This window comes from Frankia sp. Hr75.2 (genome assembly GCF_949319125.1).
Classification (GTDB): domain Bacteria; phylum Actinomycetota; class Actinomycetes; order Frankiales; family Frankiaceae; genus Parafrankia; species Parafrankia soli.
On record NZ_CASGGV010000099.1, the window covers coordinates 1 to 57671 of the forward strand.

Sequence of the window (57671 nt, forward strand, 5' to 3'; positions counted from 1 at the left end):
CTCCGCAGCGGGGCCAACGGGTTCCTGCTCAAACGAGCCCGGCCCGCGGAGATCGTCCAGGCCGTCCGCACGATTGTCTCCAGCGAGAGCCTGCTGTTTCCCGAAGCGATCCGGTACATGGCAGGCAGGCGACCGAACCGGGAGGCCCACGAGACGATGCGACGGGCCGTGCTCACCGACCGGGAGGCCGACGTACTCCGGCTGATCAGCGAGGGACTGTCCAACAACGAGATCGCCAACCGGCTGTACCTCGGTGCCCAGACCGTCAAGACCCACGTGAGCAGCGTGCTGGCCAAGCTCGGCGCACGTGACCGCACCCAGGCGGTCATCATCGCCTACGAGTCCGGCTTCGTGGAGGCCGGCAAGCCCTAGCGTGGTCGCTACGCATCGTGCGTACGTTCACGCTGCCTGTCGTTGCGTTATGGTGGGTTCGGTGACGACTGAGAGGGTAGAAGCCCTTCCTGTTCTCATATTCTCCCCACGATCGGCACCCTGAATCCGTACTCTCGTGGTGGCACCGTGAAAACCCACCGCTGGTCCGGATGCAGATGGCAGTCCCACAGTACTAGATCCGTGCCATTTAGGGTGCTGCCGCGGTTCGCCAGCCCCACACACCTGCGGGACGGATAGTTGCGAATCATGTAGGTGTTCTCACCGAGAGGATAGAATTCCCACTGCTGGTCGGGGTCTCCGCTGCAGCGCTCCAGTACCAGCGGGGTACCGTTGGTTGTACTACCCCCGACACCCAGTCCCACGCATTTGTTTCCTGCGGCTGTGCTGACTATCAGACCGGTGGTACCGGCGCCGTGCCAGAGCTGGTCGATATGGTAATGGCAGTCCCACAGTATGAGGTGGGTGTTGTCGGCGGTACTGCCCCGGTCGGCCAGTCCTACGCATTTCGCGTCGGCCGCGGAGCTACGTATCGCAGTAGAGTTCGCGCCTTCGGCGTATGCCGCAGACGGTGCGCCGAGTGCGGCCAGAACGAGCGTGAAGAGCAGGGAGAGCAGTGTTTTGATCCGGTGAGTGGTCACAAAAAACTCCAGTAAAGGTGGGTGACTCCACGATGATTGCCGAGTGCCGTGCTTTCAGCTGCGACCAGAAGTATCCGGATGGTGGTTGCAAGTGGGTTGTACAGCGGTAGCGGCATGGTCGCGGGGGTCCACAAGGTCGTGTGACCGGAGCTGGACACGGTAATTCCTGGCGTCCGGCGCAGACCTCGTCCCGGTCAGCTCCTGGCACGGTGGCCGCGCGGTGCGTGGCCGGACTCGTAGTCCTGGCGGCCGTCGTTGAGCCACTCGTCCACCCCTCCGGAACGGAGTTGGGACCGTCCGCTAGCCTGACGCCCTTCCGAAAGGGGTACACGTGGGAATACGCCGGGCGGCATCCGCCCTGGTCGCGCTCGCGGCCATTGCCGCACTCGCTGCCTGTGAGAGCAATCCCGAAACGGCGGACACCTCACCTGGGCCTACCGCTTACGAACGCGCCTACGCCGCCATCTGCAACGGCGTCGCGCCAGCCACCCCATCCACCAACGTGCCCGGCCTGAATACCGCCATCGAACAGGAAGCCTGGCGGTGGGGGTTCTGCAAGGAAGACGCGAAGCAAGATCGGAAGACCTGGGCTACACCCGAAGCCGTGAACGCAAATTTCGGCGGCGTCGGTGCGCGGCGCGCGCTCCGCAACAGCCCGCCGGACTGTGTCAGCGTTCGACTCACCCCCGCAGAGCCATTCTGCGACTGACCGGTGCCGAAAGCATCGGCCTGAGCGGCGCGACCGCCGACGAGCTCGAAGCGCTGATCTATCGTTACCGCACCGACGCCGGCACGCTCGAGTTCATCTGGTTACTCATGGCGGTAGGGCTCCCCCGGTGACGTGCTGCCATACTTTGCGGGTGTTCGACGGGGGTCACGACACCACAGGTTCCACCGATCGCTGGGACTTCTTCGTCTCCTACACCCAGGCCGACCGCCCCTGGGCGGAGTGGATCGCCTGGCAGCTCGAAGCGGACGGCTTCCGGGTCCTGCTCCAGGCATGGGACATGGTCGCCGGCACCAACTGGACGCACGCAATGCAGAGCGGCATCCGGGACGCGACCCGAACCCTGGCTGTGCTCTCAGCCGCCTACCTGGACTCGGCCTACGGCACGCGGGAATGGCAGGCCGCGGTGGCGGCGGATCCGGACAGCGCGCGCCGACGGCTGATCCCGGTCCGGATCGAGGACTGCGCCCGTCCTGGCCTGCTCGGTCAGGTCGTCTCGTTCGATCTGTTCGGAATGGCGGAGCATCGCGCCCGCGGTGCGCTGATGGCGAGAGTCCGGGAGGTGATCGCGGGCCGGGCCAAACCGGCGCGTGAACCCCTCTTCCCCGGCCTGCCTGCTGTACCCGGACCGCGGGTGCTCCCGAACGCCGCGGCCTCACCGGCCTTCCCGGGGGGCGGCGATAACCGCGCGGTCCCGACGCCAGACCGACCGGCCGAATTCCATGCCCTCCTCATCGGCGTTGCCTCGTATGAGGATGAACGGCTTCCCGCGCTGCCCTGGCTGTCGGGCATGCTCGACACCGCGGCGGAGCAGCTGGAGTCCGTCGGTTACCGCACGGAGATCCACGACCGCTCCCGGTCGGGTACGAGTGCGGTGAAGGCGGCTGTCCACGGCTTCCTCAGCAGCGCCGCGCCCGGCGCCACCCTGCTTCTCCTCCTCGCGGGGAACGGCGTCCACCGCGCTGGCCGAGGTGCGGACGCCGGCCGGGATTTCCTCGTTCCCGCGGATGCCACCGTGGGGTACCAGCCTTTCTGGGATCTGTGCGTTCCAGTCGACTGGTCCAGGCCGCTCGCCCGCACCGCCGCCGCACGTGTGCTGATCCTGGTCGACGGCAGCACCTGGTTCGAGGACGGTGTCCGTGCCCTGGTCACGGATGAGGGATGGGGCGCCGGTCGTCTCGACGCCGCATCGGCTGTCGACGTCGCCTACCTTTACCGTGGGCAGGCCGCGGCCGGCACGGGGCCCGACGACGAGCCCCGCGATCCCGCCGCTCGCCCGTCGCTCACCCGGGCGCTTGTGGACGTGCTCTCCACACGCCCGCTGCCGGGCACTCTCGGGGAGTTGCACGCCGCGCTTGAACGCGCGATGTCACCCCTCGTGGGCGATTCCGCCGCCCACGGGTCAGGCGAGCGACCCGGCACGCCCGACCCGCGGATTCTTCCAGGACAGCGCGCCGCGAACGCGGGCCGCGGTGACGGCTCCGAGTACGAGGGCCCCCGCTGCCTCCTGCGCCCGCTGTCCTCCTGCGATCCGCACCGATTCCGTCCCTTCCCCCCGCGGCCCGGCGGGGACGCCGCTGACACCCCTCCACATGCCTGGACGGCCGCCGCCGACCATCACCGAGCCTGGGAGCGGACGGCTGACAACCCTGTCACCGCCGCTCTCCGGGCCGCCACCGGCGCGCTGGTCGACCGCCTTGGCCGGGCATACGACGAGGCGGTCGCGGTCCTGGCGGACGATCCCTGGCACGACCCGGATCTCGCCCGCCGGATGGCCCGCCGGGTCGAGTTCCTCGTCGGCAAGCTCCCGCCCGGGCCGGAGGAGCTGTCCGCGGCCGATGCGGCGCTGCTCGTCGCCGGGCCTTACCTGCACCAGACCGTGTGGACGATCCTCGTCGCCCGAGCCACGGTCGCCCACCCGAGCTCGGCCGACGTTCCGACCGGCCGGGTCGACCGCGTCGAGTTCGACGCCTTCACCCGCACCCATCCCCGGCTCGTCCGCCGCATCGAGCGGGCACAGCTCTCCGGTGACCAGACGTCTGCCGCGTTCGTCGCCTGGTGGCTGGCCCACAAGTGGTGCGAGTCCAACGTGACGGCCCGGTGGGAGGCCGTGCTGCGGGAGCTGTTCGCCGGCCTGGGCGGCGACGGCGCCCAGGAGACCCTCGCCGCCGAGGTGTTCCGCACTGAACGGGTGGCGGAGATCCTCACCGCGCTACGCGCGACACCCACCTTCCTGAACCAGTCCGGGCGGGTCCGGGCGCTGTGCGACCTGGTGACGGTCGCCCCGGCGACGAGCGAGGAGATGCCGCTGCGGGAACGGCTCGTCGCCTACCTGCTCGCCATCGGCCAGAGGATGGCACTGGAGCTCGCGGCGCTGCCGGTCGTCCTCGTCGAGCATCTCGGTGTCGCGGACGCGGTCGACCTGGGCGAGGTCCGCACGGCCCTGCGTCGCGCCGAATGGCAGGGCCGGGGCCGCTCCACCCGCGCCCTGTCGGTGGAGTGCCGGCACCCGGCGCTTCAGGTCGCCCTGGAACGTCACACCGCCAGCCTCGACGCTCTGCTCGCGGAGGCCCACCGGGCGACCGCCGAGATACCCGCCCTGGCCGGAATGCCCACCCACGCCACCGCGGACGATGTCCGCGCGGCCGAGATCGACGGCCACCCGGGCTACACCTCCGCGGGTGCCCAGTTCCGCCTCGCCGAGGACAGGGTGCAGGAGCTGCTCATGGGCGAGCAGCTCTACGAGAACCGCGCGCTGGCCGTGCGCGAGCTCTACCAGAACGCGCTGGACGCCTGCCGCTACCGCCGCGCCCGCACCGAATACCTGGGACGGACCACAGGCCGCCCGTCGACCTGGACCGGCCGGATCGACTTCCGGCAGGGATTCGAGCCGGACGGGACGCCCTACATCGAATGCCGCGACAACGGCATCGGCATGGGCTACCGGGAGATCTCCGACGTCTTCGCCGAGGCCGGCACCCGGACGGTCGACCTTCCCGAGGTCGTCGAGGAGATGGGCCGCTGGGCGGCCTGTGACCCACCGGTCGAGTTCCACCCGAACAGCCGGTTCGGGGTGGGCGTCCTGAGCTACTTCATGATCGCGGACGAGATCCGGGTCGAGACGTGCCGCCTCGGGCCCGACGGCCGGCCCGGCGAGCTGCTGCGGGTCACGATCGCCGGCCCCGGCAACCTGTTCCGCATCGAGCCACTGGGACCGGGCGGGGAGAGCGGTACCAGCGTGCGGCTGTACCTGAGCCGGGATCCGAAGCGCCCGCCGATCTCCTGCGTGGACATCCTGCGCCGGATCCTGTGGGTCGCCGAGTTCGACACCCACGCCACCGAGGGCGCCGCGCTGGAGCACTGGCCTGCCGGCCAACTTGCCCCGTCGGCGCCTGTCGGGCAGACAGACCCGCTGCAGTACGAACTTCGCCGGTTGACGACGCAGATTGTCAATGCCGGTCGTGGCGTGTGGTGGTGCAACGGCGTCGGCGCGATTCTCGCCGACGGGCTGTGGGTCGGCGAGGCCGTGCTCGGTGTGGTGCTCGACCTGACCGGGCGCCTCGTACCCGAGCTGTCGGTCGACCGTAACAAGATCAGGAAACTGATGGACGAGCCGGCGGTCGACGCGCTGCTGTCGGCCGCGATACCGGTCCTGCGCGCGTCCGACGTGTTGGAGGTGACCGTCGACTGGCTCATCGCCTTCGCCTACTCGTTTCCCCTGGTCGCCGACGCCGTGCTCGAGGCGATGGCCGCCGACGGCGAATTCTGGGTCGGCACGGGCGGCGTCCGAGTGCCGGTCGCGCGGACCGGTCTTCTCGCCGTCGACAGCGGCCTCGGGCCGGTCGCGGGGCAGACCGACCGCCCCGTCGCTCGATCAGGAACGAACTTTCTCCATAGCTACCTCGTTCCCGACACCACCTTCTTTGCTCGAATGGCTGACTGGGCGCGCGCGGAGGATGGCTTCCCGCCCGCTCGGGACGTCCGCGGCGATTGCGAAATGGTGGTTCCCAGCGACCTCGCGATCATGGTCGTCAGGCTCGAGTATTCACGGCGCATCCCCGCGCGTTACCGTGCAGTTGTTGGTTTCGTTGCTGGCAGGTTGCGCTGCCCGCCGAGGACGCTGGACAGCAGGATGTGCCGTCTTGGCTATCAGGTCCCCAGTCTGAAGAGCGTCGAGGTCGTCGAAATCACGGACCTTGATCAGGCACTGTTGAGTTCAGGGCTCGACGGGGAGATGCCGATCTGGGCGTGGGATGGCCGAGACCACACCGTCGCTCCTGGTCATGTCCTGGCCGCGGCCAGCCGCCTGTTGATGCACCCTGACAAGATCGTCGACCGCCTGCGGGTACTGGGCCTCGCGGTGTGGCCGCCACCTGGCGATCCCGCGGACGCGGCTCCCATGGACCTGGTCCTGCAGAGCGCACAGCTCGATGGACGATATCCGTGGCTGCCGGCGGGACGGGTAGGCCGCGCCCACGTCTTCCGGTCCGCATTGCACACTGAGTCGACTTTCGTCGAGGTCTGCGCCCGGCTGCGCCGTTTCGGTTACCGGACGCCCCAGATCAACACGGCGGCCTGCTTGGGTGCTGGGGAGCGCGATGCATTCATCGTGAGCCGTGACACGGAGGGCGCGCTGAGCTCCGTCCCGGTTCCCACCAGCTATCTGAGTGGACTGAGATCGGATTTGACCGGTAGCAGGGACAACAATGTCGGGCGCCTGCGGGAACTCGGCTTCCCCGTGGCACGGACGCTTCGTTTGCCGGCCGGGTCGCGGCCGAATATAGCCGACCGTTTCCCGGTCGTGGACGAGTATCATCCACTGTGGACCGTGGGTGCGCCCATAGATCGAGTTCATCTGCTCCTGCTCGCGAACGCCGCGAAGATGAGATATCCGGTCCTGGTTGCGTTACTCGACTCGAATCATTACACGGTGGCGCAGGTATCTGAACCAAGATCTAACCGAATTGCGCGGATCGCAGAGATAAATGATTTTGTCCTGGTCGATGCGTCTAGAATTGGGCGATTTGAGATTTGCCATCTCCTCAACATGGCTGGAGACGCAGGGCTTCCGATCGATGTATCCCTCGACCTGCTTGCGGAGGTCGGCGTCGCGACTCCGGATGTCGGAGACCTGGAAATAACGAACGATGACTGCATAATCCTGAGCTCGTTCTTCGACGGCAATGCAAATCTCGTGAGCATGGACTTCGTCCCTGCCGCACAGGTGCGGGCGGCAGCCACCCGTCTGCGCCGTGAACCCGAGGACGTTGCCCTGCGCCTGCGCCAGCTCGGGCTGGCGACCGCCGATCCAGGAGGATGGGCGGCATCGCCCGTCCGTTCATCCGACATCGCCCTGCTGGCACGGGACTTCGACGACCATGACGCGTTTCTTCAGGATGGGAACGTCTCCGCGGCTCACGTACTGCGCGCCGCGGCACACACCGGGGAGACACCGCGGGCTCTCGCCGACCGGCTCGGCGAGCTCGGTTTCGACGTCGACCCGGTGGCGGACGTCGAGCTGACCGCGGCGGAGGAACGCACGGTCGTCGACCTGCTCGACGTCTCCGATGACCCGTCGCTCGACCATGGCTGGGCGGGGCTGAGCCGAGCGAGCATCCTCGCCACCGCATACCGTGATTCCACCCGCGGCCATTCGCGCGGCCCGGCGGAGCTGGCCGCCTGGATCGGCGGACTCGGTGCGGGCCTCGACACGTATGCCGGGGCACGCTTCCCCGACGACTTGTGTTTCGACGATGTCGACCTGCTCAGCTGGGCTCTGGACGGGGAGCCGCCGTGGCTGGCAGGCGACGAGATCAGCCCGGGTCACGTTCTGGCCGCGGCTGGGATTACCGGCCGGCCGACACATGAGATCGCCAGCCGCCTGAGACATCTCGGGTTCACCATCGCCGACCTCCCGGACCGGGTGCCGGACGACGTGGACGCCGTCGACGTCGTCCTGCTCAGTAAGTTCCTGGACGGGAAGGCGCCTCGGCTGACAGACCGCCAGGTACCGCTGGCGCACGTCTATAACGCGGCCTGTGTCCTCTCCTGTGATGTGGTCGAGATCCGAGAGCGGTACGACCGGCTGGGCCTGGAGATACTCGGAGAGCCGAGAGAGCTCGACCGGGTGACTCGCGGCCACGCTACCGTCGCGTTTTACTGCATGGATACTGCCGCGTCGGAAGCCGATCTGTTGTCGCCGGCGCAGATCTTGGCCGTCGCCCAGTTCACCGGGCGTGATCCGGCGAGCGTCCGCGACTCGTTCACGGGCCTTGGCCTGTCTGTGCCGGAGGCAGGAACACTGCCCGACATAGCGGCGGCCGCGCTGACCGCCCAGGACGCCATCCTGCTGAGCTCATGTCTGGACGGGCGGGGCCCCTGGCTGGGCTGGCGCCCCGCACCGCTCGCCCACGTCATCGGCGCGGCCGGCTATCTGCGGTGGTCGCCGCGGCGCGTCGTCAGCCGGCTCGCTGAACTCGGCTGTGCCGTGCCCACACCGGCCGACTCCGCGCTCGACGTCGTCGTCGACGGTGTGGACCGGCAGCTCGCGGATCTGCTCACCGACACGTCCGACGCATACGTGGAACGGCCGGTCTCGCGGGCCGAGATGCTCGTCGCGTCGTTCCGGTTCCGCTGGACACCATCGCGGATCGTCGCGCGCATGGTCGAACTCGGATTCGACGTTCCCTCCGTTACCTCCCAGACGTTCCCCGAGGCTGGCGCTACCGGCCGGTGAGGGTGCCTGCGCGATCGTAGGGTTGTGACGCTGCTCTGTGTCAGAGCCGGTCGGCCGATATGGTGATTCTCCGGATATGACTGATTCGGTCTGATACCCGACATCGAACCCCGAAGTCCACAGGAAACGATCAATGTCAAAGGTTATGACAGGTCTGCAAGGTCGGCCGGGATCGTCCTGTTCGCACTTCTTGCCACCGCCGCCCTGCTCCTGGTGACTGCCTGCGCGAGCAGCGACCCAGCCGAGGAAGGCGGCGCTGTCGACGTCAACGTCAACCCGTCTGCTGGCCGTGCGGCGGCCGGCAACAACGGTGCCCAGCAGAACACCCCAGCGGGCAGCGGCACCCCCGCCGACCGCGACACCCCCGCCGACCGCGACGCCCCGGCCGTGAGCGGCAGCCCAGCGGTCGCCGGCAAGCCCGGTACCCGCCAGGATCCCCTCCCCGTCGGCACCTCCGCCAGGATCGGCGACTGGGACGTCAAGCTCGGCCGCACCATCCAGAACGCCACCGACCAGGTCCTGGCCGCCAACACCTTCAACAAGCCCCCGGTCGCCGGCCGGCAGTACGTGATGGTGCCCCTGGAGGCAACCTACCGAGGACCCGACGAGGGCACGGCATGGGCGGAACTGGGATTCAAGTTCGTCGGTTCGAAGGGCAACATTTTTTACCTCAACGTCGACGACAACTGCGGGGCGCTCCCACAACCGCTCATCGATGCCGGGAATGTGTACGCCGGTGCCTCGGCACAGGGAAACATATGCAAGTCAGTGCCGTCGGACCAGGTCGCGGGCGGCACGTGGATCGTGTTCGCGGTCGACGATCCCGACGACTCCGAGACGTTCTTCAGGGTTTCCTGATACCTGCGGATTGCCTTTCGGGTGCCGCTGACGCGGACGGACCCGGGCAGTGGTCACGGGCCCGGCTACGGGAGGCGGCCGGTGGGCTCGCGAACCATCGCAATCCCGCCCCCGCGGACATCCATATCGTCCGCTGACCTGGTGCGCTCCGTCCATCGTCGTCCGTGGAGGTCCACGCTGGACCGCGCGCTCGGCTGTCACCTTGGTTGTCGCTGACACGTCTCGACCTGACGTGCACACGGCCATGACGACCCACACGGCCCTGATCGCTGTCTCCGGAACGGCGACCAGGTCGCGTCTCTGCTGTGCCGACCAGACCGGCCTGACCCGGCCCACTTCGGCACGCCGTGGCCGCAAGCCCAACGCCGAGATCAGTGACCCGCGCCCAGCCCGGCAGCGACTGCTGGACGCTGCGAACGAGCTGTATCTACACCGAGGGCGTCCAGTCGGTGGGGATCGACCGGATCATCGAGCACGCGGGCGTCGCGAAAGGCTCCCTCTACAACACGTTCGGCAGCAAGGAGGCGCTCGTCCGCGCCTATCTCGAATCGCGCCACGAAGGCACCACCCAGCGGCTCAGCGCGGTGATCGACGCGGTGGACGATCCCCGCGAGAACTATCGGCATGCCGTAGACATGGATCTATGTCTCCGGCCGTCTAGCCAGCGCGAGATGGAACCTTAGACGCCACGCACCGGACAGGAATGAGGCAACGTGGCCGAGAGGGCTACCTGAGTCGACCTCCTACCGGTCATCCGGCCGCTTTCACGCCATTAGCTCAGGTCGCAGCCCGATGATTTTCGTATCAAGGTCCCCGTGCGCGGTGGACCGGGGTGCCTGTAGGCCTCCCCACGGGGTGCTGGCACCCGGAATGCCGGGGTCCTAACCACCCTTGTCGGAAAGGCCGCGGTGCAGCTTAATGGTCGCCGTGGGTGGATAACGGTGTTGCTCGCGGGCGATAACCGGATCGTCCTCGAAGGCGCGGGGCGGTGCTGCGCGCCGATCTGGACGTAACCGCAGTCGTTATCGCGACGGACGGCGTGAGGAGAGGGTGGCCGACCCGGGTAGCTCGGTCGCATGATTCGGAAGGTCGCGATGGACGGATCGATACTCGACCAGGAGATCGTCGCCGCGATGCTGTCGCCGGTGAAGCTCGACGGTGCGCTGACTGCGGACCACTAGGAACTGCGCCAGAGGTTGCCCAGGGCAAGCAGCCCAAGGCGCCACCCTGGCGGGGACGAACGTCAGGGTCGATGACTTGTGCCTACAGCTGGCGCAGGGTGCGAGCCCGGGCCGGCAGAGCGCGCCGGACCGGCCGCGTATGTTGCATGCTGCAATTCTACGCCGGGAGGAGCCGAGTGAGACTCACTCCCGGCTGCTGCCAGGCAGTCTCGCCGAGAGGCTGCGGGGCGACGCCCGGGGCGGCGGAGCAGACCTGGACCGGACCGCTTACCATCACGGACCTCGTGTCGGACGTCCGAGACCATTCCGCGATCGCCCCGCGCACCGACCCGGCGGTCCTTGCCGGCCGGCTGAGCGACCATCTCCAGGAGATGAACGCGGCGATCGTCAGCGAGGGGGGAACCGCCCTGAAGCACGTGCGGGACGCCGTCATGGCTGCACTGGGCAGTGCGGAACAGCTCGAATACACCCTGGTCGGGGACACGGTCTCTGGCAGTGCGGCATGAGGCCCACACCAGTCACCGGCACCGAGGACGTGTCCACGGCCGCGCCTACCGCCCCTGTGGCGCTGAGGCTGCGGGGGGTGCGGCGGACCTTCGACGCCGAACTGGCGCCGGTCCGTGCGCTGCGTGGGGTGAACCTGGAGATCCGCGCCGGCGAGTTCGTCGCGATCATTGGTCCGTCGGGCTGCGGTAAGTCCACGCTGCTCAACGTCATCGCAGGTCTGGAGACGGTGGACGAGGGAACCGTTGAGGTTGCCGGGAAGACGATCAGCGGGCGGGATCCGGACTGGGTCGCCCGGTTCCGCCGGCACCACATCGGCGTGGTGTTCCAGTTCTTCAACCTGATCGACGGGGTGTCGGCGATGCGCAACATCGCGTTGCCGGCGGCCATCGGGGGGATGCGTCGCCGCGACGCCGAGGCTCGCGCGCGCGATCTGTTGGACCTGCTCGGTCTGGGTGACCGAGCAGACCAGCTGCCGTCGGTGCTGTCCGGGGGGCAGCGCCAGCGGCTGGCGATCGCGCGCGCGTTGGTGAACGAACCCACCTTGCTGCTCGCCGACGAGCCCACGGGCGCGCTCGACAGTGACGGCGGGCTGGAGATCCTCGAGCTGTTCCGCCGGTTACACATGGACGGACAGACCATCATGATGATCACACATTCGGCCGAGGTGGCGGCTGGTGCCGGGCGGCTGGTCCATATGCGCGACGGCGTGATCATCGATGGGCTGGCGGGGGGGGTGCGGCGCAACCGGCCCGGGTTGGCGGGCGAACGTCATGACCGCCGCGCTGGTGCGATGATTCCTCGCTCTGCTCGCAGTACAGGGCGATGACCGCGAGCAGGAGGATGGTCCGGTCGGCAGCGGTTGGGCTGTTGCCGGTGTGGGCGTTCCTGCGGCTCGATCTGCGGTGCCGTTGGCGGTCGCTGGCCGTGCTCTCGCTGCTGGTGGCGCTGTCCTGCGGCGTGGTGATGGCCGCCACCGCCGGGGCGCGGCGCGGCGGATCGGCGGTGGACCGGCTGCGCGACTCCAACCTCGCCGCCACCGTCCTGGTCGCGCCCAGGACGCCAGGGTTCGACTGGGACCGGGTGCGTCGTCTGCCGGGGGTGGAGGCGGCCGGCACCATGCTGCTTACCGTCGACTTCCACCTCAACATCGAGGGGGTCGGGACGCTTGACGGCGAGGACTACTGGTATCCGGTTGGCGACGCCGAGCTGACCCGGACCGTCGAGAGGGCGGTGGTACTCGCGGGCCGGCTCGCCGACCCAACGCAGGTGGGCGAGGCGATGGTCACCGAGTCGTTCGCCGAACGCCATCACGTGGGGGTGGGCGACACGGTCACCGCCCGGCTGTTCACACCCGGGGAGACCGACGCGTTCCTCTCGGGCAACGTACTCCACGCCGCCAGCGGCCCGCGCCAGCCGCTGCGGATCGTCGGCGTGGTGCGCTCGCCGGCGATGAACAACTTCACCCACCACAGCGTGATCATGACAACGGTGGCGTTCACCGACGCCTACCGCGCGAACCTGCTCGGTGCGAGCGGGCACCGGGTCGACTTCGCCGCGGTTCGCCTCACCCACGGCGAGGCCGGTCTCCGCGACTTCCAGCGTCGGCTCGCCCAGCTCACCGGGCAGGACGACATCCAGTTCCAGAACCTGGCCGAGGAGGCGCACGACGCGAAGGGGATCACCGGGTTCGAGCGGAACGCCCTACTGATGTTCGCACTCACAGCCCTGGTCGCCTCGGCCGTCGTGCTCGGTCAGGCCGCCGCCCGATACGCGACGGCGGCCGCTGCCCAGCTGCGGGTCCTGCTGGCGCTGGGAATGACCCGGGGGCAGGCGACGGCGGCCGCGGCGGGCGGACCGGCACTCGCCGCGACGGTGGGAGCCGTCGTGGCGTCCGCGGCCGCGGTGGCTGCTTCGGGAGCGTTCCCGATCGGCACCGCAGCCGACTACGAGCCCGCCCCGGGAAGGCACGCGGATCTGGCTGTGCTGGCCGGGACTGCGGTCATGGCGGTGGCCCTCGTCACGGCCGCGGCGGCACTCGGCGCCTGGTCCGCTTTCGTCAGGAAACGAGTCGCCGCCGCACCCCCCAGGTCGGTGGTCGTCGACGCCGCATACCGGCTGGGTCTGCCGGTACCGGTCCTCATCGGTGCCCAGTTCGCCCTCGAGCCCGGTCGGGGACGCGCCGCGGCGCCGGTCCGGTCGGCCCTGATCGGCGCCGTGCTCGGCGTGCTCGGAGTGCTTGCCGCGCTCACGTTCCACACCGGCGTCGCAGATGCCGCGGGCAACCCCCAGCGCTTCGGTCACACGTACCAGATCGAAGGCTGGATCGGCTTCAACGGCACGGACTTCGCGCCGGCGCGGCAGGTCCTGGACGCGTTCGCGGCTGATCCGGACGTTGTCGCGGTCAACGACACCCGGGTCGGTGTGGCCACGGTGAGCGGGCTGCCAGTCCACGTCTTCACCCACCAGCCGGCGGTGGCAGGCCGGCCGTTACCGGCCGTGACGCTGTCCGGGCGGATGCCGGTGGCGCCGGATGAGATCGCGCTGGCCCCGCAGACCGTCCGGGAGACCGGCGCGAAGGTGGGTGACACGCTCACCTTCGCCGGAACGGCACGGGCGCCGATGCGGCTCACCGGCGTCGCGCTCGTGCCCGAGGGAGGAGTCAGCTACGCGAAGGGCGCGTGGACCACGGGGGACGGTTACCGGGCGCTGTTCCCCGGCGGCTCCTTCACCTACCACCAGATCCACGCATCGCTGCGATCCGGCGCGAACGCCAAGGTGGTCTCCCAGCGGATCTCGGCGGTGCTCGGCGGGAAGAACGCCGCAAAGTTCGGTCCGGCCGGCCTTCCCCGGGAGGCCCAACAGCTTCGTAACGTGCGCGGGCTGCCGCTGGCGCTCGGCGTTTTCCTCGCCCTGCTCGCCGTCGCCACCACCGGCCACACGCTGACGGCTGCGGTGCGGCGGCGCCGGCACGAGGTGGCTGTGCTGCGCGCGCTCGGGCTCACCCGGCGGCAGAGCCGACTGATCCCTCTCGCCCAGGCGATCACGCTCACCCTCACCGGGCTGCTGTTCGGCGTGCCGCTGGGACTCGCGCTGGGCTGGACGATGTGGCGGGTGGTGGCGTCGAGTATCCCGGTCCTTTATGTGCGGCCGGTCGCGCAGCTCGCCCTCGCTCTCGTCGTCCCGGCGACGCTGCTGATCGGCAGCCTGCTGGCCGCCCTGCCGGCCCGCCGCGCCGCCCGGATCAGCGTCGGCGAGGCCCTGCGTGCCGAGTGAGGGCGGGACGGCCGGGCCGAGGCGGTGGAGGCGGTGGGCCGATCAGGTCGTGCCGAGCATGGTCGCGGCCGTGGCCGTCGTCGCGGCAGTCGTCCTCGCCGCCGTCCGGGGGCCCGAACCGCCGGGCGTGATCGCCGCGCTGCTGGGCACCGGCTGGCTGGCGGTGACCGTGGCCGCGGCGCGCGCGGGTCGTTCCGGCCTCGCCCGGGGCGCCGCCGTGGTCACCGCGCTCCAGGCGGCGGTCGTCGCGATGCCCGCCTTCGGCCCACTGGTCGTCGTCGCCTGGACCTGGGTCCTGCTGGCCGTCCCACACGGAAGGCTGGAGAGCACCAGCCGGCGGGCGATCGGTGCTCTCCTCGTCACCGGCGCGCTCAGTTGGTCGGCCGCGCTGGCCACCGCCGGCCTCGACACAGCCGCTCCCGCTGGTGCCCTTACCGTGGCGATGGCCGGCTGCGCGGCGCTGACCGGCTTCGTCGGCGCGGCCCGCGGGGATCAGCAGGCGCGCTGGACGCTGCTGTGGGCAGCCGCCGGGGGGCTGATCGCGGTCGCCTGCGCCAGCGTCGCCGGTGCCCTTCTCCTCCTGGTCGGCACCCCAACACAGCCGATGTTGCCGGCCCTGGTCGGCCTGCTGGCGCTTCCGCTCGGTCTCGCCGCAGGTATCTGGCCGCGAACGGCAGAGCTGGCCCCCCGGGCGCTGACCGGGGCACTCGTCGTCGCCGGGCTGACCGTACTTGCCGACATCGTCTACCTGGTCACCGTGATCGGTATGGGCCACCGGCCGGTCGGCGGCGAGCGGACCGTTCTCGGGCTGTCCCTGCTAGCGGCCCTGGTGACAGCGGCACTCGCCTGGCCGGCCCGGGCCCGCCTGGTCGACGCCGCCGAACGGGCCCTGCACAGCGCGAGACCGTCCCCGCAGGAACTGCTCACCACCTTCAGCGCCCGGATGACCAGAGCGGTCCCCATGGACGAGCTGCTGCTCCAGCTCGCCGAGCTGTTACGGGCCACGCTGGGGCCGGCAGGAGCCGAGGTGTGGACCGGGACGGAGGGAATCCTGGCCAGGACGGTCTCGGTGCCAGAACGGCCGCCGGCAGCCATCGAGCTCAGCGAACAGCAGCGGACCGTGGTGGCCCAGGCCCGGGCCGCGGGCACCAGGTGGCTCGCGATCTGGATTCCCGACCTGCTCACCGGTCCGGCCAGCACGGCCGGTGCCACCAGTACCGGTGCCACCAGTGCCGGTGCGGCCGGAGCCACCGGTACGGCTGAGCGCGCCCCGAGGCAGTCCGGCGTCACCGCGCCGGCCGACAGCGCGGGCGCCGGCGTCGAGCTGGTGCGAGCGGCGCCCGTCACACACTTCGGGGAGCTGCTGGGCCTGCTGGTGGTCCGGCGGCCGCCGACCGGACCCCCGTTCACCGCCCAGGACGACCGCATCCTCGCCGAACTCGCCCGTCCGGTGGGCCTGGCCCTGCACAACATCAGCCTGGACACGGCCCTGCAGACGTCCCTGGCGCAGCTGCAGGAGCGTAACGCCGAGCTGCAGGCATCCCGAGCGCGAATCATCGGCGCCGCCGACGCCTCCCGCCGGCAGATCGAGCGGGACCTGCACGACGGTGCCCAGCAGCATCTCTTCGGCATCTCGGTGAAGCTCGGCATGGCCGAGCAGATCATCGCCGCCGACCCGACCGCGACCGGACCGCTCCTGGCGGAGCTGCGCAGTGACGTGCAGGCGGCGACCGCGGCGCTGCGTGAACTGGCACACGGCATCTACCCACCGCTACTACGCGACCACGGCCTCGCGCCGGCGTTGCGCGCGGCCGCGGCCCGCTGCCCCCTGGAATGCTCGGTGGAGGTGACCACCGCGCGGTATCCGTCCGCCGTGGAGGCCGCCCTCTACTTCTGCTGTGTCGAAGCGTTGCAGAATGCCGGCAAGCATGCCGGGCCGGACGCGCGGGTCCAGGTGCGGGTGGATGCCGACGGCGAGGATCTCCGGTTCTCGGTATCCGACGACGGCGCAGGTTTCGACCAGACAGCCGTCAGCGGCCACGGCTTCGTCAACATGCAGGACCGACTGGGGGCGATCGGTGGCACGGTGGAGGTGGTCTCCACACCCGGCGCCGGGACCACCGTGCGCGGCCTCATCCCCCGGGCGAACCCCGAAGGTATGACCCGCGTTGCCCGGGCAGAAGGCGAACGTCCAGGCGGGTAGGGGTCCGGCCGCCTCAGCTCCGGCGCCTGAGCTCCAGCAGGATCGCGGGCGTGAGATCATCCTTGCGGATGTAGCCGGCGGCACCGCAGTCGTCAGCCCCCGGCGGCAAGTCCTCGACGGCATAGCTCGACATGAGCAGCACATTCACCGTCGGATCGCCTGCGATGATCCGCCTGGTCGCCTCGATCCCGTTGATACCGGGCAGATAGACGTCCATCAGCACGACAGCCGGCCGAATCTGCCGGGCGAGGATGACGCCTTCCTCGCCAGACGCCGCCTCGGCCACCACCCGCCAGCCGGGTACCACCCCAACCAGGGCGCACGTAATTCCCCGGAACAGCTCCTGGTCGTCGACGACGAGCACCGCGACCGCGCCGCCCTCGCCGTTCACTGCCATGCGTCCGATGGTGCCGGTCGGGTCCGCCCCGGAACAAGGGTGCTGGCACGACTCCGGCGGAGGGCCAGGACAGAGCCATAGCTCAGGTACCGATTCAGGACGCCGTTTCAGGGCCCGGCGTCCTGCTGCTCCGCAAGGTAGATGAGGACAGCCTTGACCCGCCGGTTGATATCCGGCTCGGTGGTCAGCCCGAGCTTCGCGAAGAGGGCGTTGATGTGTTTCTCCACAGCCCTTTCACTAAGAAAGATCGCGGCGCCGACCGCGGCGTTGTTCTTTCCCTGCGCGATCTGGGACAGGACCTCCCGTTCCCGCGGGCTGAGCGAGGCCAGCACCGATGCGCGGGTGGACGTCCGGGCCGTGACCAGCGCCTCCACCACCACCGGGTCCACCACCGAGCGACCGGCGGCGACCGCGCGCACCGCATCGGCCAGGTGCTGCGGCTCGCCGACCCTGTCCTTCAGCAGGTACGCCCGGCCCGCGCTGCCCCGTTCGAACAGGCTCAACGCATACTCCGGGCTCGTGTACTGGGAGAGCACCACCACCCCGACCCGGGGGTGGCTGGATCTCAGGAGGGAAGCCGCACGGATGCCTTCGTCCGTGCCGGTCGGTGGCATTCGCACATCTGTCACCACGGCGTCCGGCCGCTCAGCCTCCACCGTGGCGAGAAGCCCCTCCAGATCGCCACAGGACCCGACGACGGTAATGTCGGCCTGAAGATCCAGAAGTCGGCGCACACCCTCACGCATCAGCAGGGAGTCGTCGGCCAGGACAACACGTAACGCCACCCCACCAGCTTAGTGATGCGACCCCCCCGATGCCTGGTCATCCGGCCACCCACCCTCAGCGGTTGGGAACGTCTGCGTGCCATGCGCCGCCGCCGCGACGAGCCGCCACCGCGTCGGCGGTCCTCCACGCAACCGCGCTTATGCGCCATCCCCGGCGAGGTGGTGGAAGCCAGAAATCCGGGTGGTAGCACCCGGACCGTTTGACCGACAGGCACCCCTGGGCGGTGCCTGTCGTGTTCCGTAACGTCACTCGCTGCTCCAGCAGTCGCCGATGTGCAGTCAGGGAATGAGCGGGGAAGCCCGATGCTGGGTACCGAGTACATTGTGGTAGCGGTCGTCCTGCGGCTTGCGGCGGGTGTGAGTTATCTGGCGATGACCTGGCGGGGAACGGCCCGGCCGAATCCGGTCAGCTGGCTGTGCTGGGGCGCGACGCCGCTCGTCGCGTTTGCTGCGCAAATTCAGGACGGGGTGACCTCGGCGTCCTGGGTGACGCTGTCACTCGGCGTCGGCCCGCTGCTGGTCTTCGCGGTCTCGGTCGGGAGAAACACCGCCTGGCGGGCAGGTCGGACCGATATGATGTGCGGTGGATGCGCGGCGTTGGGAATTGTTCTCTGGCAGGTCGCCGACAACCCCGGCCCGGCGCTCACCCTGAGCATCCTGGCCGATATTCTCGGCAGCATCCCGACGCTTGCGAAAGTGTATTACGAGCCCCACTCAGAAAAAGCATCACCCTACCTGATGAGCCTGCTGGGCATGGTGGTTACACTACTGACGCTCGATGGCTGGGAATACTTTGACTACGCTTTCCCGCTCTACATGCTGCTCATCAATCTGAGCATCTTCGGCCTGATCGTGACACGCTCGGTGCAGCTACGCCGCCCGGCGCCCGGCCCGCTCGAACCGCAACCATCGAACCTGGTAGGCATGCCCAGGCAGCCGGCTCGGGCCGGGCAGGCACACCACGGAACATGCCCGAGCGGGGGCTGTTGGTCCCCGCCGGACCGGTTGCCATCACGTTCGCCACACCGGCGGCCCAGTCAAGGCCGGCTTCGTCCTGCTTTCCGGCAAGGTCAAAGACGGGGCGGCCGCAACCGCCGCCGGCATCAAGGCCGGAACGACCGACCTGGACCGACGACGATGGACATCTACGTGGACATGGTCGACACCGTCCACGGTGAGAGTGGAACAACACCCGTCCAGGTCTAGCCGGCGTCTGGCGCTCTTTGCCATGTGGTTGATCGCTGCCGTCGGGAGTGCCTCTTGCCGCGTTTGTCCAGCGTCCATTCGAGCAGTTTGGCGGTCGCAAGGGTGCTGGGGTGGTCGTGGCCGAGGGTGCGGCGTTGTTGAGCGAGTAGATCCTCAAGGCTCTGTCGATCATCCGGGGCGAGGGTGGTGTCAGCGGGTTCAGGGTCGGTGGTGGGGAAGGCCGGTTCGCGGGTCGGTGCGTTCGGCCGGTGTACGGGGAAGCCGGGTGGGCTGGTGGGTTTGGCGCGTCCGGCGAGTGCGTGGCGGACGTGGTCGAGGAGGTGCCGGCCGGCCTGGTGGGCGTCGTGGTTGAACAGGTCGATGGAGACGACGGCGCCGAGTAGCCCCGGCCGTAGGCAGTCTTCGACCCGTACAGGTAGGAGTTTGCGGCCGAAGCCGTGGGGGTCGGCGGCGTGGGCGGCTTGCCACTCCGTCTGGCCGTAGACCGAGGTCAGGTAGGCGTCGGAGAGCACCGCGACCGTGCGTTGAGCGCGTTGCACGCCTTGTTGCATGCGGATCTGCCAGTTCGTTCCGGCGACGAAGTCCCATGCTTGGACGAGCACGCGGTAGCCGGCTTCTTCGAGCTGCCAGGAGATCCACTCCGCCCATGGGCGATCAGCCGCCGTGTAGGAGACGAAGAAGTCCCAGCTCGGGTCGCTACTGGCCGTGTCGTCCGCGTCGTCCCTGCCTGTCACCCGGCCAGTGTGTCACCGGCACGCACCGCATCAGATCGTCCTGCTACGGCGTGCGCCAGGCTCCCGGCTTGTGACGTGGGGCACGGTGTACTTTCGTTTACTCGACGAGGCGCGTGAGTTCACGTTTGCAACGGCAGGGTCGATTTCGCTGCCGGGCGGTCATGCCGGTCCTCCACAGGATGATCGCCTGGTCGTCGCTGGCGGTGGCGGTGGCGTGGAGGGTGCGCCTGTCGGGGGGCGCGACGGCGGTCAGGGCGTTCACCGGGCTGGTGCGGCCGGTTAGGGGTGTGCCGACGGGCCGTCCCCCAGGGCAGGCGAGGAGACCGCTGACCCTTCCCGCCCGATTAGAAGATGGAATGTCGCGTGATGGAACGTGTAGGAGAATGACGCGCAGTGCCGCATAATCCGAGGTCAGGGCATTTTTGGTGTCGGGTTCTGCCGGCGAATATCGCGCCGTGCCGGAACATTCGCGCACACAATGCGCCCATATCCCGCCGAAATAAGATCGGCACCGCACGAGTACGTCGCCGCGGGCGGTGTCATCGGGAAGAGATGTGCCGACGAGCAGGCCGCCTGGGCCGCCCAGCCGTCGACACATCGGTCGTGCCCCGCCCGCAGACGCGAGCGTTACATGATCTGCGTGAACGCTACCCCTCCGGCCAGTCTGGAGTTTCCACCTCATCGCCACGGAATTGGAGTTGCATATACGAACCGAACAGGCGCTCCGATCGCCGCCCCAGAGCATGGGGACATGCCTCTACAGTGCAAAAAACCCCGGAATCTGCGCTCCCCAAGGGAACTTTTCGCTACCAGGACTACACCCTCTTTATCGCGATGCGGGGCGTGGAAATGCAACTTCTACCCGGTTGCGTCCGCAGCGTTTGGCCTGGTACAACTCGACGTCGGCGAGCTCGACAAACACCGCCATGGTGTCACCGGGAGCGGGAATGATCGCCGCGACCCCGATGCTCACGGTGACGATGCAGTCGATGACCAGCGGATGTGGTTCGGCCAGTTCCGCGACAGTGGAGCAGAGACGTCGGGCCAGCTGGACGGCGGTGTCGGAGTTGGTGTCCGGCATGACCACGGCGAACTCCTCGCCCCCGTAGCGGGCCGCCAGGTCGGTGCTGCGGACGTTCTCGGCCAGGCAGGCGGCGACCCGCTGGAGGCACCGGTCGCCAGCGGCGTGTCCGAAGTGGTCGTTGTAGAGCTTGAAGTGGTCGATGTCGACCATCGCCAGCGCGATGGGTGCCGCCTGGTGTCGGGCCCGGTGCCATTCGGCGTCGAGGACCTCCTCGAAGCGTCGCCGGTTGGGTAGTCCGGTGAGCGAATCGGTGCGCGAGAGCTGCTCCAGCCGCCGGTTGGCGGCGGCGAGTTGCTGGGTCCGCTCGGCGACCTTGCGTTCCAGCGACGCGTACACCTGGGCGTTGTCGAGCGAGACCGCCAGCTGCCCGGCGATGAGCATGATCCCTTCGAGGCGTTCGGCGGAGAACGCGCCGCGGATCATCCGGTTCTCCAGCAGCAGCATCGCCCGCAGCCTGCCCCGGATCATGATGGGGACGGCCAGCAGCGAGCAGCGGCCCAGGTCGGTGAAGTACGGGTCGTGGCAGAACCGGTCCTCGCGGGTGGAATCGGCGACGACGACCGGCTCCCGGGTGCGTTCGGCGTACCGGACGACCGAGGACGGCAGCATCCGCCGCCGGCCGGCCTCCGGCAGCGAGACCGTGCCGCCGCCGACAGACACCAGCCAGCCGCGGTCCTGCTGGTCACGTAGCAGGAAGTGAACGCCCGTGGCGCCGGTCATGGCTGACAGGATTCCCGCGACCCTGGCCCGGAGGCCGTCGATGGTGGTCTCGGAGCTGAGCGTCTGGGAGGCCGCGACGATGCCGAGCAGGTCGATGGTGCCGGTCGTGACGGTGGAGCGGCGGGCAGAAGGCTCTACTGATGGCTGGGCGGCCGGCTCCGCAGCCGTGGGCTCAACTCGTAGTGTCGAGTGGGCCCAGTCGAGCTGGCTGACCTTCGCCGTCGCGCCCCAGGCCAGGTACTGGCGGCGGGCCGCGGTCAGCAGCACATGGCCAACTTCCTCCATGCCGTGGGCCAGGTAGAACCGTGCGGCGCGTTCCAGGATCAGCGCCCGGTGCCACGGCCGCGCCCGTACGGAGGCCTCTCGCTGTGCCACATCAAACGTGTACGCCGCCTTGCGGAAGTCGCCGGTGGTCCAGGCCCGCTCAGCCTCCGCCAGGCGCAGCAGGTGCAGGAAGTTGACCGGCGCGTCGGCTGCGCGCGCGCTCAGCCATTCGATCGCCTCGTCCAGCTTGGCCAGCACCGCGCCGCGCTGGTCCGCTGCCGCCGTGCGGGCTTGGCCCGCCAACGCCATGGCTCGCAGCAGGTGAGCCACCGCCATCGGATAGAGCGCCTGGATGGACGGCAGCAACGGCATCGCGGCCGCCGTGTGTCGGACCAGCTCGGCCGGCTGATCGAGGATGGCTGCAGCGAGCGCCCGGGTAATGTGCAGGTGAGCGGCGGCGAACGGGTTGGCGGCCAGCCTGCCGAGCTGGGCCGCCTCGCCGGCCGCCGAGGTGACGACCTCGCCTCGCAGCACTCTCGCCAGCTGGCCGTAGGCCCGGAACGTCTCCTCGGCGTTGCCGTTGCTGGTGCGTCTGGTGAACGCCAGCGCCTCGTCGATCTCAGCAACGAATGCATCAAGCAGGGGTGCACGGTCCAGGATGGTGGACATCAGCACGTAGCGGGCCCAGCACGCATTCATCAGGTCACCATTCTGGATCAAACCTTCCAATGCGCGGCGTGCCGCGGACAGGTTGTCCTCGAGCGGGTCGAACCAGGGGCCGGTAACGGCCGCATACAGAAACCGCGCCTGCCACACGTCAGGCTCATAGCCGCGCGCCTGACAGACCGCGAGGATCCGACGCATCACGCGCCACCCGGTGCGGTAGTCCTGTCTGCGGACGACGGTCACAATGGTGATGTGGCTGGCTGGGCCGAGCAAGGTGGGATCCGGGCCGTGCCGTGCCCATATCTCCAGCGTCGTCACGGTCAGCCAGGCCAGCATCTTCTGGTCGGAGAAGTACGCCGGGGGCATGAGCCGGTTGATGATCCTGGCGGTGTCGAGTTGCGAACGGTCGGTGATTCGCGGTCGTCGTAGATCGTCGGATTCGCTGGTCTGGTCGATCCACTGGTAGAGCGCGTCGAGTCTGCGGTCGATCTCCGCGTCGAGTTGGTCCCGGTCCGGGACGGCGAGGCCGAGCTGTCGCAGCTGGTCGAGGCCGAGCCGCATCGCCTCGCCGGCGCGGCCCTGGTTGGTGAGGCTGCTGACCTGCACCAGGGTCGCCGCCGTGCGCTGGGCCGGATCGGTGCACAGCCGGCCGATGGCCTGGTACTCCTCGTCGGTCTCCTCAAGCCGCCCGAGCATGTACAGAGCCGCGTGCCGGCCGGTGTGGACGTCGATCAACTGTTCGGTGTCCGCCGGGTCGACGAGCCTCAACGCCGCGGTCAGGAACCTCTCCACCAAGGGGTGGTTGCTCAGCAGCTTCGCCTCGTCGGCGGAGCGACGGAAGAGACCGGCCATCAGTCGCCGTTCCTCGGGGTCGTGCACGGCGTCGACCACGAGCAGGTACTGCGCCGCCGCCACGGCGAACAGCTCAGGTCGGTCGGCCAGAGTCCGGGCCAGGCACAGTCGCATGGCGTGTTCGGCCTGCGGGGTGAGGCCGCTCAGGACGGACTCCTGGGCCTTGTCGTGACGAAAGCGCACGCTCTGCCGGCCGTCGGATTCCAGCACGAGAAGCCCGTCGGCGAACGCGGGGGCGAGCCGCCGCTCGATCTCGTCCGCCGCAAGCCCGGTGGCGGCTTCCAGGAGGTCGAGTTCCACCCGGCCGGCCAGGCACGCCATCGCCGCGAGTGTCTCCCGGGCGGCCGCCGGCAGCACGGCCATGCGGGCACGCAGCAGCCCGGTCACGTCCACGCAGTCCAGTCGGCGGCGCAGCGCGGCCTGCTCCCATCGCCAACCGTCGTCTCCGAGGGCCAGTACGCCGTCATGGCGCAGCGAGTTGAGCAGCTCCACCGTGTCGTACGGATTGCCCGCGGTGGACGGCGCGATCAGCCGCGCGAGCTCCGCGCCGCGCTCCGGGGACAGGCGCAGCAGGTCGGTCACCATGGCCGTCTGGTCTGCTGGCGGCAGATTGCCCAACCGCAGGTGCCGCGGCCCTACCGGTTGGCGGCGCCAGCGGGCAAGCATCGGCGCCAGCGGGTGGGTGGCGTCCACCTCCCTCTCCCGGTACGCGCCGACCAGCAGCAGTCCCTCGATCTGTTCCTCGCCGCCGAGAACCAGGTCGAGGAAGCCCAGCGGCGTCCGCCCGGCCCACTGCAGGTCGTCGATGAAGAACACCACCGTACGTTTCCGGGAGGCAACGGCGCGCAGCGTCTCAACTGCGACGCGCTGTGCTCGCACCTGTGCGGTCATCGGGTCCCCCAGCGCCGGGGGGACCCTCAGCAGCGCCGCCAGCTCCGGCACGACGGCGGTGGCCAGGCCGGCGTTGGGTCCCAACGCCCGCAGGAGCCGCTCCCGCACCTCGACCAGACAGGCCTCCGGTTCGGCCAGCAGCAGCCGGCCCAGCGCCCGCAGCGCCTGACGGACCGCGTCGTACTCCTGGTCCCGGCGGTACTGGTCGAACTTGCCCGCCACGAACCAGCCGTCGCCTCCGGCCACGATCGGCCGCAGCGCGTTGACCAGGGACGTCTTGCCCACCCCCGGCGGGCCGCTGACGAGGACCCCATGGCAGCGGCCCGCCAGCGCGTCGGCGAACGCCGCACCCAGCTCGGCGATCCCCTCGTCGCGGCCGGCCAGCCGGGACGGCGTCAGCGGCCGCGCAGGAAGATCGTGCTCGCCGGGACGCACCACCGCGGCGCCGCGGTGGACCAGCGCGAGATCGTGCGCCAGCCCGTCCGCGCTCTGGTAGCGGTCGTCCGGCTCCTTCTCCAGCAGGTGCAGGATGATCCGCGACACGTCGACCGGCAGCGACGGGTTCACCGCCAATGGCGGTGCCGGCACTCGCGTGAGATGATCGTGAATGGTCCGCAGGGGGTCGCCCGCGCCGAACGGTGGTGTGCCGGTCGCCAACTCGTAGAGGGTGGCCCCGAGCGCGTACAGGTCCGCCCGCTGGTCGACGGGGCTGCCCGTCCTGCCGGTCTGCTCCGGCGCCAGGTACGGCACCGTCCCGACGATCTCGTTGTGGTGGAGGAACCCTGGCTCGACCTCCGCGCAGTTCGTAGCCAACGCGAAGTCGACCAGGAACGGCCTGCCCCGGTCCCCACCCAATACGATGTTCGCCGGGCTGATGTCCCGATGCACCACACCCCGCCGGTGCATCCCCGCCACCGCGCGCGCGAGCGATCCGGCCAGATCGACCAGCTCGGCCGGATCCAGTGGCATGGTCCGCCCGGACAGCACCGCACCGCCGACGTCGGCCAGCAGGACCGACCCCGGGCACGGCGGCGCACCGTCCGCCAGTTGCACGACCCCCTCGACCCCGACCAGACGCTCGAGGATCTCAACCTCATGACGCAACCGCCGCCGCGAGCCAGGTCCCAGCGGCTCCTTCCGGATCACACTCCCAGCAGGGAACACCAGCCGAGTCACCCGGGTCTGCTCCGTCTCATGCAACAGCTCCGTCCGCACCACCGCCGGCGGATCCCGGCTCGGTGGCGTTCGCTGAGATCTCATCCGCCAACCCCCACACCGAGCAACGCGCAGCTCACTCCCAGCCTGCCCAGATCGCGATGACGGCAACAGGCGGAGTGCCGAAAGTCGGGCTTTACAACTCGTTTCACAAAGACTGGTAAACCGCGGCATGTCGGATAGGTCGGCGGATAGACCTGGGTTGTGGGGCTCCAGAACCCGATCCGCGCGTTGACATGCGCGTTTGCCAGCCGCGCAGGGTCCACGTCGGGCAGGCTGGATGGGCATGGTGTGGTCGCTGCTCTACTACTACAGTGACAGTGATCTTTGTGTGGCTGCTGCCGGTCTGACGGTTACTTGGGCGGCTCGGATCCGGGTCTGGAAGTGGTAATAGCGGGCGCGTGCCTGATGGCCGCGACGCCAGTCCGACCACACCCTTGTGGGCTTTCGCGCGCCTGTACGCCTCCCACGCCAGCTGCTTTGGTATCTGAAACGGCTTGCTTTCCGGACCTGACCTGCTCACACGTCTCCTCCCGGGACAGTCCCGGTTACTCATGCGAAACAAGCCAATCGATGAGCCGGCCCCTTCGCATCCACCCCGACTTCCCACGTTCCGCGCGAAAGCCGACGGGCGCGGCGCCTCGGCAGCGGCCGGGGCGGAAGCCGGGGGCGTGATGCCCTGCTCGATCGACTCCTCGACGATCTTCCTGCGCCACTGGTCGCGGTACAGGGTGACGCCGAGGCCCACCGCACACACGAGCATCAGGATCATGCCGACGGCCGTCAGGTCGAGACCGGAACCGGCGGACGGACGAGACGTCGAGGCATCTATCGATCATGCTCGCATGCGGGCCCGGCGGCTCGCCAACCGTCGATGCGACGGTCCCGTCGGCGTCCCGTTGGCACACGATTTCCAGGACTGTTAGGACTATGATCGCTGCAGACAGCGATGACGACGATGTCTGTCCGCGACAACCACTCGGAAGTCCTCGCTCGGATGGCTGATCGGTCCGGCCTGGGTGGGGTTGCTGTACGGGTCCGACCGGCTCGTCCGGTTCGGGCCCGTCCCTGGTCTCATCAGGGGTCCCCTCTGGCGCTGTAGATGCAGATACCGGTGGAGAAGGTGACATGACGCAGCAACGGCCGCAGCCAGAGGATCTGATGCCAGCCACCCTTCACATCGTCGCCGGCGATCAGAGGATGGCTGCGCCCCTCGACCGGCCCTTCGTCGTAGGTCGAGGACGTACGTCGGACCTGGTTCTGAAAGATCCATCGGTGTCCCGGCGCCACCTGATGATCGAGGCCACCACCGGTGGCTGGACCGTCCGGGACATCAGCTCCAACGGCACCTGGCAACTGGGTCAGCGGGTCCGGCGGATAGACATCCTGACCGACGAGGTGAAGCTCAACCTCGGGGCCGTCACGGGCCCGGCGGTCACGCTCGTTCCGGTTGCCCAGCAGCCGATGCCGGTCACGCCGCAGCCGCTGCCCGTCACACCGCCGCCGGCGCCCGACCTGCCCGACCTGCCCGACCTGCCTGACCTGCCTGACCTGCCTGACCCGCCGTTGCCGTTGCCGTTGCAGCACGAGCCCATGACCGTGGCCCGGGACAGCCTGCTGATCAGGAGCGGCCTGACACCGCCAGGCACCGGCTTGTCGACGCCGCCCCCGACCACCGATCAGGCCGACGACGCCAGCCAGCAACACCGAGCCAGCTACTTGCTGAGGCTGGGCCGAACTTCGATCGGACGGGCGAAGGACAACGACATCGTCGTCGGTGACCTGCTCGCCTCCCGCGTGCATGCCGAGATCCTGGTCGGCCGCGGCGGAGCGGAGGTCGTCGACCTGAACTCGGTCAACGGGACCTTCGTCAACGGCAACCGGATCACCCGCGCGGTGCTTCACCAGCGGGACGTAATCGCGATAGGTCACCATCTGTTCCAGCTGGTCGGCGACGAGCTGCTGGAGTTCATCGACTCCGGCGACGTCACATTCGAAGCGGACGGCCTGAACGTCTTCGTCGACGGCAAGGTGCAGCTGCTGCACGACATCTCGTTCCGGCTGCCGGCCGGAGCCCTGCTGGCGGTCATCGGCCCGAGCGGTTCGGGCAAGTCGACGCTCCTCAACGCGCTCACCGGGTTCCGGCCCGCGGACACCGGCACCGTCCGCTACGCCAGCCGGGACATGTACGCCCACTACGACGAACTGCGCCGGCGCATCGGGTACGTCCCGCAGGAGGACATCCTGCACACTCTGCTGACCGTCCGGGAGGCCCTGGAGTACGGGGCACGGCTGCGTTTCCCCGCCGACACCACCGCCGCGGAGCGGCGCGCCCGGATCGACGAGGTCCTGGAGGAGCTGGGTCTGACCACGGCCGCGGAGCAGTACGAGGAGAGCCTCTACGGCAGCGGGCAGGCGAACCCCGCAGGAGTGTCCGGCGCGGGCGACTCGGCCAGCGCGGGCGGCGGAAACAGCCCCGACACGCCCGCCGGGACTGCCGGGGACCTGGCGGACCGGAGGGTGCAGAACCTTTCCGGCGGTCAGCGTAAGCGGACGAGCGTGGCGCTGGAGCTGCTGACCCAGCCGACCCTGCTCTACCTCGACGAGCCGACCTCCGGCCTGGATCCGGGGCTGGACAAGGAGGTCATGGAGGCGCTGCGGCGCCTCGCCGACGGCGGGCGGACCGTCATCGTCGTCACCCACAGCGTCGCCCAGCTCGACCTGTGCGACTACGTCCTGGCCCTTGCCCACGGCGGCCACATGGCCTACTTCGGCGCACCCCAGAACGCTCTGAGGTTCTTCGGCGAAGGTGACTGGGCGGATGTCTTCCGGATGCTCAAGACAATCGGCGGATCGAAGAGATCGGTCGAGCGCTTCCGGACGTCGAACTACTTCGTCCCCGCGTCGGTGATCGCGCCCACGGCCCGACCGAACCCCGCGGACCTGCCGGGCGTCCGGCAGCAAGGGGTGCTGTCGCAGGCGGTGACGCTGAGCCGCCGGTACCTGCGGGTAGTCGCCGCCGACAAGGTCTACCTCCGGCTCATCGTCGTCCTGCCCTTCCTGCTCGGGCTGATCACCCAGGTCGTGCCGGCGAGAAACAAGTTCAACGTCGTGCGCTTACCGAACGTCGAGGCCGGTCAGGTTCTGCTGATCATCGTGCTGGCGGCGTCCTTCATGGGCCTGGCGAACGCGATCAGCGAAGTGGTGAAGGAACGGGCGATCTATCGCCGGGAACGGTCGATCGGCCTGTCTCGGGTGGCCTACCTGGGCTCGAAGGTCGGCGTCATGACCCTCATGACGGTTCTACAGAGCATCGTCTTCACCCTCATCGCGACATCCCAACGCACCCCGCCGCACGCGGCCGCGCTCGGCTCGCCGAAGCTCGAGGTGCTGATCGCCGTCACCGTCCTCACCTGGGCTTCCTCGATGTTCGGCCTGCTGATGTCATCGCTGGTGGACAGCACTGACAAGGTGATGCCGCTGCTGGTGCTCTCCACCGTGACGCAGCTGGTGTTCTGCGGCGGGTTCTTCCCGCTGGCCGGCAAGACGGGGCTCAACCAGTTCAGCTACCTCTTCCCGACCCGATGGTGCTTCGCCGCGGTCGCGTCGACCGCCGATCTGAACGTCGTGCAGAAGCTCGGCGACCCGGTGCTGAATCCGGCGAAGGGGCCCGACCCGCGCTGGCGGCACGCGTCGTCGGTGTATCTCACCAACATCGGGGTCGGGGTCGCTGTCGGCGTTCTGCTGATCATTCTGACGTTCCTGCTCCTGCGCCGGATGGACCCCAGGATGCTGCGGCGGGACCACATCGGCCGTCGCATGGCCGGCGCCGCGGTGACGCCGCCACCACCCGGACCGCCACCACCCGGACCGCCATCGCCCGCACCGCCACAGTTCCCCGCGCCGCCGGCTCCCGCGTCCACAGTTTCGAAACGGCCGCCGGACCCGGGTGCACGTCCCGCGCCGGGACCGCAACCCGGGTCCGGCGTGCCGACCAAACCCCTCACGGCGACCCGACCGGCCGCACCCTCAGCGCAGCCGCCCCCTCCGGGCAGCCGGCTGTAGCTGGCGGCGGCGGCGCGGGTGCCGGCCGCCCTGCCCGCCGTGCGCGGGCTACGGCAGGTCGGGGCAGGTCGGGGCCGGCCGGGGCGGCAGCAGCTCGCGGATCGCGTCGGCGACGGCGTGCACGTGCGGCGGCGCCACCAGGGTGAAGTGGCTGCCGGGAACCTCACGAACGATCGGTGCCGTCGTCGAGACCGCAGCCCAGCCGGCCCGCATCGGCGCGCCGCGCGGCCCGAGCACCGACATGAGCGCCGGCGCCTCCTCGGCGGCGGTGAGGAGGGTCACCGCACCCTCGTAGGTCGCCCGAGGCGCGTAGGTCACCAGCGCCTCCAGATGCGCCCGCCAGACGACGTAGGCGCGCTCCAGGAGGTTCGGGTCGGGTTCAGCGGGCGAGCCGAGTTCGCCGGCGCGGCCGAGATGGTCACGCAACGACGCCGCACCACTGGTGAAGATCGCGCGAAGCTCCCGCTCAGGCGGCAGCTGCCCCGGCCGCTCACCGTGGGGCGGGCGGCTGTCGATCAGGAGCAGGGAGACGTCCTCCCCGGCCGCCTGGAGGCGCAGCGCCAGCTCGAACGCAACCGTGCCGCCGAAGGACCAGCCGCCGATCAAGTAGGGGCCGACCGGCTGGACCGCGCGCACCGCCGGCAGGTAGCGGTCGGCCATGTCCCCGACCCGGTCATCGGGCCGTTCACCCGGCGCGAGCCCCCTGCCCTGAATTCCGTGGAAAGGCCGGTCGCCAAGAGAGCGGGCCAACGCCCGGAAGGCCAGGACGCTGCCGCCGGCTGGATGCACGCAGAACAGCGGCTGGCCGGTGCCACCCGCCAGCGGGACGACCGGTGACCAGGCCGGCGGCCCGCCGGGTTGCCGCGGCACGGAGCGACCGCCGGGATCCGGCGGCACGGCGGCGTGGGGCGAATCCAGGCCGGCCGGGTCGCTGCCAGCCGGGCCGACCACCTCTGCCGGAGGCACCGCGGCCGGTGACCGGCCCAGGGTCGCGGCCAGGGCGCGGAGCTCGGCGGCGGCCGCCTCGGCGATCCGCGCCACCGTGCCGTCCCCGAGAACCCGCTGGCCGCTGCGCCACTCGATGCCGAGCCGTCCGTCCGCGACGATCGCGGCGATGCCCAGCGGCCGGTCACGGGGAGCGCGGGGGCTGCGAGAGACACCGCCGGCCGCGGTCGACACGCTCACCAGACCGCCGGGCAGCAGTCCTGGGTCGACCGAACCCAGGTACACGAAGGAGACCGGCGCGCGGGGCATCACCGCCAGCCGCGCCGCCAGCTCGCCGCTGTCGTCATCCGAGGGCGACTGGGCGCCGCCGGCCCCGGCGCTCCACCGCAACACCCCGTACCCAAGCCCGCCCCGCGGCACGGCGGCGAGCTGCCGCGCGACCCCGCGGGCGGCATCGAGGAGATCATCCGCGTCGGTGCTGAGCGGGACGGGATGGATCGCGGTCAGCCAGCCGACGGTCCGGGACAGGTCGACACCGTCCGGCGCGGGATGCCGGCCCATGCCCTCAATGTCGACCAGCAGCGCCGGTTCCGCCGAGCCGGCGCGGATCGCCCGCACCACGGCGGCGAGGGTGACGTCAGCCGGCCCGACACCGTGGCGACGGGGCAGGTCCCGCAGGAGCAGCCCGGTCTCGGCGCGGTCGAGCCAGGTGGTGACCGTGCGGGTATCGGCGACCAGGTCCTCGTCGGGCCCGGCGACCACATCGGACCCGGCTGGCCCATCCGGAGTCAGCGACGCGGCCCGATGTCGCACCGGATCCGTCCAGTAGTGGATCTCGTCCCGGAGGGCGGGGGTCACGCCCGTCAGGTGGCGCCCCCACTCGGCCACCGAGGTCGACCGGGGCGGCAGCACGACCGGCAGCCCGGCGGCGGCCTGCTGGTAGGCAAGCAACAGGTCGTTCAGGAGGATCCGCCACGAGACGGCGTCGACCAGCAGGTGGTGGGCGATGAGCAGCAGACGGTCCGCCCGGTACCCGGACAGCAGGACCACGGCGAACAGCGGTCCGGCGGCCAGGTCAAACCCGTCCCGCGCCGTCGCCGTCGCGGCCCGGATGTGATCCGCGACGTCATCCTCCGCCCGCACCCCGGACAGCTCCACCCGGCGGACCGGCACCGGCTCACCGGGCGGGGCCAGCGTCTGCTTCCACCCGTGCTTGGTGCGGTGGAAGCGGGCGCGCAGCCCGTCGTGCTGGACGAGTAGCGCCGCGACGGCGGTACGCAGCAGCTCCAGGTCCAGCGGCTGCGCGACGTCGAGGCAGATCGTGTGGTCGTACCAGGTCGGATCCACGGGGTCGGGGTCGAGGAAGGCCCGTTGGGCCGGAGTCAGCGGTGCCGGGCCGCTTACCGGTCCGTCCACCGCCGTGGGCGGGGACCCAGGCAGCTCCCCCGCATCGCCTGCGGAGCCGCCGTCCCATCCGTCGTCGGCGGCCTCCGCGAGTTCGGCGACCGTCTGGCGGGCGAGCAGTTCCTGCATGCCCAGCCGCAGCCCGAGCTGGTTCGCGCTGCTGATCAGCTGGATCGCGATCAGGGAGTCGCCGCCGAGATCGAAGAAGTTGTCGAAGACCCCCACTCGCTCGAGGCCGAGCTGGCGCGCCCAGAGCGCGGCGATGGCGCGCTCGGCCGCGGTGCGCGGGGCCGTGTACGGGATCGGCAGGTCGGGCCGGGGATGACGGTTGCCGCCAGCGACGCCCGAGCCGATGTCGTCCATGGACCCGCTCGCCGTCGCGGGCGACGGCGGGGGCGGTCCGGTCCGGGCCGGCCCTCGGCCGGGCATCCGTGCGTCCAGGTCGCGTGTGGACACGACCACCTGTGGGACGCCGGCGAGCAGAGCCGCGCGCAGGAACGCGACGCACCCTTCGTCCCCCGTCATGAAGGGCGCGCCGGCGCCGGGACCGGGACCGGTGTCCGGGGCGGGGGCGCGGTCCCGGTCGTGGTCGCCCACGAGCCAGTGATCGCAGTCGACGGTCACCCACGGCCGACCCGCCCGCCAGTGCCGCACGCACAGTTCGTCGACGACCGCGTGCGCGGCCGCGTACGCGCCGAGGCCGGCGCCGCCGACCACCGCGGCCAGCGAGGACACTACCGCGCAGTGACCGACAGGCCGGCCGTCGGTTACGGCCGCGAGCGCCTGGGCCATCCGGACGCGATCGGTGACGTGCCGGGCGAAAAGGTCCGAGGGCAGCTGTCCCAGCCGTCGCCGCAGCCGGCCACCGGCGGCGAGGATGACGCCGGTCAGTGGGCCGAGGCGGGTGACGGCGGCGTCGAGGGCGGCCCCGAGGGCGGCGGGATCGGTCGCGTCGGCCGACAGGGACACGACGTCCGCCGCGCCTAGCGCGACGAGGTCGGCAAGGCGCCGGTCGTCGGCCGGCAGCGGGGCGCGCGCGATCAGGGCGAGCCGGGCGTGGGCGTGGCGGGCCAGGTACGCCGCGAGCGCCCCGCCGAGCGCTCCGGTCCCACCGATGATCGCGTAAGCGGCGCCGTCGGCGACCGTCGGCTCGGCGTCCAGCCGCATCGGCGCGAAGGTCCGGCGCCATCGCCGGCCGGCCCGGTGGGCAATCAGCATCCCGTCCGGGGTCGCCGGCCCGGCGACGAGTTCGGCGGCGAGCAGTCCGGCCGGGTCCGGACCCGTCAGGTCGATGTCGACGAGGCGACAGCGGGCATCCGGAATCTCGTGCGCGGCGGCCAGACACGGCCCCAGCAGCGCCGCCTGACCGGGGTTGGCCGGCTCGGCACCGGTCACCTCGACCGCTCCGGTCGTCACGGCGACGAGCTCGCCGCCGGCCGGTAGCCGGGCCGCGACGCCCGCCAGCGACCCGGCGGCCGCGGTGCCGTCCGGGTCGTCCAAAGCGTGCAGGTGCACGAGGCACGTGTCGACGTCGACATCGACGAGGATGCCGTCGGCCTCGGCGCGCGATGCCGCCGTGACGTACTGCCCGGCCGCTTCCAGCCGGCTGACCAGCCGGGCGCCGAACCCGCCGTCGTCGAGCAGGATCAGGAACCGGCGCGGCGGTCTAATGGTGACGGGCGGCACGGGCACGGTCTGGCTCCAGACCGGCGCGGCGAACCAGGACGCCGCATCCGCCCGCCGGCCCCGACCACCGGGGCGGGGCCCGCCGGCCGGCGTGGAGTCCGGTCGGAGGGAGTAGGCGGGCGCGGCTTCGCCCGGCACGGCTTCGGTGGACCCGGGCGCGGGTGTGGCCGCCGGTGCCCGCCGGGCCCAGTAGCTCGCGCGCTCGAATGGATAGGTCGGCAGCGGCACTCGGCGGCCGCCGGCCCGCATGCCCTCGCTGTCGAGCCGGACCCCGGCCAGCCACAGCCGGCCGGCGGCCTCCCCGAAGCACAGCACGTCGTCGTCCCCGGCGCGGCCAAGCGAAGACACCACTGGCCGACCGGTGGCGCGCGCCGGCCCGGCCAACGCCTGCCCCGGGCCGACCTCCAGGAACAGGCAGCCGGATGTCGCCCGCACGACCGCGTCCAGGCCGGCCGCGAACCGGACCGTGGCCCGCAGGTGCCGCGCCCAGTACTCGGGGTCCGCGAGCAGCTGCGGCGTCATCCACGTCCCGGTCAGGTTCGATGTGTAGGGGATCGTCGGCAGACCCGGCCGGATGCCGGCCGCCGCCCGGCTCAGCGCCGCCATCGCCGGTTCCATCATCGCGGAGTGGAACGCCCACCGGGTACGCAGCTCACGGGTATGGATGCCGCGAGCGGCCAGCATGCGGCGCAGCTCGCCGACCGCCGGCGCCGGTCCGGACACGACGCAGCTGGCGGGCCCGTTCACCGCGGCCAGGTCGAGCGGCCGGCCGAGCTGCGCGAGCGTCGCCTCGACCTCGGCGACCGGCAGCCCGACGGCGAGCATCCGGCCGGCGGGCAGCTCCGCGAGCAGCCGGCCGCGGGCCGCGACCAGACGCAGGGCGTCATCGAGAGGCAGTGCCCCGGACACACAGGCGGCGACGTATTCACCCAGGCTGTGGCCGATCATCGCCACCGGCTCGACGCCGACCGAGCGCCACAGGGCGGCCAGCGCGTACTCGACGACGAACAGCACCGGCTGGGCGATCTCGGTATGGTCGAGGTCCACCTCCCCGTCGGCACGTACCGCCGTGCGCACCGCGTCGGCGAGCGTCCCACCGAACCGGTCGGCGCAGTCGTCGACGGCGCGGCGAAACGCCGGCCGGGATCGGTAGAGCCCGGCGGCGAGCCCCGGACGCTGGGTGCCCTGGCCGGGGAACAGGAACGCGACCGCGGGCGTCTCGCCGGCCACCACCCCGGTCCGGACCCGGCCCGGCGCCCGCAGCCCCGCGGCGGCGTCGGCCGCGTCGCGGGCCGACAGCACCAGCCGGTGCGCGAACGCACGCCGGCCCACCCTCAGGGTGTGGCAGGCGTCCGCGAGATCCGTCGAGCCGGCGGCGAGGGCGGTCGCGAGCCGGTCGGCGGCCGCCTCCAGCGCCGGAGCGGTCCGGGCCGACAGCTGCACCAGCTGCCACGCCGGCTCCAGCGCGCGGGCCTCGATGGTCGGCCGCGCCGGATCGGGAGTCATGGCCTCGGGGTCGGTCCACTCGCTGAGCACCGCGTGCGCGTTGGTGCCGCCCATCCCGAACGAGCTGACCCCGGCCAGCAGCGGCCGGTCCTGGTCGGCTGGCCAGGACACCGCGTCGGTGGGGAGAAAGAACGGGCTGTCCGCCAACCGCAGGTCCGGATTCGGCCGGTCGACGTTCACCGTCGGCGGCAGGACCCGGTGTTCGAGCGCGAGCACCGCCTTGATCAGTCCGGCCATCCCGGCCGCCGTGTCCAGGTGGCCGAGGTTGCCCTTGACCGAGCCCAGCGCACAGAAACCTCGACGGTCGGTGCCCGCGCGGAACGCCTCGGTGAGCGCGGCGACCTCGATCGGATCACCGAGCGGGGTGCCGGTCCCGTGCGCCTCGACGAACGCGATCTCGTCGGGGCCGACCTCGGCCAGCCGGTGCGCCATCCGGATCACCTGCGCCTGGGCCAGCAGGCTCGGCGCCGGATAGGCGACCTTCGTCCCTCCGTCGTTGTTGACGGCGGTGGCCCGCAACACGGCCCGGATCCGGTCGCCGTCCGCGACGGCGTCCTCGAGTCGCTTGAGGGCGACGATTCCCAGACCGCTACCGAAGACCGTGCCGTTGGCGTCGGCGGCGAATGGCCGGCAGCGCCCGTCCGGCGACACGATGCCGCCGGCGTCCCCGAAGTAGCCGGCGTGCTGGGGGATCCGCAACGACACGGCACCGGCCAGCGCCAGGTCGCATTCTCCGCCCAGCAGCGCTCGGGCGGCGAGATGCACGGCGACCAGGCCGGTGGAGCAGGCGGTCTGGACGGTCACCCCCGGACCGGTCAGCTCGAGCTTGTAGCAGGTGCGGGTCGTCAGATGGTCCTTGTTGTTCCCGAACAGCATCTGGTAGCCCTCGACCGGCCCGGGAATCTCCCCCGGGCGGTGCAGCTGCTCGAGGAAATAGGCGGGCATCCCCGTGCCGGCGTAGACACCGACGGCCCCGGGGTACTGCCCGGCGTCGTGCCCGACCTGCTCCATCAGCTCCCACGCCGACTCCAGGAACAGCCGCTGCTGCGGGTCCATCAGCTCGGCCTCACGCGGCGGGATGCCGAAGAAGGCCGCGTCGAATCGGTCGACGGCGTCGAGCACGCCGCCGGCCGCCACGTATCCCGGCGCCGCGGAGACCTCGGGCGGGACGCCGGCGGCCCGCAGCTCCTCCGGCGTGAACCGGGAGATCGATTCGACTCGGCCCATCAGGTTGGCCCAGAACTGCTCCGGATCGTGGGCGCCGGGCAGCCGGCAGACCATCCCGATGATCGCGACGTCGAGCCCGCTCGGCGCGCGTGCGGTCACCGCGGCTGGCCCTTCTCCCGTACCCGGGCCAGGCGGTGCCGGGCCTGCGCCATCCGTTCGAGCCGGGTGTCGTCGGCGGCCGGGCCGGGACCGCCGGCGTCGCCGCCGGGCGCCTGTCGTGCGAGATGTTCGGCCAGCGAGGCCACGTCGGGATGCCGGAACAGCTCGACCACCGGGATGTCCCGCCCGAGCTGAGCGGACAGCCGCGCCTGGATCTGGAGCAGGAGCAGGGAGTGGCCGCCGAGGTCGAACAGGTTGTCGTGCACACCGACGTCCGGGACGCCGAGCACCTCCCGCCACACTGCGGCGATCCGACGTTCCAGGTCGGTCCGGGGCGCGACCGAGGCGAGCCCGGCCGGACGTCCGGGCGCCGGGACGGGCAGCGCGGACACGTCGGTCTTGCCGGAGGGAAGCCGGGGAAAGGCCGCGAGCTCGACGATCACCGTCGGCACCATCCACCGGGGCAACCGGTCGAGGAGGAAGGCGCGTACCTGCTCGGCTACGTCGGTGGCCCCGGCGGCGGGCTGTACATAGGCGATCAGCCGGCGGTCCTCGCCCTCGCCGGCGACCCGGACGAGCGCCTCCCTGACCGCCGGGTGTTCCCCGATGACCGCCTGGACCTCGCCGAGCTCCAGCCGCCGGCCGCGCAGCTTCACCTGGCCGTCCTGCCGCTGGAGCAGGCGGATACGACCGTCGGGCAGGTACCGGCCGACGTCACCCGAGTCGTAGGCGCGGGCGCCGACGCGGAACGGGTGCGCCACGAACCGCGCGGCCGTCTCCTGGTCTCGGTTCAGGTAGCCGCGGGCGACGTTGGGCCCCCCGATGTACAGGCGGCCGGGCAGGCCGACCGGCACCGGTTCGAGTCGACCGTCCAGCAGGTAGAGCTCGATACCGTCGACCGGCCGCCCGATGGTCACCGGCTCGCCGGGCACGACCCGTCCGGCGGCGGCGGTCGCGGTGGTCTCGGTCGGGCCGTACAGGTTCCAGATCTCCAGTCCCGGGCAGTGCGTCCAGGTGCGCTCCGGCAGGCGCGGGGGAAAGTGGTCGCCGCCGAGGATCAGGCTGGACAGCCGCGGCACCGGCGCGCCGCAGTCGAGCGCGTCTAGGACGGCGTTCCACAGCGACGGCACCGAGGTGAACCCCAGCCGACGGTCCGGCCCGTGCCGCGTTGTCCAGGCGGACAGTTGTTCGAGCAGCACGCGGGGGTCACGGACGACCTCGGCAGGGATCAGCCAGACCTCACCGCCGCGGACGAGCGGGGCGAACAGCTGCTTGAAGGAACCGTCGAAGGACGGCTCGCTCACCGCGGGCAGCACGTCGACCCGGTCGGCGAGCAGGGTGTCGTTCACCCAGCGCAGGTACCGCGCCAGGTTGCCGTGTCCGATGACCACGCCCTTGGGCCGGCCGGTCGAGCCGGAGGTGTAGATGATGTACGCGTCCCGGTCTGGCGGCGTCGGATCGTCCGGTGTGCCGGTGCCGGTGCCGGTGCTCGCGTCGGCGTCGGCACCGCCACTGATTTCGACGTCGGCGGCGGAGTCGATTCGAAGCAGGGGCACGCCGCACCCCTCGAAGGTCACCGCGCCGGCGCCGTCCGTGGCGACGATCTGCGCACCGGCGTCGGCCAGCATGAAGCCGATCCGGCCGGGCGGATGTCCGGGCTCGACCGGCAGGTACACCGCGCCCACCCGCCAGCCGGCGAGCGTGGCGACGAGCAGGTCCACGCACCGCGGCAGGCCGACCGCGACGACGTCGCCGACCCCGATGCCGGCGGCCCGCAGCCGTGCGGCCAGCAGGCCGACCCGCCGGTCCAGCTCCCGATAGGTCACCTGCTCCTCGCCGCAGGTCGCGGCGGTCGCGTCGGGGCAGCGCGCGACCTGATCGGCGAAGGCCTCCGGGATCATCCCCTCGACCGGGCGCTCGCCCGCGCCGCTCGCGTTCCAGTCGAGCAGCGCCCGCCGCCGCTCGGCCGGTTCGAGCAGGCTCACGCGTGACAGCGGGAGCCGCGGGTCGGCGAGCATCACCGCGAGCGCGGCGTCGAGGTGTCGCAGCATGCCCTCCGCGGTCACGCGGTCGAACACGGCCGACCGGTAGTCGAGATAGAGCGCGATCTGATCGTCACGGGTGACGACGGCGAGCGAAAGATCGAACTTTGCGGTCCCGCTGTGCACGTCGAGCATGGTCGCGGTCCGACCGTCGACGTCGACGGTCCCCACCGGTCCCTGGGGTGCGACGAACAGGACGTTGAACAACGGCGTGGTGTCCAGTCGCCGGTCCAGGGCCAGCTCGGTGATGAGCCTCTCGAACGGCAGCGTCTGGTGCGCGGTCGCGGCCAGGACCTCGGCGTGCACCCGGGACACCAGCTCGCGGTAGCCGGGATCGCCGGTCAACCGGGTGCGGATCACCAGCGTGTTGACGAACACGCCGATGAGGCCCTCGACCTCGGCCCGGCTGCGGCTGCTGACCGGCGTGCCGACCACGAAGTCGTCCTGTCCGGAGTAACGGCCCAGCACGACGTCGAACGCCGCCAGCAGGGCCGTGAACAGGGTGGTGCCCGCCTCCCGGCAGAACGCGCGTAGCCGGTCCGCGCGCTCTGCCGGGAGCACCAACCGCACCCGCTCGCCGGCCATCGAGGGCAGCGCCGGGCGCGGTCGGTCGGTGGGCAGGTCCAGAGGGCGCGCACCGGCCAGCCGCTCGCGCCAGAAGGCCAGCTCCGCCGCCTCGACGTCGGCGGTGAGTATCGACCGCTGCCAGTGGGCGTAGTCCGCGTACTGCACCGGCAGCCGCGGCAGCCGCGGGTGCACCGGCAGCGCCGACGGTTCGGGCGCCGGGGAGGTGCGCGGCTCGGCCGACACCGCCTGATAGGACATCGCCTGGTAGAAGATCATCGTCTCGCGGGCGAAGAGCGCGATCGACCAGGCGTCACTGATGATGTGGTGCATCGTCAGGTGAACCACCTGCTCGGACGGCGACAGACGCACGGCCACCAGCCGCAGCAGCGGACCGGTGGTCAGGTCGAACGGTTCCGTCGCGGCCGCGGCCAGGCAGGCGTCGAGCTGCTCCTGCTGCTCGGGCCCGGACAGCGCCGCAAGGTCGACGAACGCCACCGGCACGTCCGGCGCCGGACCGGGGACCTGCCGAGGCACACCGTCCACCGATGCGAAGCGCACCCGCAGCGTCTCGTGCCGCTCGACCACCGCGCGCACCGCGCGGGCGAGGAGCTCCGGTTCGAGCGGGCTGGTGAGCCGCAGCGCCATCGAGATGTTGTAGAGCGGCGACGTGGGCGCCATCTGGTGCAGGAACCACAGCCGTTCCTGCGCGAACGACATCGGCAGGTCGCCGCCGCGCGGAAGCCGGCCGATCGGGGCGAGCGCGCCGGTCGGGGGAGGCCCACCGGCCTTGCGGGCGAGCAGCTCGGCCAGCAGCGCCCGTTTCTCCTGCGCGCTGAGCCTGCTCAGGTCTGAGGAGCCGGCATCCGGTGCCACCGCCGCCGGCTCGCCCCCCGCCTCCGTCACGCCGTACCCCCGTCCGCTTCGAGCAGCCGTGTCAGCGCCGTGTCGACCTCCTGATCGGACAGTCGGTCGATCTCGGCCAGCACCGTCGGGTCGATGGTGCCAATACCTTCGGCGGCTTCGACGTCGGCCGGCAGCATCTCGGCGGCGAGGATCGCCGACAGCTCGTCCACCGTCGGGTACTCGAACACCAGCGTGGCCGGGATCGGCCGGCCGAGGACGACCTGCAGGCGGTTCTTCAGCTCGAGCGCCATCAACGAGTCCATGCCGATGTCGAAGAAGCCGCGGCTGAGGTCCGGTGGATCGGCGGGATCGGCGCCGAGGACGGCGTGGATCTGCGTCCGGAGGAAGTCGGCCACCAGCTCGGCACGGTCCGCGGGTCGCACCGTTCGCAGCCGAGCCAGCAGCTCGTCCGCACCTTGGATACCGGAGCGCTGGAGCGTGGCCGAAGCCGACGGCAAGGGCAGCACGTCGTCCAGCAGCGCCGGCCGCCGGCCCGCCGGCCACACCGCGCCCAGCAGCTCTGCGTCGACCGGCAGGACCGCGACCTCGGTGCTGCCGGCCGCGATGATCCGGGCCAGCAGTCCGACGCCCTTCTCGGGATGGATCTGACCGAGGTCCGCCCAGACAGGGCGCGTGGCGCCCGCCGCCGTCGCCGCCGCCATGCCGACCTGGGCCCAGGGCCCCCAGTAGATCGCGGTGGCACACAGATCGTCGGCATGCCGGGTGTGGGCGAGGGCGCCCAGGAATGCGTTGGCCGCCGCGTAGCCGCCCTGGCCGGGCGAGCCCAGGGGCGCGGCGGCCGAGGAGAACAGGGCGAAGAACTCCAGGGGATGGCCCAGCGTCTGCCGGTGCAGCTCCCAGGCACCGGCGAGCTTGGGGGCGAGCACCCGTGCGAAGGAGGCCCAGTCCTGGCGGACGAGCACGCCGTCGTCGAGCACTCCGGCGGCGTGCATCACACCGGCCAGGGGCCGACCGGTACCGTCGATCGCGGTCAACGCCCGGGCGACGTCCTCGGCGCGGGCGACGTCCCCCCGGGCGACGAGGACCTGCACGCCGACCCGCCGGATCTCGTCGATGACCGCGTCGGCGGCCGCCGACGGTTCGCTACGGCCCATCAGCACGAGGTGGCGGGCGCCCCGCTCGGCCAGCCCGCGGGCGACCTCCAGACCGATGCCGCCGAGTCCCCCGGTGATCAGATAGCTGGCGTCGGGTCGCACTACCAGCGGCAGGGCGGTGCGCCCCCGCAGCAGGCTGGGCGCCAGGCGCATTCCCCACCGGACACCATCCCGCAACGCCACCCGGTCCTCGCCGTCCGCGGCGGTCAGCACGGCGATCAGGGGTTCGACGACCGGATCGGCCGGGGGGCCGGACGTAGGCCCGCCGGTGGCGCTCGGACCGGTGCCGCGCGGGTCCAGGTCGACCAGACCGCCCCACAACTCCGGGTGCTCCTGCGCGATCACCGCGCCGAGGCCCCACAGGGGCGCCTGAGCGGCGCCGGCGGCGTCGACCCGGCCCGCGGCGGGCACCGCGCCGCGGGTGGCCAGCCACAGGCGTGGCGGCTGAGATCCCCACGGGGCGGCGGCAAGCGCCTGGATGAGGTGGAGCGTGCTGCGGCAGCCCCGGTCCTGGGCGGCCATCAGTGCGTCGGCGCCCGCATCGGAGCCGAGCCTCGTGTCCAGACTCCACAGGTGCATCACACCGGCGAGCAGCGGCACCTCGGCCGCCACGACGGTGACCAGCCGGGCGAGCGCCGCCGGGTCGGTCGGGTCCACCTCGTACCGGTCGGGGCCCGCCGCGGCGAAGCCGTGGCCGCGCACGGCCACGACCGTCCGCAGCCCTGCCGCCGCCAGAGCACCGGCCACACCGTCCCCGACTCCGCCGTCGTCGGCGAGGAGCAGCCAGGCGGGCGAGCCGGCCGACCCGGCTTCCCCGGCGGTACCCGCCCGCGGCCGATCGGCCGCGGGCGGCAGCGGCAGTGGACGCCACCGCACGTCATAGAGCCACTCGTCGGTTCCCGCCGACCAGCTCCGTTCCACGGTCGCCCGCGGCACCCGCTTGAGCAGCAGCCCGTCGATCGCGCCGCGGACGGCCCCGTCCTCATCCAGGAGGGTGACGTCGCACACGACTGTCTGCCCTGTGAACCGGCCGCCGGAGCGCAGCCGGGCATGGCTCCACAGCCTCGTCCCCACGCCCGGCCGGAACACCAGGCGGTCCAGCCCGATCGGGATGTAGGCGTCGTCCCCGCCAGCCCGGATGTCGTCGGCGAGTCCGCCGGCCACCTGCAGGCAGGCCTCCAGGACGCACGGATGCAGCCGCCAGGGCCCGGCAACGGAATTTCCCGCGCCGGTCGCGCCGACCGGCGGGTCGCCGGCCAGGACGGCCTCGAGATCGACCCGGCCGAGCGCTTCGCCGTCGCCGCCCCACAGCTCGGCCACGCCGCGAAACCCGGGGCCGTAGTCGAACCCGCGGGCGGTCAGCTCGTCGTAGAACATCTCGACCGACACCTCGCGAGTCAGCCGTGGGCGCACCGCGGTGGGCGCCTCGGCCCGCGTGGGCGCCTCGCCGTCGCCCAGCCGCACCCGGCCGTTGACGTGCAGCCGCCACGGGCCGGCGGTGGACGGCCCGCCGTCCGCCCGGCTGGCGACCCGGAAGGTCGCCGCGGTACCCCCCTCCTGCGGGAGAAGGGTGACCTGCACCACCCGCCCGGCGCTCTCGGGCAGGATGAGCGGCTCGGTCAGGAGCACGTCCGACACGACGCAGGGTCCGGGCCCCAGCACCCGGTCCGTGGCGGCGAGCACCATTTCCAGGTAGGCGACAGCCGGCACGATGACCTGTCCGTGCAGCCGGTGCTCGGTCAGGAACGGCGGCGTCGCTGCGGTCAGCCGCACCTCGTGGATCACCTCGGCGACCGCGGCCGCGATGCGCCGCCCGAGGAGCGGGTGCGTCCCGCCGTCAGGGGAAGCCAGGCCGTCAGAGGAAGCCAGGCCGTCGGGCCCGGTTGCACCGATCTCGCCCGGACCACGGGGGGCCGGGACGAGACCGGGCCCGCCGGCGGCCGGCTGATGCCAGTGGCGTTCCCTCTTCCACGGATAGTGCGGCAGCCGCACGTGAGCGCCCAGGGGGTTCACCGCGGCGAGTTCGGCGTCCCAACCCGCCGCGTACAGCGCCGCGAGCGAACGCAGCAGCGTCGCCCGCTCGGGCTGGCCACGGCGCAGCGACCCGGCGACGAGCACCGGCTGGCCGGAGTCGGCCGCCGCGGCGTCGATCGCCAGCGCCAGCTCCGGATGCGGCCCGACCTCGAGGAAGGCGCGGTGACCGTCGGCCAGCAGCGCGTCGACGGCCGCCGCGAACCGGACCGGCTCACACATGTTCGCGGCCCAGTACGCGGCATCGTGGGACCGGCCGTCCAGCCGCGGGCCGTCCACCGTCGAGTAGACCGGGACGACCGGCGGCACGGGACGAAGGCCGGCGAGTGCGTCGACCAGCCGGGCGCGCAGCGGCCGCATGTGATGGCTGTGGAAGGCGTAGCCGACCGGCAGGGCCCGGCAGCGCACGCCGTCCCCGCGCAGCGCCGCGACCACCTCGTCGAGCGCGTCGCCGTCGCCGGCGAGCACCACCGAGCGCGGGCCGTTGACCGCCGCGACGCATACCCGGTCGGCGACGGGCGCGACGACCCGGGCGACCGCGGCCGGCGGCAGGTCGACCGCTACCATCCGCCCCCCGCCGGCCCCGGCCATCAGCGCCCCGCGGTGGGCGATCACCCGGGCGGCGTCCGCCAGCGACAGCGCGCCGGCCACGTGGGCCGCGGCCACCTCGCCCATGCTGTGGCCAACCACCGCGTCGGGCGTGATCCCCCAGGATCGCCACAGCCGGGCGAGCGCGACCTGGACGGCGAACACAGCCGGCTGCCCGATCTCGGTCCGGTCGAGCCGGGCGCCGGCCCCGTCGGCCGTCAGCTCGTCGAGCACCGACCATCCGGTGAAGGGAGCCAGGGCCACCGCGCAGTCGTGCAGCGCCTGGCGGAACACCGGCTCCCGGGCCGCGAGCTGGTGCCCCATGCCGGCCCACTGGCCGCCCTGCCCGGAGAAGACCAGTACCAGCCCGCGCCGACCGACCGGCCGGATCCCGGCCGCGACGTCCGGATGCGGCCGGGCCTCGAGGAAGTCACCGAGCCGGTCGGCGAGGTTTCCGCCGCGGCCGGCGACGGCCAGGCGGTGATCCAGGTGGGAGCGCCGAGTACCGGCGGTATGGCAGACGTCCCGGACGGGCGGTGCCGCGTCGGCCGTCAGCACATCGCGGTACCGCCCGGCGAGCGCGCGCAGGGACTCCGCCGACCGTGCCGAGAGGGTCAGCAGGTACCCGCCGCCGCTCGTGTCGGCGCCGGTGCCGGGCTCCGCGTCGGTGCCAGCGTCGGTGCCGGGGTCCACCGGGCCGCCGGCGCGGGTCGGCGGAGCCTCGGCCAGCACAGCGTGCGCATTGGTGCCGCCGAAACCGAAGGCGCTGACCCCGGCGTACCGGCGTCCGCCGGTGGCCGGCCACGGCAGCGGCGCGGTGGGGATGACGAACGGGGTGCCCGCGAGCGTGATGTTCGGGTTGAGCGTCCCGAAGTGCAGGGTGGGCGGGATGACCCGGTGCTCGAGAGCCAGCACCGCCTTGATCAGGCCGGCGATGCCCGCCGCCCCCTCGAGGTGGCCGATGTTGGTCTTGACCGAGCCGAGGGCGCAGACCGCGCCGGGCGCCGCCGGCGGTCCGAACACCTCCGCCAGCGCCTCCACCTCGATGGGGTCGCCGAGCGCGGTCCCGGTGCCGTGGGCCTCGACGTACCCCACCTGGCCCGGAGTGATTCCGGCGCTGTCGTGCGCCCGCCGTACGACAGCCTGCTGCGACAGCCCGGACGGCGCCGTGAGGCCGTTGCTGCGGCCGTCCTGGTTGACGGCCGAGCCCTGGATCACCGCCCGGATCGGGTCGCCGGCGGCGAGCGCGTCCGACAGCCGTTTGAGCACGACGACGCCGCAGCCCTCGCCGCGGGCGAAGCCGTCCGCGCGTGCGTCGAACGTCTTGCACCGGCCGTCGGGCGCGAGCATCTGCGCGCGGGAGAACAGGATGTGGGCCAGCGGCGAGAGGATCAGGTGGACGCCGCCGACCACGGCCATCGAGGACTCGCCGGTCTGCAGGCTCTGACAGGCCAGATGCACGGCCACCAGCGACGACGAGCAGGCGGTGTCCACCGCGACGCTCGGTCCGACCAGGTCGAGGAAGTAGGACAGCCGGTTGGCGACGATGCTGTGGGCGTTGCCGGTCGCGACGTAGGCGTCCACGTCGGCGATGTCGCCGAACTGGAGAGTGCCGTAGTCGTTGGCGCACACCCCGGCGAAGACGCCGGTGGCCGTGCCGGCGAGCGCGCCGGCCGCCTGCCCGGCGTCCTCCAGCGCCTCCCAGGCCACCTCGAGGAACAGCCTCTGCTGCGGGTCCATCCGGACCGCCTCGCGCCGGGAGATACCGAAGAACCCGCTGTCGAACGTGTCGACATCGTCGAGCAGGCCCGCCGACCGGGTGACCATCCCACCCGGCGCCTGCGGGTCGGGGTCGTAGAAGGCGTCGACGTCCCACCGGTCGCGCGGCACCTCACGGACCGCGTCCCGGCCGTCCACCAGCAGGCGCCAGAACGCCTCCGGATCGGCCGCGCCGGGGAACCGGCAGGACAGGCCGAGGATCGCGACCGGCTCGCGGTCGGCCCGGACCAGCGAAGCGAGCACGGCCCGCTTCTCCGCCGACAGACCCGCGATCATTCTCGCGAGGCCGTCACTCCCCTGGGGCGTCGGTGGCACCTGAGGTCCCCCCCTTCTGTAGGGCGTCCAGCTCGGCGTCGGTCAGGGCGTCGATTCCGCCCAGGATCGCCGCGAGTTCGGCATCGACTTCCTCGCCCGGTTCGGGCGGCGCGTCGAGCGGGATCTCCATCCGCTCGGCGAGGTGCGGCACGATTCTGGCGATCGTCGGGTAGTTCCAGGCCATCGTGGCGGAGATCGGCACGTCCAGGCTGGCTTCGAGCCGGTTGCGCAGCTCCAGCGCCATCAGCGAGTCGAAGCCCAGCGTGTCCAGCGGCGTCTGGTTGTCCAGCCGGGCCGGCGGGATCCGCAGCACCTGCGCGATCTGGCTCCTGACGTGCTCCTCCAGCACCGCCCAACGGCCCGGACCGGGGTCACCGGCGAGCAGCCGGTCGCGGACCTCGTTGCGCTGGCGGGGCACGGTGCGGCCGGCGTCGCGCATCAGCTCGGTGAGGACCGGCATTCCGGCGAGGGCGGGACTCGCCCGCCGCCAGGCGTCCGCATCGACGGGGAAGACCCCGATGTGGGTCGGTGGTCGGCGCATCAGCCGGCCCAGTGCGGCGAGACCCTGCGCGGGCGTCAGGCTGTCCAGTCCGCCGAGCGCGAGCCGGCCGCCGCGGTCCGGTCGCGCCGCGAGTCCGATCTCGCTCCACGGTCCCCAGCCGACGGCCATCGCCGGCAGCCCGACGGCGGCGCGATGCTCGGCGAGGGCGTCCAGGAACGCGTTGGCCGCGGCGTAGTTGCCCTGGCCGGGCGAGCCGAGCAGGGACGCCCCCGAGGAGAACAGGACGAAGAAGTCCAGCGTCCGGCTCAGCGTCGCCTCGTGCAGGTTCCAGGCGCCGCGGACCTTCGGGGCAGCCACCCGCTCGAACCGGGCGGCGTCGAGCTGGAGCAGGACACCGTCGTCGAGCAGCCCGGCGGCGTGGATGACGCCACGCAACGGGGGCGGGTCGGCGTCGATGCGGGCGAGCACGCCGTCGAGCGCTGCCCGGTCGGCGACGTCCACGGCCGGCCCGAGAACCACGACCCCCTGCCGGCGCAGCTCGGCGAGCACGCCGCGTACCTGGTCGGAGGCGCCGACCTCGCCCCGGCGGCCGAGCAGCACCAGGTGCCGCGCCCCCCGCCCGGCCATCCAGGCCGCCACCCGCAGGCCCAGCGCGCCGAGCCCCCCGGTGATCAGATACGTGGCGTCGGGAGGGAAGGACGGGCCGTCGTCCGGCGCGGGCCGGACGTGCACGTCCCCCTCGCGGGGGAGCACAACCATCTTGCCGATGTGCCGGGCGGCCGCCATGTGCCGGAATGCGTCCTGGGCCTCGCTGATCGGCCTGGCCTCGGCGGGCAGCGGGCGCAGGGTCCCGGCACGCAACCGCGCTCCGATGTCGGCCAGCACGGATGCCACGAGCCGCGGCCGCGTTCGCAGCACCTCCTCCAGGTCGACCGCCGCGAAGGTGAGATTGCGCCGGAAGGCGCCCAGCCCGAGCGAGCCGTCCAGGTAGATGTCCCGCTTGCCCAGTTCGATGAAGCGGCCGAAGGGACGCAGGACGTCCAGCCCGCGGGCCAAGGCGGCACCGGCCAGCGAGTTGAGGACGACATCGACGCCATCCCCGCCGGTGGCGGCGAGCACCTCGTCGGCGAAGGCGAGCGAGCGGGAGTCCATCACGGTCCGGATGCCGAGCGACTCCAGGTACGCCCGCTTCTCCGGCGTACCCGCGGTCGCCAGGACCTCAGCCCCGGCGGCCCGCGCCACCTGGATCGCGGCCAGGCCGACCCCGCCGGAGGCGGAGTGCACCAGAACGCGTTCGCCGGCTGTCAGGTGGGCGAGCCGTTCCAGGGCGTAGCAGGCGGTGACGAAGGCGACCGGCACGGTCGCCGCGGCGGTGAAGTCCACGTCGGCCGGCAGTCGGACGGCCAGCTCGGCGGGCACCGTGACGTGGGACGCCAGGCTCCACGGCGCGATAGCGGCCACCCGGTCCCCCGGAGCGAACGCCGTCACCCCATCGCCGGCCCGGACCACCGTTCCCGCGCATTCACCGCCGATCACCGGCGGCGCACCGGCCAGGCCCGGGTAGACGCCCATCGCCTTCATCACGTCACTGAAGTTCAGGCCGCTGGCGTGGACCTCGATCTCCACCTCCCCGGCCTGCGGCGGTCGACGGGTCACCGCGTGCAGGTGCAGCTGGTCGAGGACTCCGGGCCGGTCCGCCTCCAGCCGGAAGGCGGACTCGCCGTCGACGGCGCCGAAACCGGTCGAGCGGCGCGGGTCGCTGCCGGCGTCACCCGCCACGGCGTCACCGTCACCCGCGACGCCGTCGTCGGCATGCCGGGCGAGGCGGGCGACGAACCGGTCCCCGCCGCGCAGCGCGATCTGGTCCTCCGCGCCGTCACCGAGCAGCAACGCGCACAACGCGGCGACCTCGGCCGGATCGGCGCCGCCCCCGCCCACCGGCCGCGGGCTGAGGTCGACGCAGGTGGTACGCAGCTCGGGCAGCTCATGCGCGGCAACCCGGGCCAACCCCCACAGCGGCGCCTGGGTGACGGCCACGGCCGACGTGGGTCCGACGGCCTGCGCGCCGGCGGTCACGAACCACACGCGCGGCGGATTTCGCCACCCGACGCGGGATACCTCCTGCACCAGGTGCAACGCGCCGCCGAGCAGCCACCGCTGCCCGACCGCCAGCGCGTCACCGGAGGTGGGAAGGGGCTCGGTAGCCGCGGCCGCCAGGTGCACGACACCCGCGGGCGGGCCGTCCGGGCAGATGTCGGCGAGCAGCCGCCGGCATGCCTCCGGCGAGCTGGGATCCAACAGCCGGACATCGGAGTCGAGGTCGTCCCCCGACTCCGCCCACGCGGTCGGACGCACGAGCACGCAGCGGTGACCTCGCGCGGTCAGCGCGGCCCGGACGCTGTCGGCGACGCCGCCGGAGTCGGCGAAGATCAGCCATGTTCCAGCGCGGCCGGCGGCCTCGGTCGCGCCGTCGCCCGGCGCGTGCCGCCACTCGACCCGGAACATGTAGTCCCGCGGGTCGGGCCGGCGGGAGCTACCGGTCTCCAGCCGCCGCGCCCGCAAGCCACGCACCTCGGCGATCACGTCACCGTGCTCCCCGAGCAACGTGACGGAACCCTCGACGCTGTCCGCGTCGGCGGACCCGGCGGACCCGCGTGGGCCGGCCGCCGCGGCCAGGCCGGCGACCGCCGCGGCATCGGCCGGGCCTGGCGGGAGAGCGTCATCGCGCCGGGCGATCGCCCAACGCGCTGTCGCACCCCTCTGGCGCACCCGCATCGAACGGATGCCGACCGGGACGTAGGCATCCGCGGGCGCGCCCGCAGCGTGATCCGCCGGCAACGCGGCGAGCAGCTGGAAGCCTGCGTCGAGCAGCACGGGATGCAGCCGGTAGGTCGCCGCCGCACGGGCGACGTCCGCCGGTGGGTCGATGCGGCAACGCGCTCCGTCGGCGTTCCGCCAGACCTGGGCGACGCCCTGGAAAAGCGGCCCGTACGACAGCGCCCGCGCCGCCAGCGCCGCGTAGTGGCCTTCGCCGGTCAGTACCTGGTGGTCGTCGCCCGGCGGCTCATCGAGCGGCGTTGGTGCGGACGCCGGCCCGTCAGGGTCGAGCAGCCGGACTCCACCCCGGGCGTGCGAGACCCACTCGGCCGGGGCGAGCCGCGGGTCGCCATCGCCATCGCCGGTGCCGCCCGCCTCCCGGCTGAGGATCTCGAACGCGGCGGATCCGGCGAGCCGCGGGGTCAGCACCAGCTGGACGGCACGGACGCCGTCCGGCGGTAGGACGAGCGCACGGTCGAAGACCACGTCGGTCAGCTCCAGCGGGCCGTCCCCGACCGCGACGGCCGCCCCCGCCAGGACCATCTCGACATAGCCGGCAGCGGGCAGGATGATCGCCCCGTTCACCCGATGATCGGCTAGGTAGGGATGCGTGGTGACGGAGAGGGTGCCCTCCCAGACGTGGATGCCCGGGGGCGCGGCGAGTCGGATGTGCGCGCCGAGCAGCGGGCTGTCGCCGCCCCCGCCGAGCGCGCGGGCCGCCGGCGCCGTGCCGTCGGCGCCCGGCCCACCGGCGGCGGGCCGGGCCGCGGTGTCCGGCGGCCGCGCGGAGGCCGCCGGGTCGACCGGGTTGCCGCCGGTGTCCAGCCAGAAACGCTCCCGCTGCCACGGGTACGTCGGCAGTGCCACTGCCGGCGCCTGGGGATACACCGCGCGCCAGTCGAGGCCGGCTCCGGCGCTGTACAGCGCGCCGAGGGCGGCGCGTAGCGCGGGCGCTTCGGGGGTACCGCGCCGCAGCGACGCCACGACAGTCCCTGGACGCCCCGCACAACTGATCGTCTGTTCGATCGCGGGCAGCACCACCGGGTGCGGTCCGAGCTCGAGGAAGACCGACCGGCCGTCATCGAGCAGCCGCTCCACCGCGGTCGCCAGCAGCACCGGCTCACGCAGGTTGCGCATCCAGTAGTCCGCGTCGAAGACGGCCTCGTCCACCCGCCGGCCCAGCAGGGTGGAGTAGAACGGCACCGTCGGCCGGCGGGGCGTCACCGCGGCGAGTTCGCGCAGCACGTCCGCGCGCAGCGGCTCGACCTGCGAACTGTGGGAGGCGACGTCCACCTTGATCCGGCGACAGAAGACCTGCCGCTGTTCCATCAGCGCGCAGAACTCGTCGATCGCGTCCCCGTCCCCCGCCACCACACTGGCCCGCGGGCTGCTGCTCACTGCCACGGACAGCCGGTCGGACCAGGCCGCCAGTGCCTGCCGCGCCGCCTCGTAGGACAGGTCGACCGCCGCCATCGCGCCGGCGCCACTGACCCTGCGCATCAACCGCGCACGCCGGCAGATCACCCGCACAGCGTCGTCCAAGTCCAGCGCGCCGGCGACATGCGCTGCCGCGATCTCCCCCATGCTCTGGCCGACGACGGCGCTCGGCCGCACCCCCCAGGCCTGCCAGACGTCGGCGAGCGCGACCTGGATCGCGAAGAGCGCCGGCTGGACGACATCGATCTGGTCGAGGGCCGCCGGGTCCGCGTCGGTCAGCATCCGCGTCAGGGACCAGCCTGCTTCCCGCCTGATCGCGGCATCGGTCCGCTCGATCGCCGACCGGAAGACCGGGTCGTCCTCGAGCAGCTCGCGGGCCATGCCGGGCCACTGCGAGCCCTGGCCGCCGAAGACGAACACCACCCGGGCATCGCGGCCTTCGGACCGCTTCCCGGTCGACAATCCTGGCCTGGACTCGCCGCGCAGGTATGCCTCGAGCACGTCGCGGAGGTCCGTGGTGTTCTCGAACGCCACCGCCAGCCGGTCGTCATGGTGCTGCCGGCGGCGCGTCACGGCAGCCGCCCGGGCCGCCGTGACGGCGGTGTCGTCGGTCGCCACGGCGAGGTCGAGGTGGCGTGCCGCCAGGGCGCGCAGGGCCGCGGAGCCGCGCGCGGACAACGGCAGCAGAAACGGCGCCGGGCCGGGGTCGACGGTGGGCCGCGACCGCGCTGGTGCGGCCTCCAGCACCACGTGTGCGTTGGTGCCGCTCAACCCGAACGAGCTGACGCCCGCGATCCGCCGCCCCTCGGGCCAGGCTGCCAGCCGGGTCGGCACGAAGGCGTTCATCCGGGCCAGGGGGACATGCGGGTTCGGCGTCTCGTAGTGCAGGTTCGGCGGGATCCCCCCGTGCCGCAACGCCAGTGCGACCTTGATGACGCCCGCGATGCCGGCGGCGGACTCGGCGTGGCCCATGTTCGTCTTGACCGAGCCGAGGGCCAGCGGTCGCCCGCCCGACCGGTGGAACACCTCCGCCAGTGCCCGCGCCTCGATCGGGTCGCCCAGCGCGGTGGCCGTGCCGTGCGCCTCGATGAGCCCGACCTCGTCGGCGGACACACCGGCATCGGTGAGGGCTTGGCGGATGACCGCCTGCTGGGCGCGGCCACTGGGGACCGTGAGCCCACCGCTGCGACCGTCATGGTTCACGGCGGTTCCGCGGATCACCGCCACCACCGGATCCTCGTCGCGCAGCGCGTCGGCCAGCCGCTTCAGGACGATCATCCCGCAGCCCTCGCTGCGCACGTAGCCGTCGGCGTCGGCGTCGAACGTGCGGCAGGCACCGGCTGGCGACATCACCCGCACCTGGCAGAAGTAGATCGTGCCACGCGGGGACAAAATGAGGTTCACCCCGCCGGCGAGGGCCAGATCGGACTCGCCCGCGCGAAGGCTGGCGCAGGCCAGGTGCGTCGACACCAACGAGGATGAGCAGGCCGTGTCAACGGTCATACATGGTCCGGTCAGCCCCAGGGTGTAGGACAGTCGGCCGGCGGCGACACTCGCCGCGATGCCGGTGCCGGTGTAGGCGTCGATGGCCGCGGAGTCGCCCGGCCGCCGCAACCCGGAGTACTCCTCGTTGGACAGCCCGATGAATACCCCGGTCCGGGTGCCGGCGAGATCCGCCGGCACCTGACCTGCGTTCTCCAACGCCTCCCAGGCCACCTCCAGCAGGAGGCGCTGCTGCGGGTCCATCTCGACGGCCTCCCGTGGCGAGATGCCGAAGAACGCCGCGTCGAAGGTGTCGATGTCGTCGAGGAATCCGCCCCGACGGGTGTACATCCGGCCGGGGGCACCGATCTCCGGGTCGAAGTAGGCGTCGACGTCCCAGCGCGTGGGCGGCACCTCGCGGATCGCGTCGCCGCCGTCGCGCAGCAGCCGCCAGAAGGCGTCCGGGTCCGGCGCGCCGGGGAAGCGGCAGCCCAGGCCGATGACAGCGATCGCCTCCCTGTCGGAGCTGGCGGCCGGCGCCGTGGGAGCAACGGACCGGCGAGCCGTCAGCGAGGCTCGGCCGGACATCCGCTCAGGCGTCCGGTCGGCGTCGTCCGCGCCGGCAACCCCCCCTGGACCGCCAGTCCCGTCCGACGCGGCGGTCGCTGGTCGGGTTCGCTGCGCCAGGAGCTCGGCCAGGGCCGCGATGCTGGATTCGCCGTAGACGAGCGACGGGGCGAGGTCGACGTGCAACCAGGCCCGCACCTCTTCGGCGATCTCGACCGACACGATGGAGTCGATCCCCAGCTGGCTCATCGGCTCGGTGACGTCCACCTCGGCCGGCTGCACGCCGGCACGCCGCGCAAGCAGGTCGACGAGCGTCGCCTGGATCACCGTTGCCGGTGCCGGGCCGCTGGCGAAGGCGGTCCCCAGGCCGGACAGTTCAGTCGGCCGCCGCACAGACCGCGCGACGACGTCGAGTTCCCCACGCAGGAACAGCTCACGGCACGCCGACCGCTGCACCTTTCCGCTCGCCGTCTTGGGCACCGTCCGGGGACGTACGAGAACCACGGCATGGACGTGGACGCCGTGGCCGCGGCCCACCGCCGAACGGATCGCGCGCAGCGCCCCCTCGGCATCGACCTCCCGGGCGGGGTCCACCTCCTGCACGATCACCAGCCGGTCGTCACCGTCGACGGTTGCCATGAACGCGGCACCGCAACCCGGTCGCAGCGCCGGATGGCTGCCTTCCACCGTGAACTCGATGTCCTGCGGATAGTGGTTGCGGCCACTGATGATGACGACATCGTCATGGCGGCCGGTTACGTACAGCTCGCCGGAATGGAGGAACCCGAGGTCACCAGTCCGCAGGAAGGTGTCCGGACAGCCGGCCAGCCGCGCGCCGAAGGTCCGAGCGGTCAGGTCCGCGTCCGAGAAGTAGCCGGTGCTCACGCTGGGGCCGCGGAGCCAGATCTCACCCACCTGGCCGTCGGCCACGGGGGTGCCGGCGGACGGGTCGACGATGGCGATCTCCTCCACCGGCCGCCCGCAGCTGACGATCTGCCGGGAGGGGGCTACTGGGACCCCCTGGCGGACACCGACACGCTCCTCCTCCGATCGGGCGCCGATCTTCTGGGGCTCGTCGGCAAGCTCGACCGCGCTGTGCCGCGCGAGGGCCTCCGCGTCGAACCGCCCCACGACCGGCTCGGTGCCATGCGGCTTCGCCGAGACGAGTAGCGTCGCCTCAGCCAGGCCGTAGACCGGGCAGAAGGCCTGCCGACGGAAGCCGTAGGATTCAAAGGCCGCGGTGAAGCGGTCGAGCGTTGCGGCGCGCACAGGTTCGGCGCCGGAAAAGGCGACCTGCCATGACGACAGGTCCAGCCCGGCGCGATCCGCGTCGACGATCCGGCGGGCACACAGGTCATAACCGAAATTCGGTGCACCGGCGTGAGTAGCGCGGTGGCGGGTCATCGTCTCCAGCCAGGAGACCGGCCGCCGCAGGAAGTCGACCGGTGACATCAGTATCACCGGATAGCCAACGAATGCCGCCTGAAGGATTCCGCCGATAAGTCCCATGTCATGATGGGGTGGCAGCCAGAGTGCCATCCTGCTATTCTCGGTGAGTTTCAGCGCCTTGCGGATGTTTGCCGCATTGTGGGCCAGGTTGGCATGCGTGACAAGTACCCCGCGCGGTCTCCTGGTGGAGCCGGAGGTGTACTGGAGCAGCGCGGTGGCCGCCAGCTCCACGGACTCATCGAGCGTTTCCGGCCCGGCGCCACCGGCTGTGTCGTCGGCCGCATCAGTCGCCAACCAGCGGAGGGACGGCAGGTCATCAACCACGAAACCACCGCGGACCAGCGGAAGGAGCGCGGCGGTGGTAAGGACGGCCGCCGCCTGACAGTCCGCCGCAACCGCCGCCATCCGCGCGGTCTGCCGATGCGCCAGCCGCGGTTCGGGAGCCTGTGCGGGCACGGCGACAACCTGGGCCCACATACAGCCGAACAGTGCCCGAATGTAGTCGAGTCCCGGCGGATAGACCAGCAGACAGCGCTCCCCAGGCGGAATCGACCGTCTTATCAGAGCTGCGACACGGCCGGCATCCGCGACCAGTTCGCCCGTGGTCATACTCGTCTCCACACCATCGGACGAGTATGTGTAGATTACATTTTCTTGCCTTTCACGGGCCAAGCGTCGCAAGACATCAACACACGTTTCCGGCGTTTCCGCCCCCCGGTTCACGGAGTCATCGTCACACTGAGACACAATCTTGTCAACGACAATAAAAAAGTGCCCATGTCAGGATACCGACAACGCCAGCCGTAATACGGTCAACCTTTCTGCCCGTTTTGAGCACTTCGTCAGTAAATCAGAGGATCTTTTACGGGGCTCACCCCACGTGCATGGGAGGCCGTTATGAAGGCGAACACGGGCGGCCTCGGAAACAGCTCACCCTGTGGGGATCCAGAACCCCGATCTGGGCGGTGACCTGCGCGTTTGCCTGCCGGGCGGGCCTGTGTCGGGCAGGCCGGACGGTCATGGTGTCGTCCCTGCTCTGCGGCCTGACCTGAGTTCGGTCACCGGTTCGGCATTGATGATCGCTTGACGCGCTGACCTGGGGTGATGGGTGTGCGGCGGGCTGCTCTGAGGCACTAATTGGTGCTCTACGGTGTGGCTGTGGCCTGGATTCGGCGGGTGCGGACGGCGTCGGGAGCGACGGCGGTGCAGATCGCCGAGTCGGTCGGTGGGCGGCGGCGGATCGTCACGCACGTCGGTTCGGCGCATACCGAGGCTGAGCTCGGTGTGCTGGTCGAACGGGCTCGGGAGCTGTTGAGGGATCCGCGGCAGGGTGAGCTCGTCGAGGTCGAGCCGGTCGCGGTGAAGGCGTCGCTGCTCGACGCGGCCGGCCCGGTGGCGTTGTTCGACGTGGATGCCGAGCCGGCGCGGGGGCGGGCGACGGTCGCGGCGCCGAGGGTGGTGGCGACCGGCTCGCGGGTGCTTTACGACGCGCTGGCCGGGGTGTTCACGTCGTTGGGGTTCGACGCCCTTCAGGATCAGGTGTTCCGGGACCTGGTGATCGCCAGGCTGGTGGAGCCGACCTCGATCCTGGACACCGGCAGGGTCCTGACGGACCTCGGCGCCACACCCGCGAGCGAGAAGACGATGCGCCGGACCCTGCTGCGCGCCCACCACGGCGGCTACCGCGACCGGCTCGCCGCGCTGTGCTTCACCCACGCCCTGGCCAGCGGCGACGTCTCGCTGTGCCTGTACGACGTGACGACGCTGTACTTCGAGGCCGAGAACGAGGACGACCTGCGGAAAGTCGGCTACTTCAAGGAACGCCGCGTCGACCCGCAGATCGTCGTCGGCCTGCTCGTCGACCGGTACGGATTCCCGTTGGAGATCAGCTGCTTCGAGGGCAACCGGGCGGAGACCGCGACGATCCTGCCGGTCATCCGCCAGTTCAAGGACCGTCACCAGCTTGAGAACCTGGTCGTGGTCGCCGACGCCGGCATGCTGTCCGCGACCAACCTGCGCGAACTCGACGACGCCGGGTTCGGGTTCATCGTCGGTTCCCGGGTCACCAAGGCACCGATCGACCTGGCATCGCACTTCTGCTGGCACGGCGACGCGTTCACCGACGGGCAGGTCATCGACACGGTGACTCCCAGAACCGGACGTAACCGTGACAACGACACCGCCGTGAAGGCCGAGCCCACCTGGAACCGTGAGGGGCACCCCGGGTCGTGGCGGGCGGTCTGGGCCTACTCGGCCCGGCGCGCCGCCCGGGACAACAAGACCCTCACCGCGCAGGAGAACCGCGCCCGGGCCGTCGTCGACGGGGAGAAAACCGCCCGCACCCCGAGATTCGTCACGGTCAAAGGCGACGCCCGCGTCCTCGACGAAGCCAGCCTGGCGCGTGCCCGCCGGCTCGTCGGGCTCAAGGGCTACGTCACCAACCTCCCCGCGACCGTCCTGACCGCCGACCAGGTCATCTCCGACTATCACGACCTCTGGCACGCCGAGCAGTCATTCCGGATGTCGAAGACCGGCCTCGCCGCCCGGCCCATGTTCGTGCGCACCACCGACGCGATCGAAGCCCACCTGACCATCGTGTTCACCGCGCTCGCCGTCGCCCGCACCGTCCAGAACCGCACCGGCCTGGCCATCCGCAACGTCATCCGACAGCTCCGCCCGCTCCGCTCCGCGACCATCGCGATCAACGGCGTCGTCCAGACCTTCCCACCTGCCATCGGCTTGGAGCGGCAAACCCTCCTCGACGCGCTCACAGGCAAGGCACTAACGAAATGACCGAACTCAGGTGGCGCAGCGATTCGAGGGCGCGCTTGGAACGTTCACGCTTGACCTGCCTCAACTGGTGCCCTCGGACGCGCCGATGCGCGGTTCGCGGGTGGGACGTTGGCGGCTGCGGTTTCCGACGGCGCCAGGTCTGGTCGGGGGCGGGCGCGGTGAGCCCGCCTGGCTCGATCGCGAGCTGGCCCTGGTCGGTCGACTCCGACAGTGGTGGACCGCCGACCACGTCACCGGGTTGGATGCGGACGACCCCATCCGGAGGCTATCGGGGAGGCCGGACGGCTCGCTTCAGGCGGGGCCTTTCGGATGAGGTCGTCTTCTCGTCCAGATACTCATGCTGCGGCTGTGCCGACGGTTCGACCGTGGACGAATCGACACGCACCCGCGTTTCAGGAGGCGGCGCGGACGGGTGGGGCAGCGGTAGCTGCTGGGGCAGCCAGTCGGGCCCCGTCTTGCTCGGGTTCTTCATCGGGTCATACATCTGCTGCCCGGTGGCCTCGCTGATCATCTCGCGCACCCGGTTCTCGACGAGGTTCCCGAACCGGGTGGGGTTCCCGCCGCTTTGCTGGCGCATCGCGTCGAGCTCGGCCTGGGACAGCCGGCCGATGGGTTGGGAGTACACCTCCCGCTGGTAGCTGTTGACCTCCCGGACGGTCAGCCGGACCTCGCCCGTGCCGCGGTCGTAGGTGGCGACGCCCATGAGCCCCTGTTTCTCGGCCGCTGAGCCAATCGCCGCGTAGCCCGTTCGGTTCGGCTCACCGAGCTGCCGCCAGCCGCCGGACTCACCACCCACCGGCTTGATCTCGGCGACATCGATCATCGGAGCGCGTGGCCGGGCCGCGTCCACGGCGGGCGCCGCGCCGCCGGCCAAGCCGCCGGCAGCGGTCTTCGGCGCCTTGGCGCCGTTGGCTCCGGCCTTGGGTGCTTCGTCCCCTCGCACCTCGCCCTTGGGTACCTCGCCCTTGGGCGCCCCAGTCCCGGGCTTCTCGACCGTCGGGGAACGCTTCCGCAGCCCGGCC

23 protein-coding genes (1 of these 23 running past the window's edge) are annotated in these 57671 nt (G+C 71.4%); 12 read left to right on the forward strand and 11 right to left on the reverse strand.

The annotated features are described in order from the left end of the window. Nucleotides 1–372, forward strand: a 372-nt coding sequence (locus AC559T_RS08930; protein ID WP_498868417.1) for a helix-turn-helix transcriptional regulator, incomplete at its 5' end; no start/stop codon positions are given. Between the two features lie 95 nt (nucleotides 373–467). Here the strand turns inward: AC559T_RS08930 and AC559T_RS08935 are convergent. Further along, on the reverse strand, nucleotides 468–1031 hold the full coding sequence (locus tag AC559T_RS08935; protein WP_498868418.1) for an RICIN domain-containing protein: 564 nt from the start codon (nucleotides 1029–1031) through the stop codon (nucleotides 468–470). Between the two features lie 331 nt (nucleotides 1032–1362). On the opposite strand from AC559T_RS08935, the gene AC559T_RS08940 reads away from it, so the two are divergent. The 8 genes from AC559T_RS08940 to AC559T_RS08975 all read left to right on the forward strand — a co-directional run bounded on the left by AC559T_RS08940 (nucleotide 1363) and on the right by AC559T_RS08975 (nucleotide 16516). Continuing rightward, on the forward strand, nucleotides 1363–1740 hold the full coding sequence (locus tag AC559T_RS08940; RefSeq protein WP_498868419.1) for a hypothetical protein: 378 nt from the start codon (nucleotides 1363–1365) through the stop codon (nucleotides 1738–1740). Nucleotides 1741–1891: 151 nt separating this feature from the next. Continuing rightward, entirely contained in the window at nucleotides 1892–8494 is a 6603-nt protein-coding gene (locus AC559T_RS08945; protein ID WP_498868420.1) for a wHTH domain-containing protein, read from the forward strand. A 213-nt stretch (nucleotides 8495–8707) separates the two neighbouring features. Further along, entirely contained in the window at nucleotides 8708–9352 is a 645-nt protein-coding gene (locus AC559T_RS08950; protein WP_498868421.1) for a hypothetical protein, read from the forward strand. Between the two features lie 374 nt (nucleotides 9353–9726). Continuing rightward, on the forward strand, nucleotides 9727–10035 hold the full coding sequence (locus tag AC559T_RS08955; protein WP_498868422.1) for a TetR/AcrR family transcriptional regulator: 309 nt from the start codon (nucleotides 9727–9729) through the stop codon (nucleotides 10033–10035). A 782-nt stretch (nucleotides 10036–10817) separates the two neighbouring features. Continuing rightward, nucleotides 10818–11039, forward strand: a complete 222-nt coding sequence (locus AC559T_RS08960; protein WP_498868423.1) for a hypothetical protein — start codon at nucleotides 10818–10820, stop codon at nucleotides 11037–11039. A 128-nt stretch (nucleotides 11040–11167) separates the two neighbouring features. Next, entirely contained in the window at nucleotides 11168–11866 is a 699-nt protein-coding gene (locus AC559T_RS08965) for an ABC transporter ATP-binding protein (protein WP_498868424.1), read from the forward strand. Beyond that, a complete protein-coding gene (locus tag AC559T_RS08970) occupies nucleotides 11863–14313 on the forward strand; it encodes an ABC transporter permease (RefSeq protein ID WP_498868425.1) in 2451 nt (816 codons plus the stop codon). The genes AC559T_RS08965 and AC559T_RS08970 overlap by 4 nt, the downstream gene beginning before the upstream one ends. 58 nt (nucleotides 14314–14371) lie before the next feature. Then, entirely contained in the window at nucleotides 14372–16516 is a 2145-nt protein-coding gene (locus tag AC559T_RS08975; RefSeq protein ID WP_498868462.1) for a sensor histidine kinase, read from the forward strand. 13 nt (nucleotides 16517–16529) lie between these two features. Here the strand turns inward: AC559T_RS08975 and AC559T_RS08980 are convergent, their stop codons facing one another. Both AC559T_RS08980 and AC559T_RS08985 read right to left on the reverse strand, forming a co-directional pair. Further along, the gene (locus tag AC559T_RS08980; RefSeq protein WP_498868426.1) at nucleotides 16530–16913 is read right to left on the reverse strand and encodes a response regulator; all 384 of its coding nucleotides are present in this window, start codon (nucleotides 16911–16913) and stop codon (nucleotides 16530–16532) included. A 107-nt stretch (nucleotides 16914–17020) separates the two neighbouring features. Beyond that, nucleotides 17021–17698, reverse strand: coding sequence for a response regulator transcription factor (locus AC559T_RS08985; RefSeq protein WP_368957080.1), 678 nt, complete (start codon nucleotides 17696–17698; stop codon nucleotides 17021–17023). Nucleotides 17699–18001: 303 nt separating this feature from the next. Here AC559T_RS08985 and AC559T_RS08990 point away from each other — a divergent pair, with 303 nt between their 5' ends. After that, a complete protein-coding gene (locus AC559T_RS08990; protein WP_498868427.1) occupies nucleotides 18002–18904 on the forward strand; it encodes a hypothetical protein in 903 nt (300 codons plus the stop codon). Here the strand turns inward: AC559T_RS08990 and AC559T_RS08995 are convergent. The 3 genes from AC559T_RS08995 to AC559T_RS09005 all read right to left on the reverse strand — a co-directional run bounded on the left by AC559T_RS08995 (nucleotide 18901) and on the right by AC559T_RS09005 (nucleotide 26620). Then, on the reverse strand, nucleotides 18901–19638 hold the full coding sequence (locus AC559T_RS08995; protein WP_498868428.1) for a toll/interleukin-1 receptor domain-containing protein: 738 nt from the start codon (nucleotides 19636–19638) through the stop codon (nucleotides 18901–18903). The two genes, AC559T_RS08990 and AC559T_RS08995, sit on opposite strands and share 4 nt — an antisense overlap. Nucleotides 19639–20464: 826 nt before the next feature. Beyond that, nucleotides 20465–25375 carry a diguanylate cyclase gene (locus AC559T_RS09000; RefSeq protein ID WP_498868429.1) on the reverse strand — a complete coding sequence of 1637 codons (4911 nt, stop codon included), beginning with the start codon at nucleotides 25373–25375 and terminating at the stop codon, nucleotides 20465–20467. Nucleotides 25376–26407: 1032 nt separating this feature from the next. Beyond that, the gene (locus AC559T_RS09005; RefSeq protein WP_498868430.1) at nucleotides 26408–26620 is read right to left on the reverse strand and encodes a hypothetical protein; all 213 of its coding nucleotides are present in this window, start codon (nucleotides 26618–26620) and stop codon (nucleotides 26408–26410) included. Here AC559T_RS09005 and AC559T_RS09010 point away from each other — a divergent pair. Continuing rightward, nucleotides 26606–29395 carry an ATP-binding cassette domain-containing protein gene (locus tag AC559T_RS09010; RefSeq protein ID WP_498868431.1) on the forward strand — a complete coding sequence of 930 codons (2790 nt, stop codon included), beginning with the start codon at nucleotides 26606–26608 and terminating at the stop codon, nucleotides 29393–29395. The genes AC559T_RS09005 and AC559T_RS09010 overlap by 15 nt on opposite strands. Before the next feature lie 48 nt (nucleotides 29396–29443). Here the strand turns inward: AC559T_RS09010 and AC559T_RS09015 are convergent, their stop codons facing one another. Genes AC559T_RS09015 through AC559T_RS09030 form a run of 4 tightly spaced genes read right to left on the reverse strand, consistent with a single transcriptional unit; the run spans nucleotide 29444 to nucleotide 54603 of the window. After that, nucleotides 29444–36262, reverse strand: a complete 6819-nt coding sequence (locus tag AC559T_RS09015) for an SDR family NAD(P)-dependent oxidoreductase (protein WP_498868432.1) — start codon at nucleotides 36260–36262, stop codon at nucleotides 29444–29446. Beyond that, complete coding sequence (locus tag AC559T_RS09020) at nucleotides 36259–39774, reverse strand: non-ribosomal peptide synthetase (RefSeq protein ID WP_498868433.1); 3516 nt, start codon at nucleotides 39772–39774, stop codon at nucleotides 36259–36261. Before AC559T_RS09020 ends, AC559T_RS09015 begins: the two co-directional genes overlap by 4 nt. Next, nucleotides 39771–45602 (reverse strand): type I polyketide synthase, encoded by a 5832-nt coding sequence (locus AC559T_RS09025; RefSeq protein WP_498868434.1) that lies wholly within the window; start codon nucleotides 45600–45602, stop codon nucleotides 39771–39773. Before AC559T_RS09025 ends, AC559T_RS09020 begins: the two co-directional genes overlap by 4 nt. Then, nucleotides 45577–54603, reverse strand: coding sequence for an SDR family NAD(P)-dependent oxidoreductase (locus tag AC559T_RS09030; RefSeq protein WP_498868435.1), 9027 nt, complete (start codon nucleotides 54601–54603; stop codon nucleotides 45577–45579). The genes AC559T_RS09025 and AC559T_RS09030 overlap by 26 nt, the downstream gene beginning before the upstream one ends. Before the next feature lie 411 nt (nucleotides 54604–55014). Here AC559T_RS09030 and AC559T_RS09035 point away from each other — a divergent pair, with 411 nt between their 5' ends. Continuing rightward, the gene (locus tag AC559T_RS09035) at nucleotides 55015–56649 is read left to right on the forward strand and encodes an IS1634 family transposase (RefSeq protein ID WP_498868436.1); all 1635 of its coding nucleotides are present in this window, start codon (nucleotides 55015–55017) and stop codon (nucleotides 56647–56649) included. Nucleotides 56650–56914: 265 nt separating this feature from the next. Here the strand turns inward: AC559T_RS09035 and AC559T_RS09040 are convergent, their stop codons facing one another. Further along, a protein-coding gene (locus AC559T_RS09040) for a hypothetical protein (protein WP_498868437.1) crosses the window boundary here: on the reverse strand, nucleotides 56915–57671 show its end. It continues 1016 nt past the right edge of the window; only the last 757 of its 1773 coding nucleotides appear in the window; its start codon lies off the right edge, out of view — the gene reads right to left on this strand; the stop codon is at nucleotides 56915–56917.

What these genes read in the sequence shown, in the direction of transcription:
- AC559T_RS08970 (WP_498868425.1), top strand. Translation starts at nt 11,863, where the DNA reads ATGACCGCGAGCAGGAGGATGGTCCGGTCGGCAGCGGTTGGGCTGTTG.
- AC559T_RS08975 (WP_498868462.1), top strand. Translation starts at nt 14,372, where the DNA reads ATGGTCGCGGCCGTGGCCGTCGTCGCGGCAGTCGTCCTCGCCGCCGTC.
- AC559T_RS08980 (WP_498868426.1), bottom strand. Translation starts at nt 16,913, where the DNA reads ATGGCAGTGAACGGCGAGGGCGGCGCGGTCGCGGTGCTCGTCGTCGAC.
- AC559T_RS08990 (WP_498868427.1), top strand. Translation starts at nt 18,002, where the DNA reads ATGCTGGGTACCGAGTACATTGTGGTAGCGGTCGTCCTGCGGCTTGCG.
- AC559T_RS09000 (WP_498868429.1), bottom strand. Translation starts at nt 25,375, where the DNA reads ATGAGATCTCAGCGAACGCCACCGAGCCGGGATCCGCCGGCGGTGGTG.